We start from the raw sequence: 54,539 nt of genomic DNA, 5'->3' as shown, positions 1-54,539 counted from the left end.
GTTCTCCTGGGAGCCGTCGCGGTAGCGGAAGGAGACCGTGCCCGCGTTCATGTCCTCGTCGCCGACGATGACCATGAAGGGGACCTTCTGCTTCTGCTGGTTCCTGATCTTCTTCTGCATCCGGTCCGAGGAGGAGTCCACCTCCACCCGCAGGCCCTTCTTCCTCGCGTCCGCCGCGAACGCCTGGAGGTACTCCACGTGCGCGTCGCCGATCGGGATGCCGACCGCCTGGACCGGGGCCAGCCACGGCGGCATCGCGCCCGCGTAGTGCTCCAGCAGGACCGCGAAGAAGCGCTCGATCGAGCCGAAGAGCGCACGGTGGATCATGACCGGACGCTGCTTGGTGCCGTCCGGGCCGGTGTACTCCAGGCCGAAACGCTCGGGGAGGTTGAAGTCCAGCTGCACGGTCGACATCTGCCAGGTCCGGCCGATCGCGTCCCGCGCCTGCACGGAGATCTTCGGGCCGTAGAACGCGGCGCCGCCCGGGTCGGCGACGAGCTCCAGGCCCTGCTTCTCGGCGACCTGGCGCAGCGTCTCGGTGGCCTCCTCCCAGACCTCGTCCGACCCGACGAACTTCTCGGGGTCCTTGGTGGACAGCTCCAGGTAGAAGTCGTTGAGCCCGTAGTCGCGCAGCAGGTTGAGGACGAAGGTGAGGGTGCGGTCCAGCTCCTCCGCCATCTGCTCCTTGGTGCAGTAGATGTGCGCGTCGTCCTGGGTGAAGCCCCGGGCGCGGGTCAGGCCGTGCACCACGCCGGACTTCTCGTACCGGTACACCGTGCCGAACTCGAAGAGCCGCAGCGGCAGTTCACGGTAGGAGCGGCCGCGCGCGTCGAAGATCAGGTTGTGCATCGGGCAGTTCATGGGCTTGAGGTAGTAGTCCACGCCCTCGTCGAGCTGCATGGGCGGGTACATGCCCTCGGCGTACCAGTCGAGGTGCCCGGAGACCTCGAAGAGCTTCCCCTTGGTGGCGTGCGGGGTGTAGACGAACTCGTACCCCTCCTCCTCGTGCCGGCGGCGCGAGTAGTCCTCCATGACCCGGCGGATGATGCCGCCCTTGGGGTGGAAGACGGCGAGGCCGGAGCCGATCTCCTCGGGGATGGAGAAGAGGTCCAGCTCGTTGCCGAGCTTGCGGTGGTCGCGCTTCTCCGCCTCGGCGAGGAAGTCGAGGTACGCCTTCAGCTCGTCCTTGGACGGCCAGGCGGTCCCGTAGATCCGCTGGAGCATCGGGTTCTTCTCGCTGCCGCGCCAGTACGCGGCGGCGTTGCGCATCAGCTTGAACGCCGGGATGTTGCGGGTGCTGGGCAGGTGGGGGCCCCGGCAGAGGTCCTTCCAGCACAGCTCGCCGGTCTTGGCGTCGAGGTTGTCGTAGATGGTCAGCTCGCCCGCGCCGACCTCGACGTCCGCGCCGTCGTCGGAGGAGGCCGAGCCCTTGAGCCCGATCAGCTCCAGCTTGTACGGCTCGTCCGCCAGCTCCTCGCGCGCGGCCTCGTCGGTGACGACCCGGCGGGAGAAGCGCTGGCCGCGCTTCTGGATCTCCTGCATCTTCTTCTCGACGGCCTTGAGGTCCTCCGGGGTGAAGGGCCGCTCGACGTCGAAGTCGTAGTAGAAGCCGTCCTTGACCGGCGGGCCGATGCCGAGCTTGGCCTCCGGGAACAGCTCCTGCACGGCCTGGGCCATGACGTGCGCGGTGGAGTGGCGCAGGATGTTCAGGCCGTCCTCGGAGGTGATCTCGACGGGCTCGACCTGCTCGCCGTCGCGCACCTCGTAGGTGAGGTCCTTCAGCTCGCCCGCGATCCGGGCGGCGACGATGCTGCGCTCGCCCGCGAAGAGCTCGGCGGCCGTAGTGCCCGTCGTCACCACGCGTTCTTCCCGCTCCGAATCGCGTTGGATGATCACACGGACGTCTGACACCGGTCTCTCCTGACTGAAGGCTGGTGCGCGGCCGGGTACGGCTCGCGCACCTGGAATCGTACCGAGCCGGTGGGGGCGCCCGCGAAACGGTTACGCGCCCGCGCCCGGTCCGTGGTGATCGCGCTCCGCGTCGTCCGGGTCGTGGTCCGGGTCGCCCGCGTCGCCGGGGCCGCCCGGTCCGCCCACGTCGTTCGCGTCGCCCCCGGAGTGCGGGTCGTGGTCGGGGTCCTCGTCGTAGGGGTCGGGGTCCGGGTGTTCGCGCAGGGCCTTCATCAGCCGGTCCCGTTCGGCCTCGTCCACGCGGACGGCGGTGACCCGGCCGGGGTCGGCCAGCCGCCGGAAGCCGCCGCTGCTCTCCAGCCGCCCGGCGATCCGGACGGGCAGCCCGGCGAGGTGGGCCCGTCCGGCGGCGCGGTAGGCGTCGTCGTCGAGGACCACCCGCACATGGGAGACCTCCGCCCCGGCGAGCACCCGCAGCCGCACGGTCCCGGGCCCGCGCGGGTCGGGGCGGCGCAGCCGGACGACGGTGCCGGTGAGCCGGACGGGGACGGACGGTTCCTCCTGGAGGTAGCGCGCCGAGGCCGCGCGCAGGGTGGCCAGATCCCCGGCGGAGAACTCGACGGGTTCCATCCGGGCCGCGCACCCCTGGGGCACCCCGGCCCCGGGCGACCAGTCCACGGCGATCCGCGCGCCCTCCGTGCCGCGCACCAGCGCGATCACGGCCTCGGTCAGCTCCCTGCTGACCCCGGCCCGGACGGCGGCGTCGAAGGCTTCCATCCCGCCGGCCGCCCGCCGGTAGTCGACGGCCTCGCGGGCGGCCTGGAGGGCGTGGCAGAGGCGGACGGCGACGGCCCGGCCGGAGCGCACGGGCACGAAGGCGGTGAGGGCGCGTCCGCCGGTGGCGGGGCCGACGAGGACGCCGGACAGGGTTGCCAGAGCCGCCCGGCGGTGGCGTGCGCCGTGGTAGCCGGCCGGTCCGCGGGCGGCGAGGGCACCGGCCATGAGCATCTGCCGTACCGCTGTGCGCAGTTGCTCCTCGGCGGTCCAGGAGACGGTGCCGGAGGGGCCCTCGGGGATGTCCCGCCACCAGCGGATCTCGTCGCTGGGGACGGCGAGGGAGACGAGGACCTCCCGGGCGGAGGGGGCCCCGCAGCGGGCGAGGGCGGTGAGGGCCTCGCCGATGAGGTCCTCGCAGTCGGGGAAGGCGCGGTCCTCGGGGACCAGGAGGCTGGTGCCGTTCGCGGCCAGGCCGGGCGGGGTCCAGCGGCTGTAGCGGCCGGGGGCGCCGCCGCGCCGCCGCCAGCCGTGCCGGTCGAGGAGGGCGCCGAGGACGGCGGGGTCGATCTGGGCGGGGTCGGGTGCGGTGCGGTCGCCCCAGGGGCCGGGAGCGCCGGCGGGGTGCGGACGGCCGGGCGCGGGTGCGGGGACAGGAGGGCGACCGGGGACGGGAGGGCGGTGGTGCTCGTCGAAGGGCCGGTGCATCAGGGTCTCCCTCCCGCGCCGACGCGCGTCATGATCTCGCAGAGCGCCCGGTCGTCGAAGATCCGCGAGGTGGGGACGCGCACGGTGGTCCGGCGCGCGCCGGTGACGGGATGCCCGGCGAGGTTGGTCCAGTAGCAGCAGTGGCGCAGATCGAGCCGGTCGTGTCCGGCGCGCAGCCACTCCTCCCGGGTCCTCGGCACGATCATCACGACGAGGATCTTGTGGACGGAGACCGGGGTGCGGGCCAGTTTCACCAGGTGGTCGTTGTCCAGCGTGAAGGAGAACGCGGGTCCGGGCGGGTGGGGCGGCAGCTGGTAGGTGGCCTTGAGCTGGACCTTGATGGTGACCTCGTCGTCGACGAGGTGGGCGGCGGAGCCGTGGCTGACGTGCCAGTCGATGCCGTTGTCCGGGAACGGCTGGGAGAGGGAGCAGCCGGCCGCGGCGGCGACGGCGTGCAGATAGCCCACCTGAAGGGTCTCCATACAGGCGGTGGTGGCGAGTGCTCCGCGCAGGGGCGCGGCGGCCCGCTGCGGCTGGGGGCGCCTCCCGCCCGCGGGTGCCGGCCCTCCCGGCTCGGGCTGGGCGAGCGCCATGTCGATGTCCTTCCCCGTCACCTGTGTTGTCACCGCCCGGCGTGAGGCGCAAACAGTCCGGGTATCACCGCTTCGGGCAGGTTCGCTCCCATCTGCCAAGCGTGTGCGAGGAGTTCGGGGATGACGCACTGGTTCGACGGCCCACTGGCCGCATTTGACACGGAGACAACCGGAGTGGACGTCGAGGAGGACCGGATCGTGTCGGCCGCCGTCGTCGTCCAGGACACACCCGGCGGACGGCCGCGCATCACACGGTGGCTGGTCAACCCGGGGGTGCCGGTGCCCGCCGCCGCGACGGAGGTGCACGGGCTGACGGAGGATCACCTTCAGCGCAACGGCCGCTGGCCGTCGCCGGTGATGGAGGAGATAGTCAAGGCGCTCGCGGACCAGTGCGCGGCCTCGCGTCCGCTGGTGGTGATGAACGCGCCGTTCGATCTGACCATCCTGGACCGGGAGTTGCGCCGGCACCGGGCGTCCTCACTGGCCCGCTATCTGGACCACGCCCCGCTGTGCGTGCTGGATCCCCGGGTGCTGGACAAGCATCTGGACCGCTACCGCAAGGGCCGCCGCACACTGACCGACCTGTGCGCGCAGTACGAGGTGGTGCTGGACGGGGCCCATGACGCGGCGGCGGACGCGCTGGCGGCGATGGAGGTCGTCCGGGCGGTCGGGCGGCGCTTCTCGGCCCGGCTGGAGCGGCTGTCGACGGCGGAGCTGCACACCCTCCAGGCGGTGTGGCACGCGGCCCAGGCGCGGGGCCTGCAGGCGTGGTTCGCGCGCAGCGGGACGCCGGAGCCGGTGGACACGGCGTGGCCGCTGCGCCCGGAGCTGCCGGCCGCGGCGTGAGCGCTGCCGCGCGGGTCCGGGAACGTGCGAGAGGCCGGTCCGTGGGACGGACCGGCCTCTCGGCTGGTGGGCGATACTGGGATCGAACCAGTGACCTCTTCGGTGTGAACGAAGCGCTCTCCCGCTGAGCTAATCGCCCGGGAACGCACCGAACCATACAGGGCTCCGAGCCCTTCGTTCAAACCGCTTCGAGCCAGGCGGCGAGTCCGCGCCGCCCGCTGCGCATCATCAGGGCGTGGTTGGCCCGGAACAGCGGCCGGCAGGGCAGGGCGAGCCGTCTCATCAGCGGTTTGCGGACGACGACCTCCTGTTCGTACAGGGCCCGGGTGCCGTCGCCGTGCGAGGTCAGGGTCCAGCGGGACCAGCCCTCCAGGTCGCCCTCCATGGCGATCTCCAGCACCCCCGCCCCGGGGTCGCGGCGCCGGGCGCGGGCGGTGACGTACAGGTCGTAGGGCAGCAGGGAGCGGAAGCGGGCGGTGCCGGACTCGGCGTCGGCGGGGGTGACTTCGCGGACCTCGGGCCACCAGCGGGGGTACTCCTCGGGCCGTTCCAGCACCCGGTAGACCGCGGGCGGCGGGGCGGGCAGGTCCCAGACGCTGCGGAAGCGGTAGCGGCACCAGTCCATGTCCCCAGTGTGCGGGTGCGGGGGCCGGTGTGCGGCGCCCCGGCCCGTACTCATACGGGAAGTGAGTACCCCACCCCATGACCGCACGGGTGTGCGGGTCCACACTTCGGCGCATGGGACACGCACCACCACCCGCCGAGGAACTGTCGGCGATCGACGGCGAACTGCGCCGACTGGACGCACGCCGGGCGCAGTTGCTCGCCCGCCGTGCCTGGCTGCTGGCCGCGATGGGCCAGGCGGCCGCCGTGCGCCCGGCGGCCCGCGGACCGTACGGTCCGCCCCGCGCGTCCGCTCCGCCGCGGGGCCTGTGGGCGCCGCAGGGCACTCCGGCGGCGGCCCGGCCGGCTTCGGGCCCGGGTGCCCAGAATGTGCTGCTGACCCTGGGCGGGGTGCTGCTCGCGGTCGCGGCCATCGCGTTCACGCTGGTCAGTTGGGGCCACCTGGGGATCGGTGGGCGCGCGGCGGTGCTCGGCACGGTGACGCTGGCCGCGTTCGCCGCCCCGGCCGTGCTGCTGCGCCGGGGTCTGACGTCGACGGCGGAGGCCGTGGGCGTCCTGGCCCTGGTGCTGTCGCTGCTCGACGCGTACGCCCTGCACCGGGTGGCCTTCGCGGACGCGGACGGTCTCGCGTACACGGCGTGGGCGTGCGCGGTGCTGGCGGCGCTGTGGACGGCGCAGGGGCTGGCGTTCCCCCGGCTGCGCACGCCGCTGCCGGCGGCGGTGGTCGTCGGGCAGTTCGCGCTGCCGCTGTGGGCGCTGTCGGACGCGGTGGCGGGCCCGCCGGTGGAGTGGGCGCTGCTGGCGACGGCCGCGCTCGACGTGGCGGTGGTGCTGTGGGCGCGGCCGGTGGTGGTGCGCGGGTTCGCGGGTACGGCGGCCGCGGTGTGGGGCGTGCTGGTCCTGCTGATCGGGGGCGCGCGTTCGGTGGCGGCGGACGCTCCGGTCGAGGCGTTGGAGCCGGGCGCGCTGCTGCTGGGCGCGGCGGGCCTGGCGCTGTTCACGGCATGGCGGGTGCGGGCGGCCGCGGTCGCCCTGTCGACGACCGCGGGGCTGGCCGTGGTCGCGGCGGTCGGCGGGTTCGCGGGCGCGGGTCTGCCGGACGGCTGGCCGGTGGTCGTGTACCTGCTCTGCGGCTCGGCGCTGCTCGCGGCGGCGCGGCCCGTCCTGCCGCGCGGGGTACTGCGCGGCCTGGGCCTCGCCTCGGCCACGGTCCACGCGGCGGCGGCCCTGACCGCCCTCCCCCTGACCCTCCTCGCCCTGGTGGGCCCGGCCTCCCGCCTCGCCTCCGTCTGGCAGGGCGCGCCGAGCGACGCCCGCGCGGCCTCGGCCCTCGGCATCCCCCTCACCTCGGCGTCCACCGCGTCGGTCCTGGTGGTCCTGCTCCTGCTGACGGCGACCTGCGCTCTGCTCGCCCTCCGCCCGTCGACGCTCCCGGCGTGGGGCGCCGCCCCGGCAGCAGGCGCGCCGGGTGCGCCCCACACCGCGGGCGCCCCGCCCCAGGGCTCGCCGGGAGCGGCCCACCCGGCGACCGGCGCCGTCCCGCGCACGCCCCCGGTGGGCCCGGCGGCGGCCGCCGGCACCTCGGCGCAGCCGGGCGGCGCGCCTGGCGCCACCCCGGTGCCGCCGCACGTCGGCGCCGGCCCCGCCTCCGCGCACCCCGCGGCAGAGGCGGCCGATGCCTCGACGACCGGTACGCCCCCCGTGGGCCCGGGAGCCCCGGTCGGGCCCGACCCGACGTCGGCCGGCGGCGCCGGGCCCGCCTCCGCGCACCCCGGCGGCGCGCCCGCCGCGCCCCCCGTCCCGCCCGCGCCGGAGCGTCGCCCCTCGTTCCAGAGCGCCGCGGCCGCCGGGGCCATCGGGCTCGGGTGGGCGGCCGCGCTGGTCGTGCCGCTGGCCGCGGGGCTCGGGTACGGCACCGCCGTGGTGTGGCAGCTCCTCGTCGCGCTGGCCGCGACCGCGTGGGGCCTGGGCCGGGCCGGGGTCGCCCGGGCGGCGAACCCGTTCGGGGCGACGGCTCCCACCGTCACCGCGCTGGTGTGCGGGCTGACGACCTGCCTGAGCGCCGCCCTGCTGGCGCTCGGCACACGTCCCGCGACCTTCGCCGTCCTCGGCACTCTGGTCGCGGCGCTGGCCGCCGGTGCCGTCCACGCGTCGGGCCCCGCGCGCTCCTCCGTGGCGGCCGGTGCGGCCGTCCTGGCGGCGACCGGCCTGGCGGGAGCGGTCGCGGGAGCGGCAGGGCTCTCCGCGACGGGCACCGCGCTCGTCCTGCTCGCCGTCCCGGCTCTGGCCGCCCTCGTCGGCGCCCGGCTGGGCCGGAACCCGGTGGCCCTCACCGTCGAGGGCACCTCGGCGGTCGCCGCCGTCCTCGCGGTCGGACTGGCCGCGAGCGACGGCCCCGCCCCGCTGGCCCTGGTCCTGGCGCTGTGCGGGGTGATCGCGGCGGGCACGGCCGTCCGCCCGGAGCGCCGCCCGGTCGCCGGGTGGACCGCCGCCGCGCTGTTCCTGGCGGCGACCTGGTTCCGGCTGTACGCCTCCGAGGTGACCGCGCCCGAGGCGTACACCCTGCCCGTGACCGTGCCCGCCCTGGTCGTGGGGTACCTGCGGATGCGCCGCGACCCGGGGGCGTCCTCGTGGACCGCGTGCGGCCCGGGGCTGCTGGTCACGGCGGTGCCGAGCCTGCTGCGGGTGTGGGGCGACGAGGGCTGGCAGCGCCCGCTGCTGCTGGGCCTCGCGGCCCTGGCCGTCACTCTGGCCGGTGCGCGGCTGCGGCTGCGGGCCCCGCTGCTGGTGGGCGGCACGGTGCTGGCCCTGGTCGCGGTGCACGAGCTGGCCCCGTACGTGGTCCAGGTGGTCGGTGCCCTCCCCCGCTGGCTGCCGCCGGCCCTGGCCGGTCTGCTGCTGCTCGCGGTAGGCGCGACCTACGAGCGGCGCCTGCGGGACGCCCGCCGGCTGCGGCGGACCCTCGCCGGCATGCGCTAGCCGGACCGCCCCGGGCGACCGGGGAACGCCGAGGGCCCCGAGGACGATGTCCTCGGGGCCCTCGGTCCGGGTGGGCGATACTGGGTTCGAACCAGTGACCTCTTCGGTGTGAACGAAGCGCTCTCCCACTGAGCTAATCGCCCGGGCGCACCGCAAACATTACCGCATGTCAGCGGGTGCCCAGGACCACTCGGCGATCAGCGGCCGGTCACTCGTCGATCTTCCACGGCAGGGCCAGTCCGAACTTCCAGAGGTACAGCGCGCACAGGGCTCCGGCGATCACCAGGCCGATGCTCGTGAGGATGATGTTGCGGCGGCGGACCTTGGGATCGAGGGCGCGCTGGGCGGCCTCCGTGACCTTGCGCTTGGTCCAGCGCAGCACGAGCTGGGCCCAGACGAACTCGGTCGCCCAGATCGCCATGCCCGCGAAGATCACCACCCAGCCGGGACCGGGCAGCACCAGCATGGCCGCGCCCGCGGCGACGACCGCGAGGCCGACCACGAAGACGCCGACCTGCCAGCTGATGTGCAGGGTTCTGGACCGCTTGATGAAGTGAGGCGCCCGCGAACCGAGCGGCCTCTCGGTCTCCGTCTCCCCCGCCGGGTCCGCCGGCCGCGCCGGTCCCGTCGTCACGTCCCCCGTCACGGTGCCGGTGGCCGTCGTCCCCGCGACGGCCCCGCCCCGCTCGTTACTCTCCGCATGCATGACCCCCAACCTACCGGATTCGTCCGGATCACCGGTATGGCCGAATAACACCAGGTGATACACCGCCGTACGGGCGACTTGAAGGATCACAAAACGGTCAGAGGGGTTTACAACGGCACCGTAGGTGGCATGTCGATTTCGCCGACGTGCGAATCCCCGAGCGCACACTGAGCGAAAGGCCCTGGCGCTTATGAACACCACGGTCAGCTGCGAGCTGCACCTGCGCCTCGTTGTATCGAGCGAGTCCTCACTGCCTGTACCCGCGGGCCTGCGGTATGACACGGCCGATCCCTATGCCGTGCACGCCACCTTCCACACCGGAGCCGAAGAGACGGTCGAATGGGTCTTCGCCCGCGACCTTCTCGCCGAGGGGCTGCACCGGCCCACCGGCACCGGCGACGTCCGCGTCTGGCCGTCCCGCAGCCACGGTCAGGGCGTCGTCTGCATCGCCCTCAGCTCCCCGGAAGGCGAAGCCCTGCTGGAGGCCCCGGCGCGGGCCCTGGAATCCTTCCTCAAGCGGACGGACGCCGCGGTGCCGCCCGGCACCGAACACCGGCACTTCGACCTCGACACCGAGCTCTCGCACATCCTGGCCGAAAGCTGAGCCAGGCGCTGGGCCGCACGGCGCCGTCCGTCTCGGGGAGACGGCGCCGCGCGGAAAGTCCCCTGTAGGACGCGGCGGGCGCCGCCGTCACGGAATCCACCGTGACGGCGGCGCTGCTGCGTCCGGGGCACGAACCGCTAGAGTCGGCGCAATTCGGCGGGCACCGGCCCGCGGCAGGCCAGGGAGCGAATCGTGCTGATTCCCCACGACACCCGTATCGCCCTCGACACCGTCGTCGATCTGGTGAACACCGCACCCGAGGACGGCCGGGAGGACGGACTCCCGGACATCAAGGCGCTCGACGAGTTCGTCCGCAGCCACCACGTCAGCGACGTGAACGAGCTCGGACAGCGGGACCTGAAGGCGATCCAGCAGGTCCGCGCCCGGTTCGCCGAGGTCTTCGCCGCGCCCGACAGCCGCACCGCCGCCCGGCTGATCAACCAGCTCGTCGCCGCCGCCGGTACGACACCGCAGCTCACCGACCACGACGGCTACGACTGGCACGTCCACTACTTCGCCCCGGGCGCCTCCGTCGCCGACCATCTCGCGGCGGACTGCGGGATGGCCCTGGCGTTCATCGTCGTGGCGGGCGAGCAGGAGCGGCTGCGGCGCTGCGAGGCGCCGGACTGCGGGCGGGCCTTCGTCGACCTGTCACGGAACCGCTCGCGGCGCTACTGCGACAGCCGGACCTGCGGCAACCGCCTCCATGTCGCGGCCTACCGGGCACGGCGCAAGGAGGCCGCGGCGGGCTGAGCCGGCCGGGGCCGATCCAGCACAGGGGCTCAGAGCAGCAGCAGGTCGTGCACGGCGGCCATCAGCAGCAGAACGCCGATCACCGTCAGGAAGATCATCAGAGGCGGCTGGGAGAGCGCGAACAGGCATCCGCGGGGCTCCGGGGTCGGTGCGGGGGGCTGCCCCCGTGAGGTATCGAGCATCTCAAGGGGATGATGGCGCAGCCGGAGGCGGCGAAATCCCCCAAAACGCCCTCACGGCGGGGCGGTTCACCACTTTCCGCATCGCGAACGGTCGGCGTTCGAGCGCGTGCCCACGATGTGGACCCGAACCGGCCCCGAAGGGCGCGGCGGACCGGGATCCAAGACCGTCGGCGGAGGTCCACAGGACGAGACCGACCCCGACCGGGGACGGGTGCCGGCGTCCGGGCGGACGCCTAGCGTGGCTGCCATGCCCGCCAACGCAGAGACCACCGCAGAGACCACCGCCGAAGCCACCGCCGGATTCGATCTCGGCCACTACCTCGCCCGCATCGGCTGGACCGCCCCGCCCCGGCCGGACGCCGCGACCCTGCGCGGCCTCAACCGCGCCCACCTCCACGCCGTGCCCTTCGAGAACCTCGACGCCCTCGGCGGCGCCGCGCCCTCGCTGGCGCTGCCGGACCTGGTGGCCAAGCTGCTGGACAGCCGTCGCGGCGGCTACTGCTACGAGCACAACACCCTCTACGCGGCCGCCCTGGAGACGATCGGCTTCCGGGTGACCCGCCTGGTGGCCCGGGTGGTCGTGGGCGCCGAGACCCTGGAGAGCAGGCCGCGTACCCATATGGCGCTGCTGGTCCGGGTGCCAGGGGAGGAGCACCCGTATCTGGCCGACGTCGGCTTCGGGGCGGCCGGCTCGCTGCTGGAGGCGGTGCCGCTGGTCCCGGGCACCGAGTTCGCCTCGGGGCGGCGGCGCCACCGGCTGGTGCACGCCCCGCACGACGGGCCGCTGGCGCTGTGGGTGCTCCAGCACCGGGACGCCGGCGCGGAGACCTGGGAGAACCAGTACGCCTTCACCGTGGAGCCCTTCGAGCGGCCCGACTACGAGATGATCAACTGGCATGTGGCCACCAACCCCCGGTCCCCGTTCAGCCACCGCCTGTATCTCCAGCGCACGGCCGAGGAGATGCACCGGGTGCTCGACGGGCGGTGGCTGACCGAGACCCACGCGGACGGCCGGGTGGTGGTGCGGGAACTGTCCACCGAGGAGGAGGCCCGGCGGGTGGTGGCCGAGGGGTTCGGGATCGACGCGCCCGAGGGCCTGAAGCTCCTGCCGTAGACGACCCCCGGGGCGGGCGGCGTCAGATGCCGTGCTTCTTGAGGATCGCCTCGATGTCGCTGAAGTCGTCGTCCGCGGCGGCGGCCTGCTGCTTCCTGGGGTTCTTCGGGCGGGCCTGCGGGGTCGCGGGCCGGGCGCCGGCGCCCAGGGAGGGGGCCGAGGCGCCGGGCTCGACGGCCTCGTTCCCGCCGCCCGCCGCGGCGGCCCGGCGCTCCTTGCGGGTGGGCACCCCGCGTCGGCGTTCCGCGAAGCGGGTGGTCATGAAGAGCAGCCAGGCCCCGCCGAGCAGGCCGAAGCCGACCCACGCGGAGGGGCTGAAGGCCGTGTCGAAGGCCCACTGCACGGCACCCGTGAGGACCAGGCCCACGGGGACCAGCGAGTAGGCCGCGATCCTGGTCGCGGCGAGGAAGCGCCTGCGGTAGGCGGTGACGGCGGCGATGCCCAGGCCGGCGGCGGACACCGCGGAACAAATGGTCTCGGCAAGCATCCGGTCCTCCAGGCTCGGCGGGCGAGGGTGCGGCTGCGGTGCGGCCGCACCCGCCGTCCCTGCGTCGTCCTCTCCATCCTGCACCGTCCGGCCCCCTCGGGGCCACGGCCGGGGCCCGGCTCAGGGGGATCTCCGGGGCGGCCTCCTCCTCAGGTCCCCGTCGGGTCCTCGTTCGGCGGCGGTCCGCGCTGCTGGAAGACTGGGGCCATGAGCGACTCCACCACCGCCCGCCCCGTCGTCGTCGACGTCTGGTGCGAGCTCCAGTGCCCCGACTGCCACAGCGCCCTGGGCGACGTCCGCGCGCTGCGTGAGCGGTACGGCGACCGGATCGAGCTGCGGCTGCGGCACTTCCCCCTCGAGAAGCACAAGCACGCCTTCGCCGCCGCCCAGGCCGCGGAGGAGGCCGCCGAGCAGGGCAGGGGCTGGCCGTACGCGGAGGCGGTGCTGGCGCGCACGGCCGAGCTGGGCGAGCGCGGGGAGCCGGTCCTGCTGGAGGTCGCGCGTGAACTGGGCCTGGACGCGGAGGAGTTCGACACCGCGCTGATCGACGGCCGGCACATCCTGGCGGTCGACGCCGACCAGGCCGAGGGCAAGGCGATCGGGGTGACGGGCACACCGACGTACGAGGTCGACGGGGTCCGGCTGGACGGGGGCAGGAGCCAGGAGGGGCTGCGCGCCCGGATCGAGGAGATCGTGGACCGGCTGCTGGGCGCCGGGCAGCCGTAGGCGGGGCACGCGGCGCACCCGCCGGGGGTCAGAGGAGCCGTTTGGCGAAGTTGCGGTGGGTGGTGCGGTAGCCGAGGGACTCGTACAGGGTGCCGGCCGGGGTGTTGCCCGCGAAGACATGGAGCCCGACGGTGCCGTGGCCGGCCTCGTGGGCGATCCGCTCGGCGAGGAGCATCAGGGTCCGCCCGTGGCCCCGGCCGCGGTGGGCCTCGGCCACCTCGACGTCGTAGACGTACGCCTCCCGCTCCCCCGCCTCCGTCTCGCGGTCGGCGACCCAGAGGTGGCCCACCTCGGCGCCGTCCGCGTGCAGGTGGTGGAGGTGGGCGCCGGGGGTGGCGGGGCCCTCGGGGAGGAGCCGCTCGTGGACCGTCTCGGAGCGCGCGAGGGCCTCGTCCTCGGGGACGCCGGCGGAGATCCAGTCGCGGGCGTAGTGGCGGACCGCGTGGGCGCGCCAGCGGTCGAAGGCGGCCCGGTCCATGGGGCGCGCCTCGGTGCCGGCGGGGAGGCCGGCGGCGGGCCCGGTGAGCTGTTTGACCATGGTGCGGCCGCGTTCGGTCCAGCCGAGGGCGGCCGCCATCCGCAGGGCGGGCTCCGCGTCGGCGGGCACGGTGGCGCGGGCCTCGGGGCAGTCCCAACCGCGCAGCACCTCCTCGGCGGCGAGGGCGGCGACCGTGCCCCGGCCCCGGCGCCGGTCCGGCTCGTCGATGCGCAGGTCCCGGACGCGGCCGAGGGGGCGCCCCCGGGGCGCGGGGTCGGCGGCGAGCGAGACACCGCCGACCCGGCGGCCGTTCACGCACACGTCGTAGTCGCACGCCCGGCTGCCGGCCGGGTCCTGCCGAATCGGCCCGGTGGGCCGCAGAGTTGTGGTCATCGAGGACTTTCTACCTGCCCGGGGCCCACCTGACACCACCCGGTGGGCTCGGGACACCACCCGGTGGGTTCGGGTCAGCGCGGGTCCGGGTCGGCGGCGGCGCGTTCCTCGAAGACGCGCATGGCCTTGGCGGTGACCGGGCCGGGCCCGGGTGCGAGCTCGCGGTCGTCGACGCGGACGACGGCCTGGACGTCGCGCAGGGTGGAGGTCAGGAAGATCTCCTCCGCCGCGTACAGGGCGTCCAGGGGGAGGTCGGTCTCCCGGGCACCGGTCCATTCCACGGTCAGGGCGCGGGTGATGCCGGCGAGGCAGCCGGAGGCGACGGGCGGAGTGTGCAGTTCGCCGTCGAGGACGAGGAAGACGTTGGAGCCGGTGCCCTCGCAGAGCCGCCCCACGGTGTTGGCGAAGAGGGCCTCGGAGGCGCCGTGTTCGTGGGCGCGGGCGAGGGCGACCACGTTCTCCGCGTACGAGGTGGTCTTGAGGCCGGTCAGGGCGCCGCGCTCGTTGCGGGTCCAGGGGACGGTGACGGCGGCGGTGGTGTCGGGGCGGCGGGTGGTCTCGCCGACGGCGACCACCAGGGTGGGGCCGGCGGTGCCGCGGTCGGAGCCGAGGGGGGAGAGCCCGCCGGTGTAGGTGATCCGCAGCCGGCCGAGCGGCACCGGATCGGCGGCGAGGACGGCCTCGCAGGCGCGGCGGACCTCGTCGTGGTCGGGCTCGGGCAGGCCGAGGCCCCGGGCGGAGCGGGTGAGCCGGTCCAGATGGCGGGTGAGGGCGAAGGGCCGCCCGTGCTCCGCCTTCACGGTCTCGAAGATGCCGTCGCCCACGGTCAGGCCGTGGTCCAGCACGGACACCAGGGCGTTCCCCGCGTCCTTGAGCCCGCCGTCGACCCAGATCCTCATCCCGCAGTCCTTCCGCTCGCCCGGTACGCGCCCGACGCTATCGCGAGCAGCCGGGACGCCTTGAGTTCGGTCTCGGCCCACTCGCGGTCCGGGTCGGAGCCCCAGGTGATCCCCGCGCCGGTGCCGAAGCGGACGGCGGGGCCGCCGGGGGCGGTCCGGTCGAGCCAGAAGGTGCGTATGCCGACCGCCAGCTCGCCGGTTCCCCGGTCGGCGTCGACCCAGCCGATGCCGCCGCAGTAGGGGCCCCGGGGGGCGGTCTCCAGGGCGTCGATGATCCGCAGGGCGCTGGACTTGGGCGCGCCGGTGACCGAGCCGGGCGGGAAGGCGGCGGCCAGCAGTTCGGGCCAGCCGGCCGTGGCGGCCAGCTCACCCCGGACGGTGGAGACCAGGTGGACCAGGCCGGGGTGCTCCTCGACGGCGCAGAGGGCGGGGACGGTGACGCTGCCGGTGGCGCAGACCCGGCCGAGGTCGTTGCGGACCAGGTCCACGATCATCACGTTCTCGGCGTGGTCCTTCTCCAGCAGGTCCCCGGCGGTACGGCCGGTGCCCTTGATCGGGCCGGACTCGACGGTACGGCCGGCGCGGCGGAGGAAGAGCTCGGGGGACGCGGTGGCGATCTCCACACCGTGCGCGGGGAGGCGGATCGTTCCGGCGTAGGGCGCGGGGTTGCCCCGGGCGAGCAGGGCGGTCAGCTCGTCGACGTCCGCGTGGTCCGGTTCGGGGAGCGGGGCGGAGAGGATGCGGCAGAGGTTGGCCTGGTAGACCTCGCCGGCCGCGATGTGCTCCCGGATGCGGCGCACACCTGCCGTGTACGCGGCGCGGTCGAGGGACGACACCCAGTCCTCGGCGGCGGGTCCGCGCCAGCGGCCGGGGACGGGCTCGGGCACCGGCGCGCGGCGCACGTCGCCGAAGCGGGCGCAGGTCAGCCGCCCCTCGAAGTCGGCGGACACCGCCCAGAAACCGGCGGAGTCCAGGGCCGCGGGGTCGCTGGTGACGTCCCGGAGATCCGTGGCGACGAGGGGCCCGAAGCGGGCGAGGGGAGCGAGGTCGTGCACGTCTGCGAGTGTAGGACCGGGCAGGACGCGGGGGTCGGGCGCGGGCGGCGGCGCGGCCCGTGAGCTGCCGCGACGGGCACATACGTCAGCACGCTGCACAAACGCGTTTTTGTCCTGGCCCCGGAATCCGCTAGAGTTCAACACGTCGCCGGGACGCGCAAGCGGACCGGGAAACGACAGGCGGACGTGGCTCAGTTGGTAGAGCATCACCTTGCCAAGGTGAGGGTCGCGAGTTCGAATCTCGTCGTCCGCTCGAGAAACGGGGGATCTTCCCGAACCCCTGCACTCCGGGTGGAGTGGCCGAGAGGCGAGGCAACGGCCTGCAAAGCCGTCTACACGGGTTCAAATCCCGTCTCCACCTCCACGGACGATTAGCTCAGCGGGAGAGCGCTTCCCTGACACGGAAGAGGTCACTGGTTCAATCCCAGTATCGTCCACTGGTCCGGATCTTTCGGACTCCGCGCGATTAGCTCAGCGGGAGAGCGCTTCCCTGACACGGAAGAGGTCACTGGTTCAATCCCAGTATCGCGCACGCAGTGCACGCAGTACGCAGCAGGCAGTGCCCGTGGGGCTTACCCGCGGATCTTCTGCTCCTCTGCGCGATTAGCTCAGCGGGAGAGCGCTTCCCTGACACGGAAGAGGTCACTGGTTCAATCCCAGTATCGCGCACCAGTCGGAGCCCCCGGTCCTTGTGACCGGGGGCTTCGTCGTGCACGCACGCGGTGGGCGCGCGCGTGCCGGGTGTCAGGACGTACCGGGCGTCAGGAGGAGAAGAGCATCCGGCCGAAGCCGCGCTGGCGGTGATGTCCGTGGTGGCCGTGGTGACCATGGTGTCCGTGCTGCGGGGCGCCCCAGGCCGGTGCGGCGGGAGCGGGGGCGGCCGGGTAGGCGCCCGGGGCGGGCGGCGGGGGCTGCTGGACCCACTGCGACTCCAGCCGGGTCAGCGACTCCAGCTCCCCGTAGTCGAGGAATATGCCCCGGCAGCCGCTGCACTGCTCGATCTGGACGCCGTTGCGGTTGTAGGTGTGCATCGCCGCGTGGCACTTGGGACACTGCATCTTCTGCTCAGCCTCTCGCCGTTCGGTCGACGTCACCGGATGCATGCCCGGTGGCGGTGACGTCACCCTACGACGCGCCCTCCGGATCCAACTCGGGTGCGAGTGTCCCGATTCGGGTACAGGTGTCGATCATCTCCCCTTCCACCTCGTCCAGTTGACGGCCTTCGGTGACGGACTTCGCGAGGGCGAGGGCGGCGGTCTGCACCGTGAGCGCCCGGGCGGCGGTGTCCAGTTCGGGCCAGGGGTCGGCGGGGTCGGTGACGGCCGGGCCGCCGGCCTCCGCGTAGGCGCCGAGGAAGCGCTGCCAGGTGGCCGGGGGCAGCAGCCCGGCGGCGAACCAGGCGGCGGGGCGGGCGAGGTCCCAGGTGGGGTCGCCGAGGCCGAGGTCGTCCACGTCGATCAGCAGCCAGTCGCCGCCCTCGGCGGGGTGGCGGACCAGCTGGCCGAGGTGGAGGTCGCCGTGGCACAGGGTGCGGTGGGGGCGCGGGTCCGCCTCGCCGCGGGCCCGGGGCGGGAGCCCGCGCCAGGCCCGGCGGACGCCCTCGGCCGCGGGGTGGTCGCCCGCGGCGGCCTCCATCCGGGCGAGGGCGGCGGCGGCCTTGGCCGGGCCGCGCATGGGCGGGAGGGGGCCGGGGAGGACGGCGGGGTCGACGCGGTGGAGCCGGGCGAGCAGCCGGGCGGCCTCCTCCCACGGGGCCGCGCCGGGGTCGGCGGGATCGACGCGGGTCCCGTACGGCCAGGCGGTGAGGGGCCGGTCGCCCGCAGCCGCCGTGGCCGTCGCCGGGACGGGCAGCGGGGGCAGCAGGATGCCGTGGAGCGCCGGGTGCGCGGCGACGGCGAGACGGACGCGGTGGGCGGCCGGGTCCGTGCCGGGGGCGTGGGCCTTGGCGACGGCCGCCCCGTGCCGGACGACGGTCCCGTCCGGCCGGTCGGCGAGCACGGGAGCGGGGTCGCCTGCGCAGCCCGGGCAGGCGGAACGGGTCCACGCACCGGACCGGGCGGGGTGGGCGGCCTCCCGGGCGAGCCGGGCGAGGCGACGGACGAGGGGGGCGGTCACGCGGGGAGGCTACCGGGGGCGGGGCTGGGCCGAGCCCGAGCGGTCACGGTCCGGTGGGCGACCGGGGCCGGCCGGGCGCGGGCGGGCGCAGCCCGAGCGGTCACGGTCCGGTGGCCGGCCGGCGGGATGCGACCGGGGCCGGGCGGGCGGCCGGAGATTCATGGCTGGGGGGAGTGGGCGGGAGGCGGGCCGAGCGTCGGGCGGCCCGGGATCGCGTGGGGGCGGTGGGCGGGGGCGGGACGCGCGATGGCCGGTCGGCTCCCCAGCCGACCGGCCAAACGCTGCCGTCCGCCGCACCCCCGTCCCCACGGGGCTGTGGCCCGATGTCCCCGGCCCGGACCGCTCTTCCGGGCCCGGGGCGCCTCTCAGCGCCCCAGCATCATGCCTACGGACGACGCCTGTGCGACCACCGCGTCCCAGCCGCCGAAGACGACCACCAGCAGTGCCGCCAGGGGAAGGACCATGGCCGTGGCCACCAGCGGGTGGCGTGTGCCGCCCGGGCGAACGCCGAGCTCGGCGTATGCCTTGCGCGTTGCCGTGTCGGCCATGGTCCTTCTCCTGTCATGTGGGCAGCGGCGGGCGTCTTGCCTCGGGGGACGAGTGCTGCACCCGCCGCTTGAGGACAACACTAGGGAAACGGGACGGCCCGGGCGTCATGCCCGCGTACCGATTGACCGGCCTCCCCGAGGATGAGCCGCGCCCCGGTCACGTACTCCCCTGGGTGGAGACGCGCGCCCGGGACCCCGGGTCTTCCCCGAGGGGACGCCCGCCCTCCTGCTCGGTCTCCCGGGGGACGGGCTGCTCGACGAGCGCCAGCACCCGGTTCGCCATGAAGCGGGCAGTGCGCACGACAGTGCCCGATCTCGTGACTTCGCTCACTTCGACCACCCCCCGCCGGACCGCCGTCTCCACCCTGCGGCCCGCCCGGCTTGCCACCACTTCGTACGTCCGGGTCGTGTCACCCGCGTCCACCACTATCTCCACGCGGTCGCCCTTCATTGATCCAATCCCCCTTCTGCGACGGTCCGTTGAGATCTCGCACGGGCCCGGGGAGAGGGATCCGCCCTCCCCTGACCACTCCTCAATTCTCCCACCGGGCACTGACAATCGATCCGCGCGCGAGGGCGCGGCCTATGAGCGCACCGGCGCGGGGGCACATAAGCTGTGGCCCGTCAGACCGAGTGACCGGGCAGCGGGGTGGGGCTCCCACCGAGGTAGGGGACGGACGATGGCGATGATGCGGCTCCGGCGCGAGGACCCGCGTGTCGTCGGCTCGTTCAGGCTGCACCGCAGGCTCGGGGCGGGCGGGATGGGCGTCGTCTATCTGGGGTCCGACCGCAAGGGCCAGCGGGTCGCGCTGAAGGTGATCCGGCCGGATCTGGCGGAGGACCAGGAGTTCCGTTCCCGCTTCGCGCGCGAGGTGTCGGCGGCCCGGCGGATCCGGGGCGGGTGCACCGCGCGGCTGGTGGCGGCGGACCTGGAGGCGGACCGCCCCTGGTTCGCGACCCAGTACGTGCCGGGCCCCTCGCTGCACGACAAGGTCGTCGAGGAGGGCCCGCTGCGGGCCGCGGACACGGCCGCCGTGGGCGCCGCCCTCTCCGAGGGGCTGGTCGCGGTCCACGAGGCCGGGGTGGTGCACCGGGACCTGAAGCCGTCGAACATCCTGCTCTCCCCCAAGGGCCCGCGCATCATCGACTTCGGCATCGCCTGGGCGACGGGCGCGAGCACGCTGACCCATGTGGGGACGGCCGTCGGCTCACCGGGCTTCCTCGCGCCCGAGCAGGTCCGCGGCGCGGCGGTCACCCCCGCGACGGACGTGTTCGCGCTGGGCGCCACCCTGGCGTACGCGGCGATGGGCGACTCCCCCTTCGGGCACGGCAGTTCCGAGGTGATGCTCTACCGCGTGGTGCACGAGGAACCGCATCTCCAGGGTGTGCCCGACGCGCTGGCCCCGCTGGTGGCCGCCTGTCTGGCCAAGGATCCGGAGGAGCGGCCGAGCACCCTCCAGTTGTCCATGCGGCTGAAGGAGATCGCGGCCCGTGAGGCGCAGGGCCTGCACGACAGCCGCCCCCCCGCCCCGAGGGACCGGGAGCGCGAGCGGGAGCGGGCGGAGCTGAGCCACCCCACCGCGCGCTACACCGAGCGGACGGAACGCGCCGAGCGCACGGAGCGTGCCGAGCGCGGAACGGGCCGGGGCGAGCGTCACACGGGCGGCCGCGGTGAGCGGGCGGAGCACGGGGAGCGGCGCACCGGCGGCTCCTCGGTGCCGCGTCCCTCCTCGTCGCGGACGGGAAGCGGTGCCCGGGCGCACCCGTCGCGGCCGGGCGGCCGGACCAGCGGGGGCCGCACGGGCGGCGGCCGGGGCACCGAGGGCCGCACGGGCGGACGCCCGGGGACGCGGCCCGGCGGCGCGCGCACGACCTCGACGGGCCGGCGGCCGGCCAATCCCCGGCTGCTGCGCCAGCGCATCGTGGTCTTCTTCGTGGTGACCCTGATCGTGGCGCTGGGGATCGCGGCCCTCCAGCAGCTCTGAGCCGGTGGCGGCACGGCGGCCGCACCGGGTCAGGCGGTGGGCCGGCCCGCGGTGACCGCGTAGAAGGCGACGGCCGCCGCGGCGCCCACGTTGAGGGAGTCGACGCCGTGGGCCATCGGGATGCGGACCCGCTCGTCGGCCGCGCGCTGGGCCCTCGCGGTGAGGCCGTCGCCCTCGGCGCCGAGCATCAGGGCCACCTTCTCCAGCCGGTGCGGGGCCAGTTCGTCGAGGGGCACGGCCGTCTCGTCGGGGGTGAGGGCGAGGAGGGTGCAGCCCGCCTCGCGGACGGCGGCGAGGTCGGCGGGCCAGGTGGCGAGCCGGGCGTAGGGGACGGCGAAGACCGCGCCCATGGAGACCTTCACGGAGCGGCGGTAGAGGGGGTCGGCGCAGTCCGGGGAGAGGAGTACGGCGTCCATGCCGAGGGCGGCGGCGCTGCGGAAGATCGCGCCGATGTTGGTGTGGTCGTTGACCGCCTCCATGACGGCCACCCGGCGGGCGGAGCGCAGGAGTTCGGCGGCGTCGGGCAGGGGCCTGCGCTGCATGGAGGCGAGCGCGCCGCGGTGGACGTGGTAGCCGGTGACGCGTTCGGCGAGGGCGGGCTCCACCACGTACACCGGGGCGCCGACGGCGTCGATGACGTCGCGCATGGCCTCGGTCCACTTCGCGGAGAGCAGCATGGACCGCATGGCGTACCCGGCCTCCAGGGCCCGCCGGATCACCTTCTCGCCCTCGGCGATGAACAGGCCCTCGGCGGGCTCCCGGCGGCGGCGGAGTTCGACGTCGGTCAGGCCGGTGTAGTCGGCCAGCCGGGGGTCGTCCGGGTCGTCGACGGTGATCACTTCGGCCACGGGGTCACTGCTTTCTCGGTGGTGCGTGGGGCGGGGGGGGCTGGGTCGCGGGGGCTCAGGCGAGGGGCGGGACGCCGACGCCGACCACGTCGCCGACGACGATGACGGCCGGCGGGCGGACCTCCTCGGCGCGGACGACCTCGGCGACGGTGGCCAGGGTCGCGTCCACCCGCCGCTGGGCGGTGGTGGTGCCCTCCTGGACGAGGGCGACCCGGGTGCCGGGCGCCTTGCCGTGGGCGACCAGGGCCTCCGCGATGGCGCCGATCTTGTCGACACCCATCAGGATCACCAGGGTGCCGGTCAGCTTGGCGAGGGAGGCCCAGTCGACGAGCGAACGCGGGTCCTCGGGGGCGACATGGCCGCTGACGACGGTGAACTCATGGGCCACGCCCCGGTGGGTGACGGGGATGCCGGCGGCGGAGGGCACCGAGATGGAACTGGAGATCCCGGGCACGACGGTGCAGGGGATGCCGGCCTCGGCCAGTGCCTGGGCCTCCTCCATGCCCCGGCCGAAGACATAGGGGTCGCCGCCCTTGAGGCGGACGACCGTCTTCCCGGCCTTGGCGTGCTCGATCAGGGCGTTGTTGATGGCCTCCTGGGCCATGAACCGGCCGTAGGGGATCTTCGCCGCGTCGATCACCTCGACATGGGGCGGGAGTTCGTCGAGCAGGTCGCGGGGGCCGAGCCGGTCGGCGATGACCACGTCGGCCTCGGCGAGCAGCCGCCGGCCGCGCACGGTGATCAGGTCGGGGTCGCCGGGGCCGCCGCCGACGAGGGCGACGGAGGGGGCCTTGTCGCGGCGGTGCGGGGCGGCGAGGGTGCCGTCGCGGAGCCCTTCCACGATCGCGTCCCGGACGGCGGCGGAGCGGCGCGGGTCGCGGCCGGTGAGCACGGCGACGGTGACGCCCTCGCTGCGGCCGGTGGCCGGGGTCCAGGCGGTGGCGGCCTCGGCGTCGTCGCTGCGCACGCACCAGACGCGGGCGGCCTCGGCGGCCTCGGAGATCCGGGCCGCGGCCCGCGGGTCGCTGACGGCGACGAGGACGTACCAGGCGCCGTCGAGGTCGCCGTCCTCGTAGCGGCGCCGGACCCAGGTGATCTCGCCGGCCGCGGCCATCGCCTCGACGGAGGGGGTGGCGGAGGGCGAGACCAGGGTGACCCGGGCGCCCGCCGCGACGAGGGCCGGCAGCCGGCGCTGGGCGACCTGGCCGCCGCCGACGACGACGACATGCCGCCCGGACAGGCGGAGTCCGACGGGGTACGCGGGGTGCTCGGCGGGCTCGGGCATGGCGGTGCGGCTCCTCGTGCGGGGTGATGCGTGGCGGGGCCGCTGCGGCGGTGGAGCGGCTGGTGGGACGCCGGTGGGGGCGGGCCGGGGACCGGGGGACGCGGACACGGCCTGGGCACCAGAGTACGGGTGCGGCGGCGGGGCACCGGGTGCGGCCCGGCGCTTTTGCGCAGGCCGGGCGGGTCCTCGCGCCGCCCGGACGGGCCGGGTGGCGCGAGGACGGCCGGGCGGCGCGGCGGCCGGGGCTACTTCTCGGTGACCCCGGCGCTGTCGAAGGTCGCCACCTCGTGCATCGCGCGGGCCGCGCTCTGCACGATCGGCAGCGCCAGCAGGGCGCCGGTGCCCTCGCCGAGCCGGAGGTCCAGGTCGACCAGCGGGCGCAGGCCCAGCTTGCCCAGGGCGGCGACATGGCCGGGCTCGGCGCTGCGGTGGCCCGCGATGCAGGCGGCCAGCGCCTCCGGGGCGATCGCCCGCGCGACGAGGGCGGCCGCACCGGTGCTCACACCGTCCAGGACGACCGGGGTGCGCAGCGAGGCGCCGCCCAGGATGAGGCCGACCAGGGCGCAGTGCTCCAGACCGCCGACGGCGGCGAGGACGCCGACGGGGTCGGCCGGGTCGGGCCGGTGGAGTTCCAGGGCGCGGCGGACGACGTCGACCTTGCGGGCGTGCATCTCGTCGTTGATGCCGGTCCCCCGGCCGGTGATCTCGGCGGGGTCGGCACCCGTGTAGACGGAGATCAGCGCGGCGGAGGTGGTGGTGTTGGCGATGCCCATCTCGCCGGTGAGCAGGGCCTTGTTGCCGGCGGCCACCAGGTCGCGCGCGGTCTCGATGCCGACCTCGATGGCGGCCAGCACCTCCTCGCGGGTGAGCGCGGGCCCGGTGGTGAAGTCGGCGGTCCCGGCGCGCACCTTGCGGGGCAGCAGACCGGGGGTGGCGGGCAGGTCGGCGGCCACGCCGACGTCCACGACGCAGACCTCGGCGCCGACCTGCTGGGCGAAGGCGTTGCACACCGCTCCCCCGCCGAGGAAGTTGGCGACCATCTGGCCGGTGACCTCCTGGGGCCAGGCCGTGACGCCCTGGGCGTGCACGCCGTGGTCCCCGGCGAAGATCGCCACGGCGGCGGGCTCCGGAACGGGCGGCGGGCACATCCGGGACAGGCCGGACAGCTGCGCGGAGATGATCTCCAGCATGCCGAGGGCACCGGCCGGCTTCGTCATCCGCTTCTGGCGCTCCCACGCCTCGCCGAGGGCCTTGGCGTCCAACGGGCGGATGGCGGTGACGGTCTCCTGGAGGAGGTCGTGCGGCTCCTCACCGGGCAGGGCGCGGCGGCCGTAGGTCTCCTCGTGGACGACCCAGGAGAGCGGGCGGCGCTTGGACCAGCCCGCCTGCATCAGCTCGGGTTCCTCCGGGAACTCGTCGACGTAGCCGACGCAGAGGTAGGCGACGACCTCCAGGTGGTCGGGGAGGCCGAGGGTGCGGACCATCTCGCGCTCGTCGAAGAACGAGACCCAGCCGACGCCGAGGCCCTCGGCGCGGGCGGCGAGCCACAGGTTCTCCACGGCGAGGGCCGAGGAGTAGGGCGCCATCTGGGGCTGGGTGTGGCGGCCGAGGGTGTGGCGGCCGCCGCGGGTGGGGTCGGCGGTGACGACGATGTTGACCGGAGTGTCGAGGATCGCCTCGATCTTCAGTTCCTTGAACTGCTTGGCCCGGCCCTTGGGCAGCGACTCGGCGTACGCCTCGCGCTGGCTCTGGGCGAGTTCGTGCATGGTGCGCCGGGTCTCGGCGGAGCGGATGACCACGAAGTCCCAGGGCTGGGAGTGGCCGACGCTCGGCGCGGTGTGCGCGGCTTCGAGGACCCGGAGCAGGACCTCGTGCGGGATGGGGTCGCTGCGGAAGCCGTTGCGGATGTCCCGGCGTTCGCGCATGACCCTCAGGACGGCCTCGCGCTCGGCCTCGTCGTACCCGGGGGCGGGAGGGCCGGTGGGGGTGACGGGCTCGGGCTCGGCGGGGGCGGTTTCCTCGGCGCGGGCGGTTTCCTCGGCGGTGGGCGCGGCCTGCGGCGCGGGGGCGGGCTCGGGCTGCGGCTCGGCGGGGGCTTCCGGAGCGGGGTCCGGGGTGGGGTCCGCGCCGGCGTCCGCCTCGGGGGCGGGTTCGGGGGCGGGTTCCGGCTCGGGGGCGTCGGCCGCAGGCGCGGGGGCGGGCTGCGGCTCGGGCGCGACCTCGGCGGCGGGGGCCGGGTCCGTGGCGGGGGCCCCCGGGGTGGCGTCTCCGGCCGGAACGGCGGACTCCGGGGCAGCGGTCACCTCGGGGGCGGGGACGGCCTCGGGGGCGGCGGCCTCCGGGGCGGGCTCGGCGGCCGGGGCGAGGGCCTGCTCCGGGGTGGCGGGGACGGGCGCGGGCTGGGACTGGGCGCCCTGGAGGGGCAGTGCGTCGGCCTCCGGAGCGGGCGCGGGGGCCTCGGCGGTGACGGGGGGCGCGTCCGGAACGGGGACGGCCTGGGCCTCGGCGGCGGGCGGCAGGTCGGCCGGGTCCGGGGCGGCGGCGGGCGTCTCGGGCTCCGCTTCCGTGGCGGGCGGCGCTGCGGGCGCCTCCGCCTGGGCCGGCACGGCCGCGTCGGCCACGGCGGCCGCGGCCGGTGCGGCGGGCTCGCCCGCGCGGGGGGCGGGGACGGCGGGCTCGGCGGGCGGCGCGGGGGCCTCGGCCATGGCCGCCTCCGGCGTCACGGCGGCCGGGGCGACCGTTTCCGCGGCCGCTTCGGGGACCGGGGCCGCGGGGGCCTCCGGGGGCTGCGGGTCCCACGGGGCACCGGCCTGCGGCGGAATGTCACCGAGGGACGGGCCCGGCAGGTGGGCACCGGGCTCCTCGCGGGGCACGTCCAGGTACTCGACGCCCGTCGCGCCCTGCGGCGCCGGGGCATGGGGGACGACGATCGGGTGCGGCGGGGTCGACCCTGCGGGCCCCCGGTCCGCGAGCGAGCGCACCAGGGAGTTCGCCGGGTCCGGGACCGGCGGGCCCATGTGCAGGGGCCGGCGCGCGGGCGGCGGGGTCGCCATGGCGGAGGTGGCGGCCGCCGGGGTGCGGACGGCACCCAGGTCGACGGCGCCGGAGTCCCGGCCGCCCGTCTCGTGCGCCCCGGGCTCGTGCGCGGCGGGGTCCGGTACCGCTTCGGGGGACTGCGGGGCGGCGGCCTCGGCCACCGGCGCGGCGGGGGCGGGCTCGGGGGCCTGCGCGTCGGCGGGCTCGGCGGCTGCCGGGGCGACCGGCTCCTCCCCCGCGTCCGGAGCTTCCGGCGCGGGCTGTGCCGGGACCGGCTCCGGGGCGGCGGCGGCATCGACGGCCACGGCCTCCGGCGCGACACCCGGCACGACCGACATCGTCCCCTGCACCTGGGCGAGCGAGTCGCCCGGCGCGGCCTGCGCGTACTGCGCCTCGGCCGCCTGCGCGTACTCGTCCCGGGCGTACCGCGCCTCCGGGCCGCCACCGGCCGGGTCCTGGGCGTATCCGGCTCCGGCGGGCGGCTGCGGGGCGGGGGTCACCTCGGTGAACTCCGGTGCGGCGGGCGTCTGCCAGGCCTCCGCCGGCGCGGGCACACCGGCCTCCTGGGCGGGGGCGGGCCGGGGACCCGCCGGGTACTCGGCGCCGTACTGCGGGGCCGCCGCGACGGGCTGCTGCTGGTGCTGCCCCTGGTGCTGAACGGAAGCCTGCGCCGCCACGTACTGGTCCACGAGGGAGCCGTGCGGCGGGGTCGCGGCCGGTGCGGCGGCGGTGTGCTCGCTCCAGGCGCCCTGGGCGCCCGGCATGAGCAGCAGATCGTCTTCCTCGGCGGTGTGCCCGGAGGGTTCGAGGTAGGTGTACGCGCCGGGGGCGGGGACGCCCGGCTGCTCCACCATGCCTGCGTTCTCCGGCTGCCCCTCGCCCGGGACCTGGCCGGTGTCGGTCATGCGTACCCCTCGCCCATCGGTATAGCTCCTTCGCCCGTCGCCCGGGGCGTCCGACCGGCACACCTGACGCCCGTGAACTTCTAACGAGCGTGTGCGCCGCGCGGCACGTTCGGCCCCCGACCTCTGCATTGTGGCCGTCGTTCGCGACCTCGGCGGCAAGATCCGCCACGGTGCGCTGTGGGCTGCGCCACGTCGCGCGTCCCCCCGGTCCCGGCGTACCACGAAGCGGAGTCAAAGCGACCCCTTTTTCCGGACATTGGCGAACCAAACGACGAACACCCGGCTGCGGTACGACGATCGGCCAGCCTACCGCGCTGTGCCGCTGTGGGGGGATTGGGGCCGAGTGACGGGCGGGACCCGATTCGCGGGTCCGGTCCGCCTACGCCCCCGCTTGGGCGGCCGCTTCCGGGTGCCGTCCGCAGAGGAGGAAGACGACGGTGCGTTCGCGTTCGCTCCAGTCGGCGGTGTCGAGATCGACGGACTGGAGCAGGGCGCACTCCACCGCGTAGCCCCCGGCGGCGAGGGCGGTGCCGATGGCCTCGGCCTCGTCGCGGGTGGAGGCGTGGGTGACGATCCGCGCCGGCCGGCGGTCGGCGACGGCGCCGACCACGGGGACCCCGCCGCCGCCGATGCGGACCACGTCCGGTTCGGGGAGGCGTTCCAGGACGTGCGGGGCCGCGCCCTGGACGACCTGGAGCTGGACGCCGAGGTGCCGGGCCGCGTCCCGGGTGCGGCCGCAGGCGTCCGGGTCGGCGTCGACGGCGATGACGGCGGCGCCGAAGCCGGCCGCCTCGGCGGCGAGCGCTCCGCCGCCGCAGCCGATGTCCCAGACGAGGTCGCCGGTGCGGGGGCCGAGGCGGGCGAGCTGGGCGGCGCGCAGTCCGGGCTGCTCGCCCTCCCCCGCCGGGCGCGGGGTCCCGTCGGCCGCGCGCAGGGCCCAGCCGCGCAGCGCGGGCGGGTAGCCGGGGGCGTGGCCGGCGATCCATCCGGCGCCGGTGCGGGAGGAGCCGGGGACGGTGCCCCCGCCGCCGACGACGATCACCACGTTGGGGTCGCGCCAGGCGTGGTCGGCGGCCTTGTCGGAGGTGAGGACGGTGACCTGCTCCCGGTCGGTGCCGAGTTCCTCGCAGATGACGAAGGTGCGGTGGACGCCGTCGAGGAGAAGGGCGAGTTCGGCGGGGCCGGCGCCGGGGGACGTGAGGACGGCGACCTTGGGGTACGCGCGGCAGACGTTGACGGCCCGGCGCAGGGTGCGGCGGTGGGCGACGACGATCTGCGCGTCGTCCCAGGGCATCCCGGCGCGGGCGAAGGCGGCCGCGACGGCGGAGACGGCGGGCACCACCTCGACCTCAAGACCGTGCTCCGGTGCGCGCAGGGTGCGGACCACGCCGAAGAAGCCGGGGTCGCCGTCGGCGAGGACGACGGCGCTGCCGCGGTGCCCGGCGATCCGGCGGGCGGCGAGGTCGACGCTGCCGAGGCGGATACGTTCGGCGGTGGGCGGGACCTCGGGCAGGGCCAGGTGGTGGGGGGCTCCGGCCACCAGAGTGGCGGCGGAGAGCGCGGAGGTGGCCGCCCGGGTGAGTGGCGAACCGTCCCATCCGATCACCGTGACCCGGTCGGCCATCGCGTCAGTCTCCTGGAGGTGTTGCAGGCGGGGGGTGCGGGCGCGGGCGCGGGCGGGGGTGCCCGTCGGAGGTGTCGTGGAGGGGTGTCCCGCACGGCGAGAGTACCGGTCGCGGGGCGGGCGGCCGGAGGGGGTCCGGCCGGGGTCGGTTCCGGCCGGGGTCGGTTCCGGTCGGTTCCGGTCGGTGTCGGTTCCGGCCGGGTGCGCGCCGGGCCGGGGTCAGTTCCAGTCGGTGTAGGAGGAGTACCCGGCCTCGGCCATGCGGTCGGCCTCCAGGTCCTCGGGGAGGAGGCTCCACACGATGAGGTCGGTGCGGGACTCCTCCCAGCCGCCGCCGTCGGCCGGGGTGCGGACGGTCCAGGCGTTGCGCAGGACGCCTTCGCTGATGCAGCCGATCTTCTGGGCGACCTGCTGGGAGGCGGTGTTGCCGGCGGCGGTCCGCAGCTCCAGCCGCTCGAAGCGGCGGTCGCGGAAGAGCCACTGGGCGACGGCGAGCAGGGACTCGGTGGCGTATCCCTCGCCGCGGGCCCAGGGGGCGGTGACATAGCCGGCCTCGGTGGCGAGGATGCGCCAGTCGGTGTTGCGCAGATGGACGGTGCCGACGAGGCGCTGGGTGAGGAACTCGGTCACCGCAAAGACGATTCCCCGCCCGGAGGCGCGTTCCTCGGGCGCGAAGCGGCGGACCCAGTCCTCGGCGTCACCGGCGGTGTAGGGGTGGGGGACGGTGGTCCACGCGGTGACCATCTCGTCGTTCATCATCTCGGTGTGGGCCGGGATGTCGGCGTCCTCGAAGGGGCGCAGCACCAACCGCTCCGTGCTGATGGACACGTCCGGGAAGGTGTGAGTCATGCGCTGCTCCATGCCGGGACCGCCGGTGGTCGTTGCGTGAGGGTGTCGTGGCGTGAGGTGCCGTTGCCGTAGCCGTGAGGACACAGCATGCAACACCGCCCGCGGGCGGTGCATGGCCGGGTCCGGGCACGACGCGGCCCCGCGCACCATGATCGGTGCCCGGGGCCGGCGTCAAGTGCCGTGCGGCGGTGTCCGGTTGGGCGTCCGCGCGGGCGCCCGTCGGGTGGCTGCCGTCCGGCCGCCCGCGTGAGCGCTACTTGACCGCGCCGAAGGCGGGGACCACGGAGCCCTGGTAGGTGTCCTCGATGAACTTCTTCACCTCGGGCGAGTTCAGGAGCTTGGCGAGCTTCTGCACCCGCGGGTCGTCCGCGTTGCCGTCCTTGACGGCGAGGAAGTTGGCGTACGGGTTGCCCTCGGCCTTCTCCAGGACCAGGGCGTCCTGGGCGGGCTTGAGCTCGGCCTCGATGGCGTAGTTGCCGTTGATGACCGCGGCGTCGACGTCGTTCAGGGCGCGGGGCAGCGTGGCGGCCTCCAGCTCCTTGAACTTCAGGCCCTTGGCGTCGGCGATGTCGGACAGCTTGGCGTCGGTGCCGACGCCGTCCTTGAGGGTGATCAGCCCGTTCTCGGCGAGCAGGTGGAGGGCGCGGCCCTCGTTGGTGGTGTCGTTGGGGACGGCGACGGTCTGGCCGGCCTTGATGTCCTTCACGTCCTTCGACTTCTTGGAGTAGAGGCCGAGGGGCTCCAGGTGGACGTCGACGACCGGGACGATGGTCGTCTTGTTCTTCTTGTTGAAGTCGTCCAGGTAGGGCTTGTGCTGGAAGAAGTTGGCGTCGACCTGGCCCTGCTGGGTGGCGGTGTTCGGCAGGACGTAGTCCGTGAACTCCTTGACCTCCAGCTTGAGGCCCTCCTCGGCCGCCAGCTTGTCCTTCACGAAGGTGAGGATGTCGGCGTGCGGGACGGGGGAGGCGGCGACGACGAGCGCCTTGGACTCGTCGGCCTTGGCGCCGGAGTCGCCGGCGGAGGCCGGGTCGGAGGAGGTGCCGCAGGCGGTGAGGCCGAGGGCGAGGGTCGCGGTGAGTGCTGCGGCGGCGGTGAGCTTGGTGTTCTTGCGCACGAAAAGTGCCTCTTTCTGGTGGTGGTGCGAAGCCCGGACAAGGAGTGCGGGCCGGTGAGGGGGAAAGGCGTGGGGCCGGGCCGGGCCGGGGGGCGGCGGCCCGGGGTCGCTAGGTCGCGGCGCGTCCGCGGCGGGCGAGGAGGCGCACGGCGCCGTCGCCGATCAGCTGGACGACGGTCACCAGGACGACCAGGATCGCGACGGTGACCAGCATGAACTGGGTCTCGAAGCGCTGGAATCCGTAGGTGACGGCCTTGGAGCCGAGTCCTTCGCCGCCGACCGCGCCGGCCATCGCCGAGTAGCCGATGAGCACGATCACGGTGGTGGTGACGCCGGAGACCAGGGAGGGCAGCGCCTGGGGCAGCAGCACCTTGCGGACGATGGTCGGGATGGAGCCGCCCATCGCCTGGACCGCCTCGACCAGGCCGTGGTCGACCTCGCGGATCGCGGTCTCGACGAGCCGGGCGAAGAACGGGATCGCGCCGACGGCGAGCGGCACGATCATGGCGGTGGGGCCGATGAAGGTGCCGACGACCAGGGTGGTGAAGGGGATCAGGGCGATCAGCAGGATGATGAACGGCAGCGAGCGGCCGACGTTCACGATCGCGCCGACGACCTTGTTCACCGGGGTGTTCTGGAGGAGTCCGCCCTTGTCGGTGAGGACGAGCAGCACGCCGAGCGGCAGGCCGCCCGCCACGGTGGCGAGGGTGGACCACAGGACCATGTAGAGGGTGTCGAGGGTGCCCTGGGTGAGCAGGGGTTCCATCTCGGACCAGGTCACTTCGCGATCTCCTTCACCAGAGTGCCGGCCTGGGCCGGGACGGGGCCGGGGGCGGCCGCGGCGGACGGGCCGGCGGCGGTGGACGGATCGGCGGTGGCCGCGGGGTCGATCACCTCGACCTGGAGGCCCTGCTCGCGCAGGAAGCCGACGGGCACCACGTTCTCCTCGTAGCGGCCGGGCAGTTCGATGCGCATCCGGCCGATCTGCCGTCCGCCGACGGTGTCCATGGCGGCGCCGAGGATGGAGATGTCGATGTTGTAGGTGCGGGAGAGCTGGGAGATCACCGGCTGGGTGGCCGCCTCGCCGTGGAAGGTGACGTCGAGGACGGTCCGGTCGGTGCCGGTGGCCTCGCCGCCCACGGGGAACAGCTCCCGGGCGAGTTCGGAGCCGGGGGTGGCGAGCAGTCCGCTGACCGTGCCGGACTCGACGATCCGCCCGCCGCGCATCAGGGCGGCGGAGTCGCAGACGCTCTTGACCACGTCCATCTCGTGTGTGATCAGCAGGACCGTGAGGCCCAGTTCGCGGTTGAGGTCGCGCAGCAGCTGGAGGATGGAGCGGGTGGTCTCGGGGTCGAGGGCGCTGGTCGCCTCGTCGGAGAGGAGGACCTTGGGGTCCCCGGCGAGGGCGCGGGCGATGCCGACGCGCTGCTTCTGGCCGCCGGAGAGCTGCCCGGGGTAGGAGCGCGCCTTGTCGGCGAGGCCGACGAGGTCGAGGAGTTCGAGGGCCTTGCGGGACCGCTCGGCGCCGGAGACGCCGAGGATCTCCAGCGGCAGTTCCACATTGTCCTGGACGGTGCGCGAGGACAGCAGGTTGAAGTGCTGGAAGACCATGCCGATGCGGGTGCGCGCGGCGCGCAGTTCGCGGGAGGCGCGGCGGCCTCGGCCGGCGAGGGCGGTGAGGTCCGTCCCGGCGACGGTCACGGTTCCGGAGGTGGGGCGTTCCAGGAGGTTCACGCAGCGGATGAGCGAGGACTTGCCGGCGCCGCTCTGTCCGATGACGCCGAAGACCTCGCCCTCGCGGACGTGGAGGTCGACGCCGTCGAGGGCGGTGACGTCGCGGCCTCGCGACGAGTAGACCTTGGTCAGGCCCTTGGTGGTGATCACAGGGTTTCCGTCACTGTCGAGTGCGCGGCGCGGTGTCCGCCGGGCACGGGGCGTTTCGGTTCGGACAGTCGTCTGCGGGCACACGGGCTCGGCTGGTGGCCGGGGGACGCGCGCGGGGTGCAGGCTCTCGGTCCGGGCCTCGCCGAGGGGCGGCGGGCGGGTCGGACTCAGCTCATGACTGTCGGTCTCGCTTCGGGGCGCGAGGCACTGGCAGGGACCCTCAGAAGGCGCACATTCGACACATACAACGAGCACCGGGCGTCGTGATCGCCTCGGTCGCAAGGGTGCGGCTGCTCGTCGTGGTCATGGCTGCAAGTAAAGCAGACGGTCGGACGAGCACATCAAGGATGTCCGCATTCCGGACAGAAATGTCGCACTATGTGGACACGGGGTGGTCCGGCGGGTGCCCGGCGCACCCCCTGCGACCTGCGTGGATGCCGTGGGGGTGGACGGAACCGGCGGGTCCGGGTCCATGGGCGCGGGCGGTGGGCTGTGGTCAAGACCACGGCCCTCGGGGTCCCGGCGGGAGACGGGCCTGCGCCGGGAGGGGACCCGGCGCGGGGGCCGCGCGGGGGCCGGGGACCGGGTGGGGGCCGGGGACCGGGTGGGGGCCGGGGACCGGGTGGGGGCCGGGGACCGGGTGGGGGCCGGGCCGTAATACGCTCGATGCCATGCTCGACGCCCTGACGATCGCGGTGGCCGTGACCGCGCTCGCCCTCGCCGCGTGGTGCGGCCACGCCGCGTATCGCGATCAGCCCACCAAGGACTGGCACTTCATCGGCATCGCCGTGGTGTCCTTCCTCGCCCTCGTCCAGTTGGTCGTCGGGATCGTGCAGCTCGCACGCGGTATGGAGGCCGACGAGGGCACGGCGATCTTCCTCGCGTACCTCATCGGCTCGGCCCTCGCGGTGCCCGCGGCCGGCTTCCTGTCGCTCGGTGAACGCACCCGCTGGGGTTCGGCGACCGTGGCCGCGGGAGCGGTGGTCCTGGCCGTGCTGGAAGTGCGGCTCCACGACATCTGGGGAGGCTGACCATGGCCGAGGGCACCACGGAGAGCACGGCGGCGACCACCGGCACCACGGGCGCGGACGGCGCCGGTTCCGCTGCCGGGCGCACCCGGCTGGTCGGCGGGCCGGGGCTGCTGCTGGTCTGGCTGTACGGCGTGATGTCGGTCGGCGCGGTGAGCCGGTCCGTCTACCAGATCCTCACCGACTTCGGCAGCGCTCCCCTGGCGCACGTCCTCTCCGCGGTCGCGGCCGTGGTCTACGCGTTCATCACCTACACGCTGGTGCGCGGCGGGGAGACGGCCCGCCGGGCGGCGCTGGTGTGCTGCGCCGCCGAGCTGGCGGGCGTGCTGATCGTGGGGACCTGGACGGTGGTGGACCCCTCGGCCTTCCCGGACTCGACCGTGTGGTCGGAGTACGGCATGGGCTATCTCTTCATCCCGGTGCTGCTCCCGGTGACCGGCATGCTCTGGCTGCGCCGGGCGCGCACGGCTGCGCCGGCCGCCTGAGCGGGCGGCCGGGGCGACGGCCGGTCAGGCGCTGGCGGCGAAGGGGTCCGGCCCGGCGCCCTGTTCCGCGACGACGCTCGCGGCGACGGCGGCCGGGGCTTCCTTCTCCAGGGTGACCAGGGTCAGCCGCGGGCCCCGCTGTTCGGTCGCGACGGGTGCGTAGCCCCGGCTGCGGTAGAGGCGGAGGTTGCTCTCGCTGCGGTGGCCGGTGAAGAGGCGGTAGCGCTCGGCGCGCTCCTCGGCCGCGAACCGGGCCTCGATCGCGTCCAGGAGCCGGCCGCCGAGACCGTGGCGCCGCATCCGCGGGTGGACGATCAGCTTGGCGATACGGGCGGTGCCGGCCTCGTCGACCCGGCCGCGCACGGAGGCGACCACCTCGTCGCCCAGCCGGGCCACCAGGGCGTGGCCGGCGGTGAGTTCGGCGCGCAGGTCGGCGAGGCTCTGGGTGAGGGGTTCGATGCGGTAGTCGCCGTAGAGCTCGGCCTCGCTCTGGTAGCACAGGTACTGGAGCTTGAGGATGTGCTCCGCATCGTGCTCGGTCGCCGCTGAGATGGTCACGCTCATGCCCATGTGCGCATGCCTCCCGCTCACCTGATCCGCCGGTTGTCTACCGCTCCCTTCCCCGATGCCCGGGAGCCGCAACCTCTGCCGCGAGCATTCTGCGCAGACATCCCAGGCAACGGGAACGCATCGGCCCCAGACTCCCCTGTGAGATACCCAACGTCCCTGCGATTTCCCGGTAGGTGAGGTCGTCGGGCGCCAGCATCGCCATCAGCAGCCGGGGGCAGCGCCCGGGGGTGCGGGCGACGGCGGCGCGCAGGGAGCGGCGGCGCTCGGACCGGAGCGCGGCGCGTTCCGGCGGGGCGAAGTGCTCGACGGCCGGGTCGGCGGACGGCTCCTGGCGGTAGGGCAGTTCACGGGCGGCGGTGCGGCGGGCGCGGCGGGCCTCCGCGCGCACGGCGGAGCGCACCCAGCGGGCGGCGTCGGCGGGCGGGCCGGCGTCGCCGTCGAGCCGTTCCAGCAGGCGCAGCCAGACGGCCTGTTCGAGGTCGCGCGCCTCGACGGCGGCGCCGGGGGCCTCCGCGGTGGCCTCGGCCGCGACGAGCGGGCCGAGGGCGCCGACGACTGCGCCCGTGCCGCCCGGGGCGGCGGATTCCTGTGCGACGGTCATGCCCCGCCTGACGTGCGGCGACCGTGCGGTGGTTTCCGCCGGGCGGGGCTCTCACCCGTACGGGTGCGGGGCTCGGGGCGGGGGCCTTGCGGCGCCCGGCCGGGGGCGTCAACCGCGTGACACGCACGGAATTGACGCCTCCGGCCGCGGGGAACGGGGGCGGTGGCCACGGAGACCGGGCCGGCCCCGGGGGCGGGAGCGCCGGCCCGGCCCGGGGGCCGGCCCCCGAGACCGGCCCCGCCCCGGGAACCTCAGACCTCGTCCGCCGCCAGCAGCCCCGTGTCCGGCATATCGGTGAAGATGCCGTCGATCCCCGTGGCGAAGTACGTCCGGTACGCGCCGAACACGTCCCCGTACGCGTTCGGGTCGGTGCCGCGCCGGAAGTCGGCGGGCAGGAAGGAGTTCTCGTTGCGCAGGGTGTAGGGGTGCAGGACCAGGCCTCGGGCGTGCGCGTCCCGCACCAGGGTGGTCGGCTTCGTCAGACGCCCGCCCGCGTCCTTGGGGATGACCAGGTCCAGGGTGGGGCCGAGGCCCTGGGCGAACGAGGCGATCCAGTCCAGCCCTTCGGGCTTCACCAGGTCGGCGACCGTGCGCGGGTCGCCCGTCTGGACGAAGTCCCAGGGCCGGGTGTGCGCCGCGTCCAGCAGCACGACCCGCGGGGAGGACACCAGCCGGGCCATCCGCCGCATGCTGCTCGGCTCGAAGGACTGGAGGAAGACGGGCGAGTCCCGCTCGTCCCGCCCGTAGCGCCGCAGCAGCTTCGCGAGGGGCTCCTCCAGGCCGAGGCCGAGGCCCCGGAAGTAGGTGGGGTGCTTGGTCTCGACGTGCAGCCACACCGGGCGGCCCCGGCGGCGGCCCTCCCGCTCCGCCCAGCGCAGCACCTCCTCGAAGGTGGGGACGCTCCAGCGGCCGTCGTAGAGGGTGTTGCGCTGCCGGACGGCGGGGATCCGCTCCTTGGCGCGCAGGGTCTTCAGCTCGGCGAGGGTGAAGTCCTCGGTGAACCAGCCGGTGTAGGAGGTCCCGTCGACCGACTTGGTGGTCCGGCGGCCCGCGAACTCCGGGCGGTCGGCGACGTCCGTGGTGCCGGTGATGTCGTTCTCGTGACGGCATACGAGGTGGCCGTCCTTCGTCGGCACCAGGTCCTGCTCGATCACATGCGCGCCCATGTCCAGGGCCAGCTGATACGAGCCGAGGGTGTGCTCGGGCCGGTAGCCGCTGGCGCCGCGGTGGGCGATCACCGTGGGCACGGGGAGACGGCGGTAGCCGCCGCCGTGACCGCCGTGACCGCCCTGGCCGGCGGGTCCGCTCCCACCCGCCTGCGCGACGCCCGCACCCGCGCCGACCGCTCCCGCCGCCGTACCGAGAACGGCTGCTCCGAGCAGCGCACGGCGTGCCGGACCGCTGTTCGCGCCCTGTGTCATGAAACGTTCCTCCCTGTGATCTCCCGCACCCTGTCAGCGAGGCCCGATGGTAGGCACTCCCGCCCTCCGCGCGGCAGACCCACGACGAACAGCGGAGAAACACACGTCAACACTGCGTATCGGGTCCGTGAACCCGATGTGCGATCTGCCGTGACCCGCGAGTATGGTCCTCACCTGCACGGACTTCTGCTCGCCCGCACCGGCGCCCCGCATCCGGCCCGTCCCACGACACGGAGGACCCGTTGTCCCGCTTGACGCTCATCAAGGCAGTGCTCGGGCCGATCCTGCGCCTGATGTTCCGGCCCCGGGTGGAGGGCGCGGAGAACATTCCGGGAACCGGGCCGGTGATCCTCGCGGGCAACCACCTCACCTTCATCGACTCGATGGTGCTGCCGCTGGTGACCGACCGGCCGGTGTTCTTCATCGGCAAGGACGAGTACGTCACCGGAAAGGGCCTCAAGGGCCGTGCCATGGCGTGGTTCTTCACCGGCGTCGGCATGATCCCCGTCGACCGCGACGGCGCCAACGGCGGGGTCGCGGCGCTGATGACCGGCCGCCGGGTGCTGGAGGAGGGCCGGGTCTTCGGCATCTACCCGGAGGGCACCCGCTCCCCCGACGGCCGGCTGTACCGGGGCCGTACCGGTATCGCCCGGCTGACGCTGATGACGGGGGCACCGGTCGTCCCGTTCGCGATGATCGGGACCGACAAGCTCCAGCCCGGCGGCGCGGGCCTGCCCCGGCCGGGCCGGGTGACGGTCCGCTTCGGCGAGCCGATGGAGTTCTCCCGCTACGAGGGCATGGACCGCGACCGCTACGTCCTGCGGGCGGTGACCGACTCGGTGATGGCGGAGGTCATGCGGCTGTCGGGCCAGGAGTACGTGGACATGTACGCCACCAAGGCGAAGGCCGCGTAACCGGCGCGCACAAGCGCGCACGTCCGCACGCGCGCACGCGGACGGACGCGACGCACACGAACGGCGGCGGGTGCCGCGCCTCCTCGGGCGCGGCACCCGCCGCCGTGTCGTTCACGGGCCCCGCGGCCCCGGGCGTCAGTGCTCCACGTTCTCTGCGAGCTTCTGCCCCTTCAGCAGGAACCAGGCCGCCACCGCCGTCGCCAGCAGGACCGCCGCACCGACGCCCGCGGCTATCCGCAGCCCGTCGGTGAACGCCTCCTGGGCCGCCCCGACCAGGGCCTGCGCCTGTCCGGCGGGCAGCGAGCCCGCGGCCTCCACCGCGCCGCCCAGCGATTCGCGGGCCGCCGCCTCGACACCCGCGGGCACTCCCTCGGGCACCGGGAAGCCCCGGTAGACGCCGGTCACCACCGAGCCGAGCAGCGCGATACCGAGCGCCGCGCCGAGTTCGTACGCGGTCTCCGAGACCGCCGAGGCCGAACCCGCCTGCTCCTTGGGGACGCTGGAGAGGATCACGTCGGCGGTGACGGTGAACGAGAAGCCCGCGCCCGCGCCGACCACCAGCAGCGCCGCGCCGAGCAGCGGATAGCCGGTCGACTGGCCGATGACGGTGAGCACGGCCAGGGCGAGGCCGACCGCCGCGAGGCCGCCGGCCACCACGGACCGCACCGAGAAGCGCCGGGCGACGAAGCCCGCGACCAGACCGGTGGCCACCGCGCCGACCGCCGCCGGGAGTTCGGCGAGGCCCGCCTCGAAGGGCTCCCGGCCCTGGACCAGTTGCAGGAACTGGGAGAGGAAGAACACCAGCCCGGAGAGGCCGAAGATGGTCAGCAGGTCGGCCAGGACCGCGCCGGAGAAGCCCCGGTGCCGGAACAGCCGCATGTCGAGCAGGGGCGCCGGCAGCACGAGCTGGCGGCGGACGAAGCCGTACAGCGCGAGGAGGCCGATCAGCGCGGCGGCGCCGGGGACGACGCCGATGCCGTGGCTCGCCGCCTCCTTGATCGCATACACCACGCCGAACATGCCGACCAGGGAGAGGGCGACGCTCGGCACGTCCCAGGGGCCGGGCGCGGGGTTCCTGGACTCCGGGAGGAGCTTCGCGCCGACGACCACCAGGACCGCCATCACGGGCAGGTTGATCAGGAAGACCGAGCCCCACCAGAAGTGCTCCAGCAGGAAGCCGCCGACCACCGGGCCGACCGCCGCGCCGGCGGAGGCCATGGCGCCCCAGATGCCGATGGCGATGCTGCGTTCGCGCGGGTCGTGGAAGAGGTTCCGGATCAGCGCCAGGGTGGAGGGCATCAGCGTCGCACCGGCGACACCGAGCAGGGCCCGGGCCACGATCATCATCTCGGGCGTGGTGGCGTACGCGTTGAGCACGGAGACCGCGCCGAACGCGACCGCGCCGGTCAGCAGGAGCTTCTTGCGTCCGATGCGGTCGCCGAGGCTGCCCATGGAGACCAGGAGTCCGGCGATGACGAAGGAGTAGACGTCGCCGATCCACAGCAACTGGTTGCCGGTGGGCGCCAGGTCCTCGCTGAGGAAGGGGGTGGCGAGGCCCAGGACGGTCGCGTCGACCGCCACCAGGAGGACCGCCAGGACCAGGACCGACAGCGCCAGCCAGCGGCCGGGGCGGTGCAGGGTCTCCGCCTCGGGCCCGGGCCTGAGGGTGCTGCTCATGTCTCCACGCTCCGTCGTGCTCCGCCGAGCATCAGCTCGGCGACCATGTAGGGAAAGTCGTTCTTGGCCACGCGGCCGTCCATCACGGCCCAGGCGCCCGCGCCCACCAGCCCGTACAGCGCCTCGGTGAGCCAGGCCGGGCTGAGGTCGATCCGGAACTCGCCCCGCTCCTGTCCGGCGCGGAAGAAGTCCGCCACCCGGGCGTCGAGGCGCGCCCAGCCCTCGTTGACGCCGTCGCCCTCGAAGAGCTGGTTCTCCGTGTAGAGGAAGGCGAGCAGGTCGGCGGCGGGCTGGGCCTCCGCGATCAGGCGGCGCAGCGCCTCGGTGGCGCTGTCCTCGTCCAGGCGGGCGCGTTCGAGAGCGGCCTCGAACTCCTGGATGCCCAGGGCTTCGAGGGCGCGCACGAGGGCGTCCCGTCCGGCGAAGTGGCGGTGCAGGGTGGCCCGTCCGATGCCCGCGGCCCGGGCGACCTCGTCCATGGTGGCGGTCGCTTTCCGGGACAGCAGGGCGGCGGCGGCGCGTAGCACCTGTTCACGATCCATAGCCATGGGACAACACTAACCCATGTGAGACATGAATGTCTCATTCAGTTCACGGTTGTCCCATTGGGCCGGTCCCGGTTGGGCCCGGTTCCGCTTCGGGCCAGTCCCGGTTGGGCCCGACCCCTGTTCGAGCGGCCCGGTTCAGTGGGTGGCCGACCCCGTCCCTCCGCACGTCCGCATGCTGCACCACCGGCGGCGCCCGCCCTCGTCCGCGAAGAGCCAGCCGCACCCCTCCCCCGGGCAGGCCCGCACCAGGAAGCGTTCCGGGCCCGACAGCAGCCCGGCGGCGTCGAGGGCGACGGCCAGCAGCGGCAGCCGGAGGCCCGCGGCCGGGGCGATCCGCCGGCGCCCGAGTCCGTCGTCGCCCCGGACGAAGACGGACGCCGCCGACGCCTCGTCGACGAGCCGGGCCACGTCGCCGAAGGCTCGGACGTCGTCCGGGCCGGTGAGGCACGCGTACAGCCGCGCACGGAACGCGCGGGCCTCGGCCAGGGCCGCCGCGGCCCGCTCGGGTTCGTCCGCGGCACGCCGCAGCAGCCCGCTGACCTCCCACTCGTCCGCCAGACCGTGGTGCCCGGACCAGACGGCGAGGGTGCGGTAGTGCCGCAGCCACTCCGACGCGGGCGACGGCGGCCCGTTCCAGCCGGCCCGGGTGTTGCAGAACTCCAGCGCGGGCCGGCCGCTGGTGGTCCACGGCAGCCACTCGCCGCCGACGCGTACCGCGTGGACCGGCACGGGCGGCCCGTCCGGGCCCGGATCGCCGCCGCGCACCCGCTCGTGGAGCGCGCGCAGCCGCGTACCCGGCTCGACGCCCAGCTCCTCGGCGAGTTCCTGACGGGCCCTCGCGTACAGCTCCAGGGCGTCGGCGCGGCGGCCGGCGCGGTGCAGGGCGGTCATCAGGGTGCCGACGAGCCGTTCCCGGCCGGGGTGCCGCGCGGCGAGCGGGGCGAGGTCGGCGGCGACCCGGTCGGTGAGCCCCAGCTCCAGGTGCGCGGCCGCGCGCTGCTCGACGGCGGTCAGCCACAACTCGTCCAGCCCGGCGCCCAGTTGCTCGCGCAGCTCGTCACCGGCGGTGTCCGCGAGCAGCGGCCCGCGCCAGAGGCCGAGCGCCTCCTCGTACAGGGCGGCGCGGACGGCCGCGCCCGGCGCGCGGTCGGCCCTGCGGACCAGCCCGGTGAAGGTGTGGGCGTCGACGTGGTGTCCGTCGGCGCGCAGCCGGTAGCCGTCCGCGGCGGTCTCCACGCGGGGCCCGTCGTGCCGCGCGAGCGCCGCGCGGAGACGGCCTATGTAGGTGTGCAGGGTGCCGCGGGCGGAGGGCGGCGGCGTCCCGGGCCACAGCAGGCCGATCAGCCGGCCGGTGCTCAGCGCCCGGTCCGCCTCCAGCAGCAGGACGCCGAGCAGACAGCGCTCCTGACGGCGGTTGGCCACCGGCACGGGGCGTCCCGCACGGCGGGCCTCGAACGGGCCGAGCAGCGTGAACTCCATGGGACGGGGAGGGTAGTGGGTGCCCCCGGCCCCTCCGGCGCCCCCCTTGGTGAGTGGGTGGTGAGCGGCGACGGGCACGCTCGGCACCGCTCCTCCTCCCGTCCTCCCGCTCACCTGGAGTCATCGTGCGCCGAACAGCCCTTGCCCTGGCCACCGTTACGGCCTGTGCCCTCGCCTCCCCGGCCCTGGCGTCCCCGCCGCCTCCGTCCGCCGGCGCCTGGGAGCCCGCGCCCTCGCAGCCGTGGGAGGTCGCCGCGGGCGAGCGCTGCGACGTCGCGGTCCGCGGGGAGCCGCTGGTGGACGAGGTGGTCCGGCGCGTTCTGTCCCGCCACCCGGACGGCTCCCCCAAGGACGTGGCCTACAAGGGCGACCTGGTCGTCCGCGTGACCGCGACCGCCACGGGCGCCTTCCACGACGCCGACGCGAGCGGCTCGGCCCTGGTCCGCTACGGCACCGACGGCTCCCAGTCCTGGTACGTGTCGGGCCCGGTCCTGGTCGGCATCGCCGAGGGCAAGGGCAATCTGCCCCGCGGGCTGTACATCGTGGACGGCGTCTACAGAATGGAGATCAGCTCCGACGGCCACAAGTCCGTGACCATGGCCCACGGTTCCCGCACGGACCTCTGCGCACGCATCGCCGGCGCCCGGCCGTAGCCGCCCCGCCGGACCCGTGGGCCGGCCGCCCGGAGCCGCCCACCACGACGGAGTCCGGGGGACCTCTGTGAAACCACTGCTGCTGATCGACGTCGACGGCCCGCTCAACCCGTACGCGGCCAAAGCCCAGCGCCGCCCCGAGGGCTATGGGACGCACCGGATGCGCCCCACGGGCTGGACGGACGGCAGACCGCTGCGCGTCTGGCTCAACCCCGCGCACGGGCCGGAGCTACTGGCGCTCGCCGAGCACTACGAACTGGTGTGGGGCACCACCTGGAAGGGCGAGGCGAACACCTGGATAGGCCCGCCCCTCGGCCTGCCCCGGCTGCCCTTCGTCGACTGGCCGAAGATGCACGGGCGGGCGCCGGGCGGGACGTTCTGGAAGACGCAGTACATCCTGGAGTACGCCCCGGGACGGCCGTTCGCGTGGGTCGACGACGACATCACGCCGTACGACCACGAGTACGTGGAGCGGCACCATCTGGCGCCCGCGCTCCTGCTGTCCATCGACCCGCGCCGCGGCCTGCTCCGGCCGGACTTCGACCGGCTCGCCGACTGGGCGGCGGAGCTGCGCTGACGGACCGGACCGGCGCGCGCCGGTCCGGTCCGCCGCCCCGCCGTCGTCGTGCCTCGCCCGCGCGCCGTCAGCCCTTGGCGCCGGCCCAGGCGTGCTGTATCACCAGGTCGGCCTTGACCTCGCGGAGCTGGGTGGCGACCGCGGAGGGGGCCGTGCCGCCGCGGCCGGAGCGGGAGGCGAGGGCGCCGGGGACGTTGAGGACCGTGCGGACGTCCGGGGTCAGGTGGGGGGAGATCTTGGCGAACTGCTCGTCGGTGAGCTGGTCCAGCTCGATCCCCCGCGCCTCGCACTCCTTGACGCACTCGCCCGCGACCTCGTGTGCGACGCGGAACGGGACGCCCTGCCTGACGAGCCATTCGGCGATGTCCGTCGCCAGGGAGAAGCCGGCGGGGGCCAGTTCCTCCATGCGCTCCCGGTGGACGGTGAGCGTGGCCATCATGCCGGTGAAGGCGGGGAGCAGGACCTCCAGCGTGTCGCAGGAGTCGAAGACGGGCTCCTTGTCCTCCTGGAGGTCGCGGTTGTACGCGAGCGGTAGCGCCTTCAGCGTGGCGAGCAGCCCGGTGAGGTTGCCGATCAGGCGGCCGGACTTGCCGCGCGCCAGCTCCGCGATGTCCGGGTTCTTCTTCTGCGGCATGATCGACGACCCGGTGGAGAAGGCGTCGTGCAGGGTGACGAAGGAGAACTCCTTCGTGTTCCAGATGATGACCTCCTCCGCGATCCGGGAGAGGTTGACGCCGATCATCGCGGTGACGAAGGCGAACTCGGCGACGAAGTCCCGCGAGGCCGTGCCGTCGATCGAGTTGCCCGCCGAGCCCCGCTCGAAGCCGAGGTCCTTGGCGACGGCCTCCGGGTCGAGCCCGAGGGAGGAGCCGGCGAGGGCGCCGGAGCCGTACGGGGAGACGGCGGTCCGGGTGTCCCACTGCCGCAGCCGCTCCGCGTCCCGGGACAGGGCCTGGACATGGGCGAGGACATGGTGGGCGAAGAGCACCGGCTGCGCGTGCTGGAGGTGGGTGCGGCCCGGCATGGCCGTGTCGGGGTGCGCCTCGGCCAGGCCCACCAGCGCGTCCTGGAGGTCGGCGATCAGACCGCCGATGATCCGGGCGTGGTCGCGCAGGTACATCCGGAAGAGCGTGGCGACCTGGTCGTTCCGGGACCGGCCGGCGCGCAGCTTGCCGCCGAGGTCGGGGCCGAGCCGCTCCAGCAGGCCGCGCTCCAGGGCGGTGTGCACGTCCTCGTCGGCGATGGTGCCGGTGAACGAGCCGTCGGCGACGTCCGCCTCCAGCCGGTCGAGCCCGTCGAGCATGCGGGTCAGCTCGTCCTCGGTGAGCAGGCCCGCCTTGGCGAGGACGCGGGCGTGGGCGCGGGAGCCGGCGATGTCGTACGGCGCGAGCCGCCAGTCGAAGTGGACCGACGCGGACAGCTTCGCCAGCGCCTCGGCGGGGCCGTCGGCGAAGCGGCCGCCCCAGAGCCGGACGTCACCGTTGTTGCTGCTCACAGCTCTTGCTCCTTGGAACGGTTCGGATGTGCGACCGCCTCCCCGCGCGGTGCCGGTGGTGCGGGGAGGCGGTCGGTGGGTACAACGCCGCTACGGCGGGGTCGGGTTACGCGGTTGCGCGGTTGCGTGGGCCGGGCGGTCCGCACCCGGTCCGTCCGCTACGCGAGGTCCCGCTTGGCGGCGATCTTCTGGGAGAGGCCGAAGATCTCGATGAAGCCCTGGGCCTTGGACTGGTCGAAGGTGTCGCCCGAGTCGTAGGTGGCCAGGTTGAAGTCGTACAGCGACTCCTCGGAGCGCCGGCCGGTGACGACGGCCCGGCCGCCGTGCAGGGTCATCCGGATGTCGCCGGAGACGTGCTCGTTGGCCTCGTCGATGAAGCCGTCCAGCGCCCGCTTGAGGGGGGAGAACCACAGGCCGTCGTAGACCAGCTCGCCCCAGCGCTGCTCGACCTGCCGCTTGTACCGGGCGAGTTCCCGCTCGACGGTGACGTTCTCCAGCTCCTGGTGGGCGGTGATCAGCGCGATGGCGCCGGGGGCCTCGTAGACCTCACGGGACTTGATGCCCACGAGCCGGTCCTCGACCATGTCGATCCGGCCGATGCCCTGCGCGCCGGCCCGCTCGTTGAGCTGCTGGATCGCCTGGAGGACGGTGACGGGCTTGCCGTCGATCGCGACCGGGACGCCGGCCTTGAAGGTGATGACGACCTCGTCGGCCTCCCGCTGCTCGGCCGGGTTCGAGGTGTACTCGTAGATGTCCTCGATCGGCCCGTTCCAGATGTCCTCAAGGAAGCCGGTCTCGACGGCCCGTCCGAAGACGTTCTGGTCGATCGAGTACGGGGACTTCTTGGTGGTGGCGATGGGGAGCTGCTTGGCCTCGCAGAAGGCGATGGCCCTGTCCCGGGTCATCGCGTAGTCCCGGACGGGGGCGATGCAGGTGAGCTCGGGCGCGAGCGCGACGATGCCGGCCTCGAAGCGGACCTGGTCGTTGCCCTTGCCGGTGCAGCCGTGGGCGACGGTGGTGGCGCCGTGCTTCTTGGCGGCGGCCACCAGGTGCTTGACGATCGCCGGCCGCGAGAGGGCGGAGACCAGCGGGTAGCGGTCCATGTAGAGGGCGTTGGACTTGATCGCGGGGAGGCAGTACTCCTCGGCGAACTCGTCCTTGGCGTCGGCGACCTCGGCCTCCACGGCACCGCAGGCGAGCGCGCGCTTGCGGATGACGTCCAGGTCCTCGCCGCCCTGGCCGACGTCCACGGCAACGGCGATGACCTCGGCGCCCGTCTCCTCGGCGATCCAGCCGATGGCGACGGAGGTGTCCAGGCCGCCCGAGTAGGCGAGTACGACGCGCTCGGTCACGGGGTTTCTCCTTACGGTGCAAACGCTGATGGGTATAACTATGCGCTTGCCCGTATGTTTTGTCAATCGCCGGGGAAAACCGCTGGTCAGGGGTGCGCCCTCCGGCGTAGCGTCCTGCGGACGAGCGACCGGAGGGGGAGGTCCATGGCGCACACCACGCGGTGGGACGCGGCGGCGGGGGACGCGGCGGTGGAGCGGCTTCTCGCGGGCGAGCCGGCGGAGGCGGTGCTCGACCCCGGGGCCCCGGACTGCTGGACCGCCTTCGACGCGGCGGTCCGGGCGTACGGCCGGCACACGTACGGCGCTGCCGCCCTGGAGGCGCGGGCGCGGCTGCGCGCCGTGCCCGAGACGGCGCTGTGCCATCCGGACGGGCGGGTGCGGGAGGCCGCGCTGGCGGACGGGCCGCGCACGACGGCCTTCTGGCCGCTCGCGGTCGTCCGCTGCACGGACTGGGCGGAGCCCGTGCGCGCCCGGGCCCGGGCGCTGGTCGCGGAGCTGCTGCGCAGCGAGCCGGGGCGCACCCTGCGCCTGCTCACCCCGCTGGTCCTGCGGCTGGCCCGACGGCAGGAGGGCGCCTGGGCGCGCGATCTCGTCCTCTCGGCGCTCACCGCGTCACCGGCCGCCGCGTACCGGCTGCTGGGCCCGGAACGTGACGCCGCGACCCGCCGCCTGGCGGCCCGCGTCCTCACCGCCTCCGGTCTGCCCGACCCTCTTGAACTGGCCCGCCTCGCCTCGACGGAGCCCGACCCGATGGCGGCCCGCCTCTTCGCGGACGGGGCGCTGGCGGGGGCGGAGACGAGGGGCGCGGCCCCGGCGGTGCCGGATGCCGCACAGCCGGTGCCCGGCGCGCCGGGCCGAGTCGTCGGTCCCGGCGACGCGCCCCGTGCCGGCGGCGGCGCGGAAGGCCGGGCAGTCGGTGCGGGTGTCAGCCCGCGCCGTGCCGACCGCGCCGACGCCGTGGATCTGCTGCTCGGTGCGCGGGTGCCCGCCGTGCGGTCCGCAGGGGTGACGGCCCTGCGCCGGGCGGAGCGAGGCGGGGAGGCCGTGGCGTACCTCGCGGACCGTTCGGGGCTGGTGCGGGCCTGCGCCCGCTGGGTGGTCGCGCAGGGCGGCGGCGACGCCCGCGCCCGCACGCTCGCGCTCTGCGCGGACCCCGCCGCGCACCCGTGGGCACTGGTCGGACTCGCCGAGTGCGGGCGGCGGGAGGACGCGCCGCTGCTGCGGGCACTGCTCGCCCACCCGGACGCGGCGGTCCGCGCCCGGGCCGTCGCGGGGCTGCGGCTGCTGGAGTCCGTGCGGGTGGCGGACGTCCTGCCGCTGCTGGACGACACCGGGCCGGGCGTCGCGCGGGAGGCGGTCCGCGCCCTGCTGCCGTACGCGGGCGCGCTGCCCGGGGAGCGGCTGCTCGGGCGGCTCGACCCGCGCCGGCCCGCTCCCCTGCGCCGCGCCGCCTTCCGGTTGCTGCGGGCGCGCGGCGGGCTCTGCGAGCTGCGGGCGGCCGTGGCCGTCCTCGACGACCCGGACACGCGGCTGCGCCGCTGCGGCGAGGCCGCCGTGCAGGGGCGGCGCTGGCTGGACGAGGTGCCGCGCCGGTCACCCGAGGTGGACGCGCTGGTGCGCCGCACCGGGCATCTGTTCAGCGACTACGTGATGGCCGTGATGCGCGACCGGCTGGGGCTGCCCCGGATCACCACCGACCCCACAGGCGGATAATCCGAGCATGGGGAAAACGTACGAACATATCGAGGGCCGGATCCGTGACTTCATCGAGCGGCAGCCGGTGTTCTTCACCGGCACCGCACCGCTGACCGGCGACGGGCATGTCAACGTCTCGCCGAAAGGGCGGGCCGGGACGCTGGTGGTCGTGGACGAGACGACCCTCGCCTATCTGGACTTCGGCGGCAGCAGCGCCGAGACCGTCGCCCATCTCCGCGAGCCCGGCAACGGCCGGATCACGCTGATGTGGTGCGCCTTCTCCGGGCCGCCGAAGATCCTCCGGGTGCACGGCCGCGGGGAGGCGATCTTCCGGGACGACCCGCGCTGGCCCGAGTGGATCGCCCGGTTCACCGGCGTGGACGGCCCCTCGGCACGCGCGATCGTCGTGGTGCGCGCGGTCCGGGTCAGCGACTCGTGCGGCTTCGCGGTCCCGTTCCTGGACTACCGGGAGGAACGCACCCAGCACGCCGAGCACTTCGCACGGAAGACGGACGAGGAGTTCGCCGCGTACTGCGAGAAGAAGGAGCACATCGGGGTGAGCCTGGACGGCCTCCCGGCACTCCCCCTGCCCCTGCCGCCCCGCACGGCCTGAGACGGCCCGAGGGCGTGAAGACGTCACGGAGCGGGCCCGGGGCGCCTCAGTCGGCTTCCCGGGCCCGCTCCGTGACAGCGGCTCAGCGGCGGTTCAGCGGTCGTTCTGGGCCAGCCGCAGCATGTGGTCCGCGAGGGCCTGCCCGCCCGCCGGGTCGCGGCTGATCAGCATCAGGGTGTCGTCCCCCGCGATCGTGCCCAGCACGTCGTGGAGTTCGGCCTGGTCGATGGCCGAGGCCAGGAACTGGGCCGCGCCCGGCGGGGTCCGCAGCACCACCAGGTTCGCCGACGCCTCCGCCGAGATGAGGAGTTCGCCGGAGAGCCTGCGCATCCGCTCCTCCTTGGCGGACTCCCCCAGCGGGGCCTGCGGGGTGCGGAAGCCGCCCTCGCTGGGCACCGCGTAGATCAGCTCGCCGCCGGTGTTGCGGATCTTCACCGCGCCCAGCTCGTCCAGGTCCCGGGAGAGCGTCGCCTGGGTGACGCTCAGTCCGTTGTCCGCGAGGAGCTTCGCCAACTGGCTCTGGGAGCGCACCGGCTGCCGGTTCAGGATGTCCACGATCCGGCGGTGGCGGGCCGTGCGGGTCTGCGGGACGGCGGGCCCGGCATGCTCGGTTTCCTGGCCCTCGGTCATCGTCGTCTCACTCTTCGGCTCGTCCTTCACCGTCGCTGGCGTCGAGGATGCCGGGCAGCGCCCCGAGGAACGCGTCCACCTCCGCGTCACCGATGATCAGCGGCGGCATCAGCCGCACCACATCGGGGACGGGGGCGTTCACCAGGAAACCGGCACCCCGGGCCGCCTGCTGCACCCGTGGTGCGTGCGGCCCGGTGAGCACGATACCCAGCAGCAGGCCACTGCCACGGACATGGGAGACCAGCGGGTGCCCCAGTGCCTCGATCCCGTCGCGCAGCTTCTCGCCGAGGCGCTTGACCTGGTCGAGCAGCCCGTCGGCGGCGAGGGTGTCGAGCACGGCGAGCCCGGCGGCGCAGGAGACCGGGTTCCCGCCGAAGGTGGAGCCGTGGTGGCCGGGCTTCAGCAGGTCCGCCGCCGGGCCGAAGACCACGGTCGCGCCGATCGGCAGCCCGCCGCCGAGGCCCTTGGCGAGGGTCACCACGTCCGGCTCCACGCCCTGGTGGGCCTGGTACTCGAACCAGTGGCCGGTCCGGCCGATACCGGTCTGCACCTCGTCCAGCACCAGCAGGGTGCCCGTGGCCCGGGTGATCTCCCGGGCCGCCTCCAGATAGCCCTTCGGCGGCACGACGACGCCGTTCTCCCCCTGGATCGGCTCGATCACCACGAGCGCGGTCTCCTCGGTGACCGCCGCGCGCAGCGCCTCCGCGTCCCCGTACGGGACATGGGTGACGTCTCCCGGCAGCGGCAGGAAGGGCTCCCGCTTCCCCGGCTGGCCGTTCAGCGCGAGGGCGCCCATGGTCCGGCCGTGGAAGCCGCCGGTGGTGGCGACCATGTGCGGGCGGCCGGTCAGCCGGCCGAGCTTGAACGCGGCCTCGTTGGCCTCCGCGCCCGAGTTGGAGAAGTACACGCGCCCGGGGCGGCCGAAGAGCTGGATCAGCCGCTCGGCGAGGGCGACCGGCGGCTCGGCCGCGTAGAGGTTGGAGACATGCCCGAGGGAGGCGATCTGCCGGGAGACGGCCGCCACGACCGCCGGGTGGGCGTGGCCGAGGGCGTTGACGGCGATCCCGCCGACGAAGTCGGTGTAGCGGGTGCCGTCCTCGTCCCATACGTGGGCGCCCTCGCCGCGCACCAGGGCGAGGCCGGGGGTGCCGTAGTTGTCGGCCATCACACCCTGCCACCGCCCGGTCAGCGACGCCGTGGGGGACGCCGTGGGCGCGGGCTGCGGGGCGGGCTGCTGCGGGTTCGGGTGCGGGTCCTGGCTCACGGTTCCCCCTGTCCGTCGGGCACGACCATGGTGCCGATGCCCTCGTCGGTGAAGATCTCCAGCAGGATGGAGTGCTGGACCCGCCCGTCGATGACGCGGGCGGTGGTGACGCCGTTGCGGACGGCGTGCAGGCAGCCCTCCATCTTGGGGACCATGCCGCTGGACAGCTCGGGCAGCAGCTTCTCCAGCTCGGTGGCGGTGAGGCGGCTGATGACCTCGTCGCTGTGCGGCCAGTCCTCGTAGAGGCCCTCGACGTCGGTGAGGACCATCAGCGTTTCGGCGCCCAGCGCAGCAGCGAGTGCCGCAGCCGCCGTATCAGCATTGACGTTGTAGACATGTCCGTCGTCCTGGGAGCGGGCGATCGAGGAGACGACCGGGATGCGGCCGTCCGCGAGCAGCGCCTCCACGGCGCCGGTGTCGATCTCGGTGATCTCGCCGACCCGGCCGATGTCGACCAGTTCGCCGTCGATGCGCGGCTGGTGGCGGGTGGCGGTGATGGTGCGGGCGTCCTCGCCGGTGAGGCCGACGGCGAGCGGGCCGTGCTGGTTGAGCAGGCCGACGAGTTCGCGCTGGACCTGCCCGGCGAGGACCATCCGGACCACGTCCATGGCCTCGGGGGTGGTGACCCGCAGCCCGGCCCGGAACTCGCTGACCAGGCCGTGCCGGTCGAGGGCGGCGGAGATCTGCGGCCCGCCGCCGTGCACCACGACAGGCTTGAGGCCGGCGTGGCGCAGGAAGACGACGTCCTGGGCGAAGGCCGCCTTCAGCTCCTCGTCGACCATGGCGTTGCCGCCGAACTTGATGACGACGGTCCTGCCGTGGTGGCGGGTCAGCCAGGGCAGCGCCTCGATGAGGGTCTGCGCCTTCGGGAGGGCGGTGTGCTTCCGCGTGGCGCCGGTCATGAGCTGTACGCGCTGTTCTCGTGGACGTAGTCGGCGGTGAGGTCGTTGGCCCAGATGACGGCGGACTCCTCGCCCGCGGCCAGGTCTGCGGTGACGGTGACCTCCCGGTAGCGCATGTCGACCAGGTCCCGGTCCTCGCCGACGGAGCCGTTCCGGCACACCCACACACCGTTGATGGCGACGTTCAGCCGGTCGGGTTCGAAGGCGGCGGAGGTGGTGCCGATCGCGGAGAGGACCCGGCCCCAGTTGGGGTCCTCGCCGTGGATGGCGCACTTGAGGAGGTTGTTCCGGGCGATGGAGCGGCCGACCTCGACCGCGTCCTCCTCGGTGGCCGCATTCACGACCTCGATCCGGATGTCCTTGGAGGCGCCCTCGGCGTCGCCGATCAGCTGGCGCGCGAGGTCCTCGCAGACCGCACGCACGGCGTCGGCGAACTCGGCGTAGCCGGGGGCCTTTCCGCTGGCGCCGGAGGCGAGGAGGAGCACGGTGTCGTTGGTGGACATGCAGCCGTCCGAGTCGACCCGGTCGAAGGTGAGCCGGGTGGCGTCCCGCAGGGCCTTGTCGAGGGTGGCGGCGTCGGTGTCCGCGTCGGTGGTGAGGACGACGAGCATGGTGGCGAGGCCGGGGGCGAGCATGCCCGCGCCCTTGGCCATGCCGCCGACCGTCCAGCCGTCACCCCGCGCCACGGCGGTCTTGTGCACGGTGTCGGTGGTCTTGATCGCGATGGCGGCCTTCTCGCCGCCGTGCTCGGAGAGCTGCGCCGCGGCCTGCTCGACGCCGGGCAGCAGCTTGTCCATGGGGAGCAGGACGCCGATCAGCCCGGTGGAGGCGACGGCGATCTCGCCCGCGCCGGTGCCCAGCACCTCGGCCGCCTTCTCGGCGGTGGCGTGGGTGTCCTGGAAGCCCTTCGGCCCGGTGCAGGCGTTGGCGCCGCCGGAGTTGAGGACGACGGCGGTCAGCTCGCCGTCCGCCAGGACCTGCTGGGACCACAGGACGGGGGCGGCCTTGACGCGGTTGGAGGTGAAGACGCCCGCGGCCGCGCGGCGGGGACCGTTGTTGACCACGAGGGCCAGGTCCGGGTTGCCGTTCGCCTTGATTCCCGCGGCGATGCCCGCCGCCGTGAATCCCTGTGCCGCTGTCACGCTCACGGGGCCACTCCCATCGTGGAAAGTCCGGTGCTCTCGGGAAGTCCGAGGGCGATGTTCATGCTCTGCACCGCGCCGCCGGCGGTGCCCTTGGTGAGGTTGTCGATCGCGCTGATCGCGATGAGGCGGCCCGCGGCCGGGTCCAGGGCGACCTGGACCTGCGCGGCGTTCGACCCGTACACGGAGGCGGTCGCGGGCCACTGCCCCTCGGGGAGCAGGCGCACGAACTCCTCGTCCGCGTACGCCTTCTCGTAGGCCGCCCGCACCTCCTCGGCGCCGACGCCCGACTTCGCCTTCGCGGAGCAGGTGGCGAGGATGCCGCGGGGCATGGGCGCGAGGGTCGGCGTGAAGGAGACGGTGACCCGCTCCCCCGCGACCGCGCTGAGGTTCTGGATCATCTCGGGGGTGTGCCGGTGGCCGCCGCCGACGCCGTAGGGGGTCATGGAGCCCATGACCTCGGAGCCGAGCAGATGCGCCTTGGGCGCCTTGCCGGCCCCGGAGGTGCCGGAGGCGGCGGTGATCACGGCCTCCGGCTCGACCAGGCCCGCCGCGTACGCGGGGAACAGGGCGAGGGAGACGGCCGTGGGGTAGCAGCCGGGCACCGCGATGCGCCTGGACCCCTCCAGCGCGGCGCGGGCGCCCGGCAGTTCGGGGAGGCCGTAGGGCCAGGTCCCGGCGTGCGGGGAGCCGTAGAACGCCTCCCAGTCGGCGGCGTCCCTCAGCCGGAAGTCGGCGCCCATGTCGATCACGAGCACCTCCTCGCCGAGCTGCTCGGCGACGGCGGCGGACTGGCCGTGCGGCAACGCCAGGAAGACCACGTCGTGCCCGGCCAGCGCCTCGGCCGTGGTCGCCTCCAGCACCCGCCCGGCCAGCGCCGGCAGGTGCGGCTGGAGCGCCCCGAGCGCCTGGCCCGCGTTGCTGTTGCCGGTGAGGGCGCCGATCTCCACGCCGGGGTGCGCGAGGAGCAGACGGAGGACTTCCCCGCCCGCGTATCCGCTCGCTCCGGCGACTGCCGCTCGTACTGCCATCGGACCCTCCTCGTCGATGGCATGACTATACGCAGGTGCGCAGGTTTATGCAATCGTTTCAAGGGTGGTCCGGGGCCGGTCCCGCCCCCGGTCACCGCGGGCGAGCCCCCGTAGACTCCGGCGATGATCGAGATCCTCGACAACCCGGACCTCCTGGCCCGGCCCACCCTCGACCTCGCCGGTGTCCGGGTGAACGGCATCGCCCTGGGCGCGCCGGCCGCCACCGTGCCGCGGCAGCGGGTCGTGGGCGGCATGTCCGCCGCCGTCGCCCGGTACCGCGGCGGGACGGGCATCGAGAGCGAGTACATCGACGCCGAGGGGCGGAGCCTGACACTGGACGAGGTCGTCGAGGACGTCGTCGGGTCGGACGGGTTCCTCTACGGCGCCGACAAGGTCAACTACAAGGTGCGCGCCGGAGCCGTGGTCGGCTTCGCCATCAGCGGCCCGCATCTGTCCCACTTCGCGCGGCTGAGTTCGTACGAGGAGTTCCTGACCGTGTTCGGCCGGCCGGACCGGGTGGACCGGAACGAGTCGTACGGGGAGCTCATGAGCTACGAGACCTACTACTGGGGCGCGCGCAAGCATGTGACCTGGGACGTCTGGGAGGACCGGGTGAGCTTCATCAACCTGGGCGACTTCGAGGGCAACAGCGGCCCCTGACGGACGGGCCCCGGCGGAGGCGGCACCCGGCCGCCGGGTACGGCGGCCCCGGGCTCGGGGCCGCCGCACCCGGCCCTCACGGGGTTCAGGCCGCCGCGTCCCGCGTTCCCGCCGCGTGGGCCAGGGCCGACGGGGTGAGGCGGCCCACGATGGCCGGGGCCTCCTGGACCAGGGCCTCGTCCGCGAGGGCGGCCACCATGAAGAGGGCGAAGTCGGTGCGGCGGGTGCGGTTGCTCGCGAGGACGGGGTCGCCCACATGCCGGCTCCACACCGGCAGCCCCTGGGCCTCCCCCTCCTCCAGGTCGCTCCCCCGGACGACGGTCCACCGCCGGCCGCTGGCGAAGACCCGGCGGCACGCCTCCACCTGGTCGCGCAGGTCGGCGATCCGGGCCAGCCGGGCCAGCGGCCCGAAGACCGCCACGAAGGCGCGCAGCCGGCGCGTGTACACGTCCTTCCCGTCGCGGGTGATGTGCCAGCCGCAGGAGAACACCAGGCGGGCGTCCGGCCGCGCGTGGTCGAGCACGGCCTGCGCGGTGCCCGTGGCGTACCCGTGCACCCCCCAGGGGACGAGCACGGTGAGCACCCCGTCGCAGCCCTCCACCGCCCGCGCGATCACCGCGGGGTCGTCGGTCACCCCCGGGACCACCCGGATGCGCCCGGCGAACTCACCGAGCTTGCCGGCGCTCTGCTCCCGGCAGACCCCGACGACCTCGTAGCCGCGGTCCAGGGCGTGCCGGACCATATGGCGCCCGAGCTTCCCGGAGGCGCCGACGACGCACACCCGCCTCCCCGCGCCCTCACCCGGCCCCTCGCCCGCTGCCTGGTTCCGTTCCATGCCGCCTCCCTCACCCCGAGCCAACCTTACAACGTAAGGATGTGGCTTACGTCGTAAGGTTGTCAATCGCAGGCACGGCGGACACCGGACAGACGCCGTGCGGAGACCAGGGAGGACCCGTGGCCGAGGAGCAGGCCCGGACAGCGGCGCCCCGCCGCCGGACGCTCAGCAGGGAGGCGGTGCTCCGCGCCGCCGTGGAGCTGGCGGACGAGGCGGGCGGCCGGGGAACGCCGACGATGCGCGCGCTCGCGGAGCGGCTGGGGGTGGAGGCCATGTCCCTCTACCACCACGTCCGCAACAAGGAGGCCCTTCTCGACGGCATGGTCGACCTGGTCTTCGGCGAGATCGAGCTGCCGCCGCCGGACGGCGAGTGGCGCGACGCGCTGCGGCTGCGGTCGGTCTCGGCGCGCGAGGTGCTGATCCGGCACCGCTGGGCGATCGGCCTGATGGACTCCCGGCGCAACCCGGGCCCCGCCACGCTCCGGCACCACGACGCGGTCCTCGGCCGCCTCCGGACGGGCGGCTTCTCGGTCGCGGGCGCGGCCCACGCGTTCTCGGTCCTGGACAGCTATGTGTACGGGTTCGCCCTCCAGGAGCTGAGCCTGCCGTTCGACGCCTCCGGCGACGCCGGCGAACTCGCCGAACTGGCCGCCTCGATCACGGCGGACCTGCCCCCGGACGCCTTCCCGCACCTCACGGAGCTGATCACCGAGCACGCCCTGAAGCCGGACTACGCGTACGCGGACGAGTTCACCGTCGGCCTGGACCTGGTCCTCGACGGGCTGGCGGAACGGCGGTCCGCCTGGCCGTAGGAGGCGTCCGGCGGATCTCGGCCACCCGTCGGCTCAGAAAGTGTTGGGTAAGCCGTTGATCACTCGTGGTTGAGGTCTTCGGTGAGGCGTCGGGCTGCTTCGGTCTCGATGGGGCCGTGCGGCTCGATGT

52 protein-coding genes and 7 tRNA genes (1 of these 59 running past the window's edge) are annotated in these 54,539 nt (G+C 74.5%); 21 read left to right on the top strand and 38 right to left on the bottom strand.

Features of this window, described 5'->3' with window-relative positions:
* The 3 genes from thrS to ABZ457_RS18975 form a co-directional block, all read right to left on the bottom strand.
* Window positions 1-1,911, bottom strand: partial view of a threonine--tRNA ligase gene (gene thrS / locus ABZ457_RS18985; protein WP_359158719.1) — the 5' portion only. 66 nt of this gene lie to the left of the window's left edge; the window shows 1,911 of its 1,977 coding nt (coding positions 1-1,911); its start codon is at window positions 1,909-1,911; its stop codon lies off the left edge, out of view.
* A gap of 90 nt (window positions 1,912-2,001) precedes the next feature.
* Entirely contained in the window at window positions 2,002-3,393 is a 1,392-nt protein-coding gene (locus ABZ457_RS18980; protein ID WP_359158718.1) for a hypothetical protein, read from the bottom strand.
* On the bottom strand, window positions 3,393-3,986 hold the full coding sequence (locus ABZ457_RS18975) for a DUF4365 domain-containing protein (RefSeq protein ID WP_018848897.1): 594 nt from the start codon (window positions 3,984-3,986) through the stop codon (window positions 3,393-3,395). Before ABZ457_RS18975 ends, ABZ457_RS18980 begins: the two co-directional genes overlap by 1 nt.
* A 120-nt stretch (window positions 3,987-4,106) precedes the next feature.
* On the opposite strand from ABZ457_RS18975, the gene ABZ457_RS18970 reads away from it, so the two are divergent.
* Window positions 4,107-4,832 (top strand): 3'-5' exonuclease, encoded by a 726-nt coding sequence (locus ABZ457_RS18970; RefSeq protein ID WP_359158717.1) that lies wholly within the window; start codon window positions 4,107-4,109, stop codon window positions 4,830-4,832.
* 64 nt (window positions 4,833-4,896) lie between these two features.
* On the opposite strand, the gene ABZ457_RS18965 is transcribed toward ABZ457_RS18970, so the two are convergent.
* Both ABZ457_RS18965 and ABZ457_RS18960 read right to left on the bottom strand, forming a co-directional pair.
* Window positions 4,897-4,971: transfer RNA gene (locus ABZ457_RS18965), tRNA-Val, on the bottom strand.
* Window positions 4,972-5,010: 39 nt separating this feature from the next.
* The gene (locus ABZ457_RS18960; RefSeq protein ID WP_359158716.1) at window positions 5,011-5,457 is read right to left on the bottom strand and encodes an SRPBCC family protein; all 447 of its coding nucleotides are present in this window, start codon (window positions 5,455-5,457) and stop codon (window positions 5,011-5,013) included.
* Window positions 5,458-5,570: 113 nt separating this feature from the next.
* Between ABZ457_RS18960 and ABZ457_RS18955 the strand changes: the two genes are divergently transcribed.
* On the top strand, window positions 5,571-8,435 hold the full coding sequence (locus ABZ457_RS18955) for a hypothetical protein (RefSeq protein ID WP_359158715.1): 2,865 nt from the start codon (window positions 5,571-5,573) through the stop codon (window positions 8,433-8,435).
* A gap of 71 nt (window positions 8,436-8,506) precedes the next feature.
* Here ABZ457_RS18955 and ABZ457_RS18950 read toward each other — a convergent pair.
* Window positions 8,507-8,578: transfer RNA gene (locus ABZ457_RS18950), tRNA-Val, on the bottom strand.
* Window positions 8,579-8,643: 65 nt separating this feature from the next.
* Window positions 8,644-9,141, bottom strand: coding sequence for a TIGR02611 family protein (locus ABZ457_RS18945; RefSeq protein WP_359158714.1), 498 nt, complete (start codon window positions 9,139-9,141; stop codon window positions 8,644-8,646).
* 190 nt (window positions 9,142-9,331) lie between these two features.
* On the opposite strand from ABZ457_RS18945, the gene ABZ457_RS18940 reads away from it, so the two are divergent.
* Both ABZ457_RS18940 and ABZ457_RS18935 read left to right on the top strand, forming a co-directional pair.
* Entirely contained in the window at window positions 9,332-9,745 is a 414-nt protein-coding gene (locus tag ABZ457_RS18940; RefSeq protein WP_003959770.1) for an SsgA family sporulation/cell division regulator, read from the top strand.
* A gap of 192 nt (window positions 9,746-9,937) precedes the next feature.
* On the top strand, window positions 9,938-10,498 hold the full coding sequence (locus ABZ457_RS18935) for a CGNR zinc finger domain-containing protein (protein WP_359158713.1): 561 nt from the start codon (window positions 9,938-9,940) through the stop codon (window positions 10,496-10,498).
* Between the two features lie 29 nt (window positions 10,499-10,527).
* On the opposite strand, the gene ABZ457_RS18930 is transcribed toward ABZ457_RS18935, so the two are convergent.
* The gene (locus ABZ457_RS18930) at window positions 10,528-10,680 is read right to left on the bottom strand and encodes a hypothetical protein (RefSeq protein ID WP_018848903.1); all 153 of its coding nucleotides are present in this window, start codon (window positions 10,678-10,680) and stop codon (window positions 10,528-10,530) included.
* 247 nt (window positions 10,681-10,927) lie between these two features.
* Between ABZ457_RS18930 and ABZ457_RS18925 the strand changes: the two genes are divergently transcribed.
* Entirely contained in the window at window positions 10,928-11,794 is an 867-nt protein-coding gene (locus tag ABZ457_RS18925; RefSeq protein WP_359158712.1) for an arylamine N-acetyltransferase, read from the top strand.
* 22 nt (window positions 11,795-11,816) lie between these two features.
* Here ABZ457_RS18925 and ABZ457_RS18920 read toward each other — a convergent pair whose 3' ends face one another.
* Entirely contained in the window at window positions 11,817-12,281 is a 465-nt protein-coding gene (locus ABZ457_RS18920) for a hypothetical protein (protein WP_359158711.1), read from the bottom strand.
* Between the two features lie 207 nt (window positions 12,282-12,488).
* On the opposite strand from ABZ457_RS18920, the gene ABZ457_RS18915 reads away from it, so the two are divergent.
* Window positions 12,489-13,007, top strand: coding sequence for a DsbA family protein (locus ABZ457_RS18915; RefSeq protein WP_359158710.1), 519 nt, complete (start codon window positions 12,489-12,491; stop codon window positions 13,005-13,007).
* 28 nt (window positions 13,008-13,035) lie between these two features.
* On the opposite strand, the gene ABZ457_RS18910 is transcribed toward ABZ457_RS18915, so the two are convergent.
* From ABZ457_RS18910 to ABZ457_RS18900, 3 genes are all read right to left on the bottom strand, one after another.
* Window positions 13,036-13,878: a GNAT family N-acetyltransferase gene (locus ABZ457_RS18910; protein ID WP_359158709.1), complete on the bottom strand. Its 843-nt coding sequence runs from the start codon at window positions 13,876-13,878 to the stop codon at window positions 13,036-13,038.
* 74 nt (window positions 13,879-13,952) lie between these two features.
* Window positions 13,953-14,777, bottom strand: a complete 825-nt coding sequence (locus ABZ457_RS18905; protein WP_359158708.1) for an aminodeoxychorismate lyase — start codon at window positions 14,775-14,777, stop codon at window positions 13,953-13,955.
* Complete coding sequence (locus ABZ457_RS18900) at window positions 14,774-15,832, bottom strand: chorismate-binding protein (protein ID WP_359158707.1); 1,059 nt, start codon at window positions 15,830-15,832, stop codon at window positions 14,774-14,776. The genes ABZ457_RS18905 and ABZ457_RS18900 overlap by 4 nt, the downstream gene beginning before the upstream one ends.
* A gap of 180 nt (window positions 15,833-16,012) precedes the next feature.
* Between ABZ457_RS18900 and ABZ457_RS18895 the strand changes: the two genes are divergently transcribed.
* The 5 genes from ABZ457_RS18895 to ABZ457_RS18875 all read left to right on the top strand — a co-directional run bounded on the left by ABZ457_RS18895 (window position 16,013) and on the right by ABZ457_RS18875 (window position 16,504).
* Window positions 16,013-16,085 (top strand) — tRNA-Gly (locus ABZ457_RS18895).
* 37 nt (window positions 16,086-16,122) lie between these two features.
* Window positions 16,123-16,196 (top strand) — tRNA-Cys (locus ABZ457_RS18890).
* A gap of 1 nt (window position 16,197) precedes the next feature.
* Window positions 16,198-16,269 (top strand) — tRNA-Val (locus tag ABZ457_RS18885).
* A gap of 23 nt (window positions 16,270-16,292) precedes the next feature.
* Window positions 16,293-16,364: transfer RNA gene (locus ABZ457_RS18880), tRNA-Val, on the top strand.
* A gap of 65 nt (window positions 16,365-16,429) precedes the next feature.
* Window positions 16,430-16,504 (top strand) — tRNA-Val (locus tag ABZ457_RS18875).
* Between the two features lie 89 nt (window positions 16,505-16,593).
* Here ABZ457_RS18875 and ABZ457_RS18870 read toward each other — a convergent pair.
* The 4 genes from ABZ457_RS18870 to ABZ457_RS18855 all read right to left on the bottom strand — a co-directional run bounded on the left by ABZ457_RS18870 (window position 16,594) and on the right by ABZ457_RS18855 (window position 18,946).
* On the bottom strand, window positions 16,594-16,890 hold the full coding sequence (locus ABZ457_RS18870) for a zf-TFIIB domain-containing protein (RefSeq protein WP_359158706.1): 297 nt from the start codon (window positions 16,888-16,890) through the stop codon (window positions 16,594-16,596).
* Between the two features lie 67 nt (window positions 16,891-16,957).
* Window positions 16,958-17,947 carry an aminoglycoside phosphotransferase family protein gene (locus tag ABZ457_RS18865; protein ID WP_359158705.1) on the bottom strand — a complete coding sequence of 330 codons (990 nt, stop codon included), beginning with the start codon at window positions 17,945-17,947 and terminating at the stop codon, window positions 16,958-16,960.
* 365 nt (window positions 17,948-18,312) lie between these two features.
* Window positions 18,313-18,495, bottom strand: a complete 183-nt coding sequence (locus ABZ457_RS18860) for a hypothetical protein (RefSeq protein ID WP_359158704.1) — start codon at window positions 18,493-18,495, stop codon at window positions 18,313-18,315.
* Window positions 18,496-18,652: 157 nt separating this feature from the next.
* Complete coding sequence (locus ABZ457_RS18855) at window positions 18,653-18,946, bottom strand: hypothetical protein (protein ID WP_359158703.1); 294 nt, start codon at window positions 18,944-18,946, stop codon at window positions 18,653-18,655.
* A 229-nt stretch (window positions 18,947-19,175) separates the two neighbouring features.
* Here ABZ457_RS18855 and ABZ457_RS18850 point away from each other — a divergent pair, with 229 nt between their 5' ends.
* Entirely contained in the window at window positions 19,176-20,480 is a 1,305-nt protein-coding gene (locus ABZ457_RS18850) for a serine/threonine-protein kinase (RefSeq protein WP_359158702.1), read from the top strand.
* Between the two features lie 29 nt (window positions 20,481-20,509).
* Here the strand turns inward: ABZ457_RS18850 and ABZ457_RS18845 are convergent, their stop codons facing one another.
* From ABZ457_RS18845 to ABZ457_RS18810, 8 genes are all read right to left on the bottom strand, one after another.
* Window positions 20,510-21,328, bottom strand: coding sequence for an RNA methyltransferase (locus ABZ457_RS18845; protein ID WP_359158701.1), 819 nt, complete (start codon window positions 21,326-21,328; stop codon window positions 20,510-20,512).
* Between the two features lie 55 nt (window positions 21,329-21,383).
* A complete protein-coding gene (gene cobA, locus ABZ457_RS18840; RefSeq protein ID WP_359158700.1) occupies window positions 21,384-22,613 on the bottom strand; it encodes a uroporphyrinogen-III C-methyltransferase in 1,230 nt (409 codons plus the stop codon).
* Between the two features lie 245 nt (window positions 22,614-22,858).
* Entirely contained in the window at window positions 22,859-26,554 is a 3,696-nt protein-coding gene (cobT, locus tag ABZ457_RS18835; RefSeq protein WP_359158699.1) for a nicotinate-nucleotide--dimethylbenzimidazole phosphoribosyltransferase, read from the bottom strand.
* A gap of 379 nt (window positions 26,555-26,933) precedes the next feature.
* A complete protein-coding gene (gene cbiE / locus ABZ457_RS18830) occupies window positions 26,934-28,178 on the bottom strand; it encodes a precorrin-6y C5,15-methyltransferase (decarboxylating) subunit CbiE (RefSeq protein ID WP_359158698.1) in 1,245 nt (414 codons plus the stop codon).
* A 219-nt stretch (window positions 28,179-28,397) separates the two neighbouring features.
* The gene (locus ABZ457_RS18825; RefSeq protein WP_359158697.1) at window positions 28,398-29,027 is read right to left on the bottom strand and encodes a GNAT family N-acetyltransferase; all 630 of its coding nucleotides are present in this window, start codon (window positions 29,025-29,027) and stop codon (window positions 28,398-28,400) included.
* A 253-nt stretch (window positions 29,028-29,280) separates the two neighbouring features.
* On the bottom strand, window positions 29,281-30,141 hold the full coding sequence (locus ABZ457_RS18820) for a MetQ/NlpA family ABC transporter substrate-binding protein (protein ID WP_359158696.1): 861 nt from the start codon (window positions 30,139-30,141) through the stop codon (window positions 29,281-29,283).
* A gap of 109 nt (window positions 30,142-30,250) precedes the next feature.
* The gene (locus tag ABZ457_RS18815) at window positions 30,251-30,922 is read right to left on the bottom strand and encodes a methionine ABC transporter permease (protein ID WP_359158695.1); all 672 of its coding nucleotides are present in this window, start codon (window positions 30,920-30,922) and stop codon (window positions 30,251-30,253) included.
* Window positions 30,919-32,025 (bottom strand): ATP-binding cassette domain-containing protein, encoded by a 1,107-nt coding sequence (locus ABZ457_RS18810; RefSeq protein ID WP_359158694.1) that lies wholly within the window; start codon window positions 32,023-32,025, stop codon window positions 30,919-30,921. The genes ABZ457_RS18815 and ABZ457_RS18810 overlap by 4 nt, the downstream gene beginning before the upstream one ends.
* A 671-nt stretch (window positions 32,026-32,696) precedes the next feature.
* Between ABZ457_RS18810 and ABZ457_RS18805 the strand changes: the two genes are divergently transcribed.
* Both ABZ457_RS18805 and ABZ457_RS18800 read left to right on the top strand, forming a co-directional pair.
* Complete coding sequence (locus tag ABZ457_RS18805) at window positions 32,697-33,056, top strand: hypothetical protein (RefSeq protein ID WP_359158693.1); 360 nt, start codon at window positions 32,697-32,699, stop codon at window positions 33,054-33,056.
* Between the two features lie 2 nt (window positions 33,057-33,058).
* Window positions 33,059-33,538 carry a hypothetical protein gene (locus ABZ457_RS18800; protein ID WP_359158692.1) on the top strand — a complete coding sequence of 160 codons (480 nt, stop codon included), beginning with the start codon at window positions 33,059-33,061 and terminating at the stop codon, window positions 33,536-33,538.
* A gap of 24 nt (window positions 33,539-33,562) precedes the next feature.
* On the opposite strand, the gene ABZ457_RS18795 is transcribed toward ABZ457_RS18800, so the two are convergent.
* From ABZ457_RS18795 to ABZ457_RS18785, 3 genes are all read right to left on the bottom strand, one after another.
* Window positions 33,563-34,108, bottom strand: a complete 546-nt coding sequence (locus ABZ457_RS18795) for a GNAT family N-acetyltransferase (RefSeq protein WP_359158691.1) — start codon at window positions 34,106-34,108, stop codon at window positions 33,563-33,565.
* 37 nt (window positions 34,109-34,145) lie between these two features.
* Complete coding sequence (locus ABZ457_RS18790; protein WP_359158690.1) at window positions 34,146-34,709, bottom strand: sigma-70 family RNA polymerase sigma factor; 564 nt, start codon at window positions 34,707-34,709, stop codon at window positions 34,146-34,148.
* 251 nt (window positions 34,710-34,960) lie between these two features.
* Window positions 34,961-36,130, bottom strand: a complete 1,170-nt coding sequence (locus ABZ457_RS18785) for a glycerophosphodiester phosphodiesterase (RefSeq protein ID WP_359158689.1) — start codon at window positions 36,128-36,130, stop codon at window positions 34,961-34,963.
* 242 nt (window positions 36,131-36,372) lie between these two features.
* Between ABZ457_RS18785 and ABZ457_RS18780 the strand changes: the two genes are divergently transcribed.
* Window positions 36,373-37,044, top strand: a complete 672-nt coding sequence (locus ABZ457_RS18780; RefSeq protein ID WP_359158688.1) for a lysophospholipid acyltransferase family protein — start codon at window positions 36,373-36,375, stop codon at window positions 37,042-37,044.
* A 135-nt stretch (window positions 37,045-37,179) separates the two neighbouring features.
* Here ABZ457_RS18780 and ABZ457_RS18775 read toward each other — a convergent pair whose 3' ends face one another.
* The 3 genes from ABZ457_RS18775 to ABZ457_RS18765 all read right to left on the bottom strand — a co-directional run bounded on the left by ABZ457_RS18775 (window position 37,180) and on the right by ABZ457_RS18765 (window position 40,748).
* The gene (locus ABZ457_RS18775; protein WP_359158687.1) at window positions 37,180-38,721 is read right to left on the bottom strand and encodes an MFS transporter; all 1,542 of its coding nucleotides are present in this window, start codon (window positions 38,719-38,721) and stop codon (window positions 37,180-37,182) included.
* On the bottom strand, window positions 38,718-39,269 hold the full coding sequence (locus ABZ457_RS18770; protein ID WP_359158686.1) for a helix-turn-helix domain-containing protein: 552 nt from the start codon (window positions 39,267-39,269) through the stop codon (window positions 38,718-38,720). Before ABZ457_RS18770 ends, ABZ457_RS18775 begins: the two co-directional genes overlap by 4 nt.
* Window positions 39,270-39,404: 135 nt before the next feature.
* Window positions 39,405-40,748: a BTAD domain-containing putative transcriptional regulator gene (locus tag ABZ457_RS18765; RefSeq protein WP_359158685.1), complete on the bottom strand. Its 1,344-nt coding sequence runs from the start codon at window positions 40,746-40,748 to the stop codon at window positions 39,405-39,407.
* A 125-nt stretch (window positions 40,749-40,873) separates the two neighbouring features.
* Here ABZ457_RS18765 and ABZ457_RS18760 point away from each other — a divergent pair, with 125 nt between their 5' ends.
* The gene (locus ABZ457_RS18760) at window positions 40,874-41,401 is read left to right on the top strand and encodes a hypothetical protein (protein WP_359158684.1); all 528 of its coding nucleotides are present in this window, start codon (window positions 40,874-40,876) and stop codon (window positions 41,399-41,401) included.
* Between the two features lie 67 nt (window positions 41,402-41,468).
* The gene (locus ABZ457_RS18755; protein WP_359158683.1) at window positions 41,469-41,978 is read left to right on the top strand and encodes a hypothetical protein; all 510 of its coding nucleotides are present in this window, start codon (window positions 41,469-41,471) and stop codon (window positions 41,976-41,978) included.
* Between the two features lie 67 nt (window positions 41,979-42,045).
* On the opposite strand, the gene argH is transcribed toward ABZ457_RS18755, so the two are convergent.
* Both argH and ABZ457_RS18745 read right to left on the bottom strand, forming a co-directional pair.
* Window positions 42,046-43,473 (bottom strand): argininosuccinate lyase, encoded by a 1,428-nt coding sequence (gene argH, locus ABZ457_RS18750; protein WP_359158682.1) that lies wholly within the window; start codon window positions 43,471-43,473, stop codon window positions 42,046-42,048.
* Window positions 43,474-43,631: 158 nt separating this feature from the next.
* On the bottom strand, window positions 43,632-44,825 hold the full coding sequence (locus tag ABZ457_RS18745) for an argininosuccinate synthase (protein WP_359158681.1): 1,194 nt from the start codon (window positions 44,823-44,825) through the stop codon (window positions 43,632-43,634).
* Between the two features lie 144 nt (window positions 44,826-44,969).
* Here ABZ457_RS18745 and ABZ457_RS18740 point away from each other — a divergent pair, with 144 nt between their 5' ends.
* Both ABZ457_RS18740 and ABZ457_RS18735 read left to right on the top strand, forming a co-directional pair.
* On the top strand, window positions 44,970-46,538 hold the full coding sequence (locus tag ABZ457_RS18740) for a hypothetical protein (protein WP_359158680.1): 1,569 nt from the start codon (window positions 44,970-44,972) through the stop codon (window positions 46,536-46,538).
* A 7-nt stretch (window positions 46,539-46,545) separates the two neighbouring features.
* The gene (locus ABZ457_RS18735; RefSeq protein WP_359158679.1) at window positions 46,546-47,133 is read left to right on the top strand and encodes a pyridoxamine 5'-phosphate oxidase family protein; all 588 of its coding nucleotides are present in this window, start codon (window positions 46,546-46,548) and stop codon (window positions 47,131-47,133) included.
* A 93-nt stretch (window positions 47,134-47,226) separates the two neighbouring features.
* Here ABZ457_RS18735 and ABZ457_RS18730 read toward each other — a convergent pair whose 3' ends face one another.
* From ABZ457_RS18730 to argC, 5 genes are all read right to left on the bottom strand, one after another.
* Window positions 47,227-47,763, bottom strand: coding sequence for an arginine repressor (locus ABZ457_RS18730; RefSeq protein WP_018848936.1), 537 nt, complete (start codon window positions 47,761-47,763; stop codon window positions 47,227-47,229).
* 7 nt (window positions 47,764-47,770) lie between these two features.
* Window positions 47,771-48,952, bottom strand: coding sequence for an acetylornithine transaminase (locus ABZ457_RS18725; protein WP_359158741.1), 1,182 nt, complete (start codon window positions 48,950-48,952; stop codon window positions 47,771-47,773).
* Window positions 48,953-49,023: 71 nt separating this feature from the next.
* Window positions 49,024-49,929, bottom strand: coding sequence for an acetylglutamate kinase (gene argB, locus ABZ457_RS18720; protein WP_359158678.1), 906 nt, complete (start codon window positions 49,927-49,929; stop codon window positions 49,024-49,026).
* Window positions 49,926-51,077, bottom strand: a complete 1,152-nt coding sequence (argJ, locus tag ABZ457_RS18715; protein ID WP_359158677.1) for a bifunctional glutamate N-acetyltransferase/amino-acid acetyltransferase ArgJ — start codon at window positions 51,075-51,077, stop codon at window positions 49,926-49,928. Before argJ ends, argB begins: the two co-directional genes overlap by 4 nt.
* Window positions 51,074-52,102: an N-acetyl-gamma-glutamyl-phosphate reductase gene (gene argC / locus ABZ457_RS18710; protein WP_359158676.1), complete on the bottom strand. Its 1,029-nt coding sequence runs from the start codon at window positions 52,100-52,102 to the stop codon at window positions 51,074-51,076. The genes argJ and argC overlap by 4 nt, the downstream gene beginning before the upstream one ends.
* A gap of 123 nt (window positions 52,103-52,225) precedes the next feature.
* On the opposite strand from argC, the gene ABZ457_RS18705 reads away from it, so the two are divergent.
* The gene (locus ABZ457_RS18705; RefSeq protein ID WP_359158675.1) at window positions 52,226-52,762 is read left to right on the top strand and encodes a hypothetical protein; all 537 of its coding nucleotides are present in this window, start codon (window positions 52,226-52,228) and stop codon (window positions 52,760-52,762) included.
* An 85-nt stretch (window positions 52,763-52,847) separates the two neighbouring features.
* Here ABZ457_RS18705 and ABZ457_RS18700 read toward each other — a convergent pair whose 3' ends face one another.
* Window positions 52,848-53,597 (bottom strand): NAD(P)H-binding protein, encoded by a 750-nt coding sequence (locus ABZ457_RS18700; RefSeq protein ID WP_359158674.1) that lies wholly within the window; start codon window positions 53,595-53,597, stop codon window positions 52,848-52,850.
* Window positions 53,598-53,716: 119 nt separating this feature from the next.
* On the opposite strand from ABZ457_RS18700, the gene ABZ457_RS18695 reads away from it, so the two are divergent.
* The gene (locus ABZ457_RS18695) at window positions 53,717-54,409 is read left to right on the top strand and encodes a TetR/AcrR family transcriptional regulator (protein ID WP_359158673.1); all 693 of its coding nucleotides are present in this window, start codon (window positions 53,717-53,719) and stop codon (window positions 54,407-54,409) included.
* Window positions 54,410-54,539: the final 130 nt, after the last annotated feature.

The sequence above is a fragment of the Streptomyces sp. NPDC005805 genome (assembly GCF_040630445.1).
In the GTDB taxonomy this organism is placed as follows: domain Bacteria; phylum Actinomycetota; class Actinomycetes; order Streptomycetales; family Streptomycetaceae; genus Streptomyces.
This window is presented reverse-complemented; position numbering and strand designations above follow the sequence as displayed.

Bases quoted from the DNA above. Each gene is read 5' to 3' on its own strand.
- cobA (WP_359158700.1), bottom strand. From the start codon at position 22,613: ATGCCCGAGCCCGCCGAGCACCCCGCGTACCCCGTCGGACTCCGCCTG.
- ABZ457_RS18765 (WP_359158685.1), bottom strand. From the start codon at position 40,748: ATGGAGTTCACGCTGCTCGGCCCGTTCGAGGCCCGCCGTGCGGGACGC.
- ABZ457_RS18705 (WP_359158675.1), top strand. From the start codon at position 52,226: ATGATCGAGATCCTCGACAACCCGGACCTCCTGGCCCGGCCCACCCTC.
- ABZ457_RS18975 (WP_018848897.1), bottom strand. From the start codon at position 3,986: ATGGCGCTCGCCCAGCCCGAGCCGGGAGGGCCGGCACCCGCGGGCGGG.
- ABZ457_RS18795 (WP_359158691.1), bottom strand. From the start codon at position 34,108: ATGGGCATGAGCGTGACCATCTCAGCGGCGACCGAGCACGATGCGGAG.
- ABZ457_RS18700 (WP_359158674.1), bottom strand. From the start codon at position 53,597: ATGGAACGGAACCAGGCAGCGGGCGAGGGGCCGGGTGAGGGCGCGGGG.
- ABZ457_RS18850 (WP_359158702.1), top strand. From the start codon at position 19,176: ATGGCGATGATGCGGCTCCGGCGCGAGGACCCGCGTGTCGTCGGCTCG.
- ABZ457_RS18905 (WP_359158708.1), bottom strand. From the start codon at position 14,777: ATGAGGATCTGGGTCGACGGCGGGCTCAAGGACGCGGGGAACGCCCTG.
- ABZ457_RS18920 (WP_359158711.1), bottom strand. From the start codon at position 12,281: ATGCTTGCCGAGACCATTTGTTCCGCGGTGTCCGCCGCCGGCCTGGGC.
- cobT (WP_359158699.1), bottom strand. From the start codon at position 26,554: ATGACCGACACCGGCCAGGTCCCGGGCGAGGGGCAGCCGGAGAACGCA.
- ABZ457_RS18970 (WP_359158717.1), top strand. From the start codon at position 4,107: ATGACGCACTGGTTCGACGGCCCACTGGCCGCATTTGACACGGAGACA.
- ABZ457_RS18855 (WP_359158703.1), bottom strand. From the start codon at position 18,946: ATGAAGGGCGACCGCGTGGAGATAGTGGTGGACGCGGGTGACACGACC.
- ABZ457_RS18805 (WP_359158693.1), top strand. From the start codon at position 32,697: ATGCTCGACGCCCTGACGATCGCGGTGGCCGTGACCGCGCTCGCCCTC.
- ABZ457_RS18785 (WP_359158689.1), bottom strand. From the start codon at position 36,130: ATGACACAGGGCGCGAACAGCGGTCCGGCACGCCGTGCGCTGCTCGGA.
- ABZ457_RS18910 (WP_359158709.1), bottom strand. From the start codon at position 13,878: ATGACCACAACTCTGCGGCCCACCGGGCCGATTCGGCAGGACCCGGCC.
- ABZ457_RS18740 (WP_359158680.1), top strand. From the start codon at position 44,970: ATGGCGCACACCACGCGGTGGGACGCGGCGGCGGGGGACGCGGCGGTG.
- argC (WP_359158676.1), bottom strand. From the start codon at position 52,102: ATGGCAGTACGAGCGGCAGTCGCCGGAGCGAGCGGATACGCGGGCGGG.
- ABZ457_RS18925 (WP_359158712.1), top strand. From the start codon at position 10,928: ATGCCCGCCAACGCAGAGACCACCGCAGAGACCACCGCCGAAGCCACC.
- ABZ457_RS18955 (WP_359158715.1), top strand. From the start codon at position 5,571: ATGGGACACGCACCACCACCCGCCGAGGAACTGTCGGCGATCGACGGC.
- ABZ457_RS18915 (WP_359158710.1), top strand. From the start codon at position 12,489: ATGAGCGACTCCACCACCGCCCGCCCCGTCGTCGTCGACGTCTGGTGC.
- ABZ457_RS18945 (WP_359158714.1), bottom strand. From the start codon at position 9,141: ATGCATGCGGAGAGTAACGAGCGGGGCGGGGCCGTCGCGGGGACGACG.
- ABZ457_RS18860 (WP_359158704.1), bottom strand. From the start codon at position 18,495: ATGGCCGACACGGCAACGCGCAAGGCATACGCCGAGCTCGGCGTTCGC.
- ABZ457_RS18825 (WP_359158697.1), bottom strand. From the start codon at position 29,027: ATGACTCACACCTTCCCGGACGTGTCCATCAGCACGGAGCGGTTGGTG.
- ABZ457_RS18960 (WP_359158716.1), bottom strand. From the start codon at position 5,457: ATGGACTGGTGCCGCTACCGCTTCCGCAGCGTCTGGGACCTGCCCGCC.
- argB (WP_359158678.1), bottom strand. From the start codon at position 49,929: ATGACCGGCGCCACGCGGAAGCACACCGCCCTCCCGAAGGCGCAGACC.
- ABZ457_RS18770 (WP_359158686.1), bottom strand. From the start codon at position 39,269: ATGGCTATGGATCGTGAACAGGTGCTACGCGCCGCCGCCGCCCTGCTG.
- ABZ457_RS18730 (WP_018848936.1), bottom strand. From the start codon at position 47,763: ATGACCGAGGGCCAGGAAACCGAGCATGCCGGGCCCGCCGTCCCGCAG.
- ABZ457_RS18790 (WP_359158690.1), bottom strand. From the start codon at position 34,709: ATGACCGTCGCACAGGAATCCGCCGCCCCGGGCGGCACGGGCGCAGTC.
- ABZ457_RS18930 (WP_018848903.1), bottom strand. From the start codon at position 10,680: ATGCTCGATACCTCACGGGGGCAGCCCCCCGCACCGACCCCGGAGCCC.
- ABZ457_RS18800 (WP_359158692.1), top strand. From the start codon at position 33,059: ATGGCCGAGGGCACCACGGAGAGCACGGCGGCGACCACCGGCACCACG.
- ABZ457_RS18870 (WP_359158706.1), bottom strand. From the start codon at position 16,890: ATGCAGTGTCCCAAGTGCCACGCGGCGATGCACACCTACAACCGCAAC.
- ABZ457_RS18735 (WP_359158679.1), top strand. From the start codon at position 46,546: ATGGGGAAAACGTACGAACATATCGAGGGCCGGATCCGTGACTTCATC.
- cbiE (WP_359158698.1), bottom strand. From the start codon at position 28,178: ATGGCCGACCGGGTCACGGTGATCGGATGGGACGGTTCGCCACTCACC.
- ABZ457_RS18775 (WP_359158687.1), bottom strand. From the start codon at position 38,721: ATGAGCAGCACCCTCAGGCCCGGGCCCGAGGCGGAGACCCTGCACCGC.
- ABZ457_RS18980 (WP_359158718.1), bottom strand. From the start codon at position 3,393: ATGCACCGGCCCTTCGACGAGCACCACCGCCCTCCCGTCCCCGGTCGC.
- ABZ457_RS18940 (WP_003959770.1), top strand. From the start codon at position 9,332: ATGAACACCACGGTCAGCTGCGAGCTGCACCTGCGCCTCGTTGTATCG.